We start from the raw sequence: 55,482 nt of genomic DNA, 5'->3' as shown, positions 1-55,482 counted from the left end.
TGCTTCGGCTGCGGCCCGGTGGGGGTCTGTTGCGCGTTCCTGGCGCCCCTTCGGGGTGCGGCCCGGCTCAGCCGCGCAGGTCCGTGAGGATCGCGTCCGTGAACGGCGGCCAGGCCTCGCTCGCCCACGGTCCGAACGCCCGGTCCGTCAGGGCGACGCCCGCGACCCCCGCGTCGGGGTCGATCCACACGAACGTCCCGGACTGGCCGAAATGCCCGAAGGTGCGCGGTGAGGAAGAAGACCCCGTCCAGTGCGGCGACTTGGAGTCCCGGATCTCGAAGCCCAGCCCCCAGTCGTTCGGGTTCTGGTGGCCGTAGCCCGGCAGCACCCCCTTCGTCCCCGGGTACTGCACCGTCATCGCCTCGGCCACCGTCCGCGGATCCAGCAGCCGCGGCGCCTGCACCTCCGCCGCGAAGCGCAGCAGGTCCTCCACCGTCGACACACCGTCCTTCGCCGGCGAACCCTCCAGCGACGTCGACGTCATCCCCAGCGGCTCCAGCACGGCCTGCCGCAGATACTCCGCGAACGGAATGTCCGTCGCCTTGGCGATGTGATCCCCGAGCTGCTCGAACCCGGCGTTGGAGTACAGCCGCCGCTGCCCCGGCGCAGCCGTCACCCGGTGCTCGTCGAAGGCCAGCCCGGAGGTGTGCGCGAGCAGATGACGCACGGTCGCGCCGGGCGGCCCGGCCGGCTCGTCCAGCTCGACGGCACCCTCCTCGTACGCGACGAGCGCCGCGTACGCCGCCAGCGGCTTGGTCACCGAGGCCAGCGGGAAGCGGTGCCCGACGGGCCCCTGCGTCCCGAGGACGGTCCCGTCGGCCCGTACGACACCCGCCGCGGCGGTCGGGACGGGCCAGTTCTCGATCAGCGCGAGGCTCTTCAGCGACATGCTCCGAGCCTAGGCGCTCAGAGCGTGAGCTCCATCAAGGGGTCGGGCTTGGGCACGAAGCCGAGGTCGGCGTAGAGCGGCGCCGCCTCGGCGGACGCGGTGAGATGGACGCGGCGGGCGCCGTGCTCGCGGAACCAGTCCAGCAGGGCGTCCATGCACGCGCGCGCATACCCGCGGCGGCGCGTGTCCGGGTCGGTGGCGACACTGAAGACGAACCCGACCGCTCCGAGCGGATCGCCCGCCTTCCCGATCCGGTAGTCGACCGTCCCGGCCACCAGCGCGGCCAGCGTTCCCGGCCGCTCCGGGTGCTCCACCACGAAGGCCGCGAACGGCCCGTCCGACTCGTGGAGCCGGGCGCGCAGCCCCGGCAGGGACTGTGGGTGCCAGTCGGTGGAACGGTCCGCGTCGGCCATCGAATCGATCATCACCTGGCGCAGGCGCAGTACTTCCGGCGCATCCTCGGCCACGGCACGGCGTACGAGACTCATGCCCCGCACGCTAGCCACCCCGCCCCGTTCCGTCGCACGGTTTTCTTACCGGTTCCGCTTGCTTCGAGTGCACTCCAACGCCATAGCGTTGGGGCATGACGGTGATGCAGACCACGCCAGCGGACACCGAGCAGGCCACCCGCGTCGACATCTGCTCCGCCCCGCCCCGGCGCCATCCCCGCCCCGACGGCCAGGACCGCTACACGATCAGCGAGGTCGTCGCCTTCACCGGCCTGACCGCGCACACGCTGCGCTGGTACGAGCGGATCGGCCTGATGCCGGACGTCGACCGCTCCCACACCGGCCAGCGCCGCTACAGCAACCGCGACCTGGACTGGCTGGACCTCGTGACCAAGCTGCGCCTGACCGGCATGCCGGTGGCGGACATGGTCAGGTACGCGGAGCTGGTGCGGCAGGGCGAGCAGACGTACCGGGAGCGGCAGCAGCTGCTGGAGTCGACCCGCCGCGACGTCCTGGCCAGGATCGCGGAGCTGCACGACACGCTCGCCGTCCTGGACCGGAAGATCAGCTTCTACGCACGGGAGCAGTAGCGCGCCCCGCGGGGGACGGGGGGCAGGAGCGCGCCCCCGCGCCCGCAGAGGATCGGGGTACCGGCGCGAGCGACCGACGCCGACCCGCAGCCGCCCGTCCGCCGCACCCGGCAGAGGCCGGGGTCCGCCGCGCCCGGCACACGCGAAGGACCGACATACCTGGCAGAAGCCAGGAACCGCTGCGCCCGGCAGGCGCCAGAGTCCGCCGCGCCCGGCAGAAGCCGGAGCCCGCCGCGCCCAGCGGCTGACGCTAGAGCTCGGCCAGCAGCTCCGCCTTCTTGGAGGAGAACTCCTCATCGGTCACCAGCCCGGCCCGGTGCAGCTCCCCGAGATGCCGGATCCGCTCGGCGATGTCCGCGGGGTCCCGCCGCGTCGGGGCCGGTACCACGGGTACCGGCCCCCGGGACCGCACGGCTGCCAGAACCGCCGCGGCGAACGGCAGCGACTCGTGCACCGGCCCGTACCCCAGCCCGAAGACCACGGCCGCCGGATCCTGGTCGGGCGGTACCGGTCCCGTCGTCCCGGCCGAGCCCTCTTCGCGCCGCACCAGCCGCAGATGTCCCTCGAAGGCCTCCGGCGAGCGCCACTGCACCCCGCTGAGGTCGGCGACCGCGAAACTCTGGTCCCCGGCCTTCCACTTCGTCGAGGACGCGCCCGTCCAGGACCACCGGAACTGCACCGACGTCCCGTCGAAGGACGCCTTCCCGTCGTACGCCTTGAACTGGAGGGGCGTCTCGGGCGCGGCCACCAGGTACCGGTCGGCGGGCCCGGCGCCGGACTCGGCCAGCAGCCCCTTCAGCTCGTCGGCGTAGTACTCGGCGAGCGTCGACCGCTCGGCCGGCAGCACCAGACGGTAGGGGTCGCAGCCCTCGCGCAGCTGCCCGGCCGCGGCCTCCATCAGTGGATCCGCGCCCGGGCGCGGCCGCAGCCGCAGGGCGACCGTGCCGCGTCTGCCCGCGGTGAGGGTCACCTCGTCGACCGCGGACAGCGGGATCCGCCGTTCGCCCAGCGCCTGGAACAGCTTCGGTGTCCGAATCCCCCGTTCGTAGCGGATGAGCACGGAGTCGGACTCGAACTCCCAGACGGCATGAAACCCCGCCAGTACGTCACCCATGCGGCTCATCGTATGCGGCACGTGCTCCTCCGTCGCCACCCGCGCAGACCGCACTTCCTGCTGTTTCTACGCGCGTCCGGCCGTCGTCGTGCCGGGCAGATCGGCCCGGCACGCATCGTTTCCATGCACACACGTCACCTCGTCGTACGCGCCCACTCCGACGTCGGCGAGGTTGCGCAGGCTGTCCGTGCCTGGCTGGAAATAGCCCGCGTGGCCCTGCGCGTCCTGCGCCGAGAGCACCCGTGCGCCGAACGCCGAGGACACCGGGTCCGCCCCGTGCCCGAGCCCGCCGACCTCCAGGTACGGCACGTCCTGCACCCAGTCGGTGGCGTCCCGCATCGCCCACACCCGGGCCGAGGTGCCCAGGCGGGAGGCGCTGGTGACCCGCATACCGGGGCTCGCGGCCACCGCTATGTCGGCCACCCGGCGGGGCATGCCGTGCGCGGCGACCCCGCAGACCACCGAGCCGTAGCTGTGGCAGAACATCGACACCGGCGCCCGGCCGGGCAGGGCGTCCAGCAGCGCGTTCAGGCGCACGGCGCCCTCCTCGGCGCGCAGCCCGGTGGCCGCGTCCACGCCGAGGCCGTCGGGAGCGGTGTAGTCGGCCCAGGCGATCACGGCCGTGCCCGTCGAGGGGCTTTGCGTCCGCTCGGCCTCGTACAGGGCCTCGGCCATGCCGACCGTGGCGCTGTACTTGCGGTACGTCTTCTGGAAGGTGAGCAGATCGGTGTCGACGCCGGGGACGACGACGGAGATCCGCTCGGCCGAGGTGAGGTTGCCGAACACCTCGGCGATCCGGCCCGAGCCCTCGGGGTCGAAGGCGAGGATCTGCCGCCCGGGCTGCCTCAGCGCCTCGTAGCGGTGCATACGCCGGCCCGCGTCCTGGTGGCCGGCCGCGCTGAGCCGGCTGTCGTGCATGCGCTTCTTCTCGACCTTGCGCGCCTGGTCCAGCGCGATGCGGTTGGCCCGGTAGCGCAGGGAGACGGGGGCGCCGTTCATGTTGCCGACCGCGAGGGGGTAGCGGTGGGCGAGACGGTCGCGCTCGTGCGGGGTGAGCGAGGCGAAGAAGCGGGTGAGTCGCGCCGGGGAGGAATCGGGTGCCGGCAGGTGGAGGCCGTGGATGCTGCCGTGCTCCCACTTGGCGAGCGAGGCCTGCAAGGCGGTCGGCTCCCGGTGGGTGCGCAGGGCGGTCCAGCCGGTGGTCGCGAGCATCACGAACACGACGCCCAGCGCGAGCAGCGCGCGCCAGACGTTGAGTTGCGGGGAGGTGTCGAAGGAAGTCACTGGGAGGACACACTAGGAGAACGAGAGGGTCTCGCGGTAACTCAGTGACAGGTATCACGTTTCGCGAAAGATCCGAACGATCTGCGAAGGAAATGCGAACGATCTCAGTCGGAACGCCAGTTCCCCATGAGTGCCGAGCCCACCTGATCGAGGTGTGACGCGGTGAGCGCGCGGATCGCCTCCAGGCTGAAGTCGTCGCCCGTGCTCCACTGCCGTTCGCTGACCCTGATCACCCCGCCGAGGACGGCCACGGCCAGCCGCGGGCGCGGATCGGCGTCCACGTCGACGCCCTCGCGCTCGGCGAGCAGCCGCGCGATGACCTCCTCCGTGGCCGCGGAGCGCCGCAGATGGGCGGCGAGCAGCGCGGGCGTCGACTCGATCGTCCGGTACATGCGCACGTACAGCTCCACCGGTACGACCGCCTCGATGGCCTCGCTCAGCCCGTCCCAGCCCTCCAGAACGGCCTGCCGCAGGGCCTCCATCGGTGCCTCGTGCGGGGGTCGTTCGCGCACCGCCGCGACGAAGCGTTCCTCCGCCAGCTCCTGGGCGGCGAGGGCGACGTCCTCCTTGCCGGCGAAGTAGCGGAAGAAGGTGCGCTGCGAGACGTCGACGGCATCGGCGATCTCGGTGACGGTCGTGTGCTCGTAGCCCTGGGTGGTGAACAGCTCCAGGGCGGAGCGCAGGAGGGCGTCCCGGGTCCGCTGCTTCTTGCGCTCGCGCAGAGTTTCCATAATGTGTCAGTTACCGACTTGTGATTTTGTTTGTCAAATGTCAGCGGCTGTCACTAGCCTCGAACGCATGACCAGTCAGACCACCATCGACACGACGGGACCGGAGGACAGCGCGCCGGCGGCCCCGGCGGAGTCGGTCCCGGCCCCGGGGCTGCGCGGCCACCCGTGGCTCACCCTCATCACCGTCGCCGTAGGGGTCATGATGGTGGCCCTCGACGGCACCATCGTGGCCATCGCCAACCCCGCGATCGCCAAGGACCTGCACGCGAGCTTCTCGGACGTGCAGTGGATCACCAACGCCTACTTCCTCGCCCTCGCGGTCTCCCTGATCACCGCGGGCAAGCTCGGTGACCGCTTCGGCCACCGGCAGACCTTCCTCATCGGCGTGACCGGCTTCGCCACCGCTTCGGGCGCCATCGGCCTGTCCCACAGCATCGCCGCGGTCGTCACCTTCCGCGTCTTCCAGGGCCTGTTCGGCGCCCTGCTGATGCCGGCCGCGCTCGGACTGCTGCGGGCCACCTTCCCGGCCGAGAAGCTCAACATGGCGATCGGCATCTGGGGCATGGTGATCGGCGCGTCCACCGCGGGCGGCCCGATCCTCGGCGGTGTCCTCGTCGAGCACGTCAACTGGCAGTCGGTGTTCTTCATCAACGTGCCGGTCGGTCTGATCGCGCTGCTCCTCGGCCTGATGATCCTGCTGGACCACCGGGCCCAAAACGCGCCTCGGTCCTTCGACGTTCTCGGCATCGCCCTGCTGTCCGGCGCGATGTTCTGCCTGGTGTGGGCGCTCATCAAGGCCCCCGCCTGGGGCTGGGACGACGTCAGGACATGGGCGTTCCTCGCCGTCTCGGTGCTGCTCTTCGGCGTGTTCGCGTTCTGGGAGACGAGGGTCGCCGAACCCCTCGTCCCGCTCGGGCTGTTCCGCTCCGTACCGCTGTCCGCGGGTGTGGTCCTCATGGTCCTCATGGCCATCGCCTTCATGGGCGGCCTGTTCTTCGTGACGTTCTACCTCCAGAACGTGCACGGCATGAGCCCCATCGACGCCGGTCTGCACCTGCTGCCCCTCACCGGCATGATGATCGTCGGTTCCCCGCTCGCGGGCGCCGCCATCACCCAGCTCGGCCCGCGCATCCCGCTGGCCGGCGGCATGGCCGCGACCGCGATCGCCATGTACGGCATGTCGACGCTGAAGGCCGACACCGGCAGCGGCGTGATGTCCGTCTGGTTCGCCCTGCTCGGACTCGGCCTCGCGCCGGTCATGGTGGGTGCCACCGAGGTCATCGTCGGCAACGCCCCCATGGAACTGTCGGGCGTGGCGGGCGGCCTCCAGCAGGCGGCCATGCAGATCGGCGGCAGCCTCGGTACGGCGGTGCTGGGTGCCGTGATGGCCTCCAAGGTCGACAGCGACCTGCCGGGCAACTGGACCGGTGCCGGGCTGCCGCAGCTCACCGCCGGTCAGCTGGACAAGGCCTCCGAGGCGGTGCAGGTCGGTGTGGCCCCGGTCGCCAAGGGCACCCCGGAACCGATCGTCGCGAAGATCACCGGCGTCGCCCACGACACCTTCATCTCCGGCATGAGCCTCGCCTCCCTGGTCGCGGCGGGCGTGGCGGCGGTGGCCGTCCTCGTCGCGCTGCTCACCAAGCGGGGGCAGAACGCGGAGGCGGGCGCCGGAGTGGGCCACATCTGAGATTCCGTGAGATCCCGGGAAGCGCCGTGGTGTCACCCGGGATCTCGTGCGGTCCCCTCTCCCCGAGTCCCCTCTCCCCGGGTCCTGGCGGATTTCGCCTATCAGGGTGACTCCGCTAAAGATTCCTCGCCCGCGGTGCGCGCCGCAGTTCACAGTGGGTCAAGTCCTCCGCAGGGCATGGGAGGGCGAGGGGCCGTGGCGCGCGCTGCCGGAGGGGGGCGGCGCGCGCAGGTCTGCCCGCACGGAACCGGGGTACCCGTTGTTCGAAGCCGAACCGACCATGAAATCCAGGGAGTTGATGATGGCAGGCTTCGGGCAAGGAACGCGCGGGTACCCCCGGTCGCGTGGCCGGACATGGCGACGGACCGGGCCGGACCGTGCGACGCTCGGGATCATCGGCACCGTCTGCGCGGTGGCCGGCTTCTTCGCACTGGGCATCGTCCTCGGCCCGGTGGCGATGTTCTGCGGCTGGCAGTCCATGGGTCGCAAGTGGTCCTCCGACCGGAACGTCCCGGCCGTGGTCGCCCTGGTCCTGGGTGCCATAGACACCCTGCTGGCCATCGTCGCCCTTGCCGGCGTGGCCACGTGGGGCCACGGGATGCTGTAACCGGCTCACGGCTCACGGCTCACGGCTCACGGCTCACGGCTCACGGCTCACGGCTCACGGCTCACGGCTCACGGTCCGCGGTCGCCGCGCGGCCGTGGGCCGCCGCGTGCCTGCGCGGACGCTCAGCTCCGCTGCTCCTCCCGCTCCTCGGCCAGCCGGGCCACCTCCGCCCGCAGCAGCCGGACCTCCTCGGCCAGAGTGGCGATCGCCTCCGTCTGCCGCCGCTCCTCCACGTCGTCCTTCTCGAACCGGGAGATGAACCAGGCCGCGATGTTCGCGGTCACCACACCCAGCAGTGCGATCCCGGAGAGCATCAGCCCCACCGCGATCATCCGCCCGAGCCCGGTCGTCGGCGCGTGATCCCCGTACCCCACGGTCGTCATCGTCGTGAACGACCACCACACGGCATCACCCAGCGTGCGGATGTTCCCGTTCGGCGACTCCCGTTCCACCGACAGCACCGCCAGCGACCCGAACATCAGCAGGCCGATCACCGAGCCCACGACATACGTCGTCAGCCGGATCTGCGGAGCCATCCGGGCCCGCCGCCCCACCAGCAGCAGCGTGGACACCAGCCGCAGCAGCCGCAGCGGCTGGAGCACCGGCAGCACCACCGCGCACAGATCGGGCCAGTGCGTGCACACGAACTCCTTGCGCCGGGGCGCGAGGGCCAGCCGTACGAGGTAGTCGGCGGCGAACGCCCCCCACACCACCCATTCCACGACCGTGCACGCGGACGTGAGGGAGTACCCCGCCGAACCGTCCACGATCGGCACCGCGTAGGCGACGGCGAAGGCCACCGCGAGCGCCAGCAGCGGCCGTTGGCTGAGCCGTTCCCAGCGTTCCTGCGCCGACCGTTCCCGCATGCCTTTCATGACCGAATCGTAAGGAAGCAGTGAGGGCGACGCGGACATGAGCCCCGTCGCCCTTACGCCGACTGCCCGGTAGCGCCTATGCGTCGCCGCCGGCCGCCCCCGGATCCGCCGCCGAGACGTCCAGCAGCTGGTACCGGTCGATGGCCTGCTTCAGCACGGACCGGTCGAGCTTGCCGTCCCTGGCCAGCTCGGTCAGCACCGCCACCACGATCGACTGGGCGTCGATGTGGAAGAAGCGCCGGGCCGCGCCACGGGTGTCCGCGAAGCCGAAGCCGTCCGCGCCGAGCGACTGGTACGTGCCCGGCACCCACCGCGCGATCTGGTCCGGAACCGATCGCATCCAGTCGGACACGGCCACGAACGGGCCCTCGGAGCCGCTCAGCTTCTGCGTCACGTACGGCACCCGCTGCTCCTCCTCCGGGTGCAGCAGGTTGTGCTCCTCCACGGCCACGGCCTCGCGCCGCAGCTCGTTCCAGGAGGTGGCCGACCACACGTCGGCCTTCACGTTCCAGTCCTCGGCGAGGAGCCGCTGCGCCTCGAGCGCCCACGGCACCGCGACGCCGGACGCCATGATCTGCGCCGGGATCGCGCCGCCCGTGGCCGCGCCGATGCGGTGGATGCCCTTGAGGATGCCCTCGACGTCCACGCCGGCTGGCTCGGCCGGGTGCTGGATGGGCTCGTTGTAGACGGTCAGGTAGTAGAAGACGTCCTCGCCGTGCGGGTGCTCGGCGTCGCCGCCGTACATCCGGCGCAGGCCGTCCTGGACGATGTGCGCGATCTCGTACGCGTACGCCGGGTCGTAGGCCACGCACGCCGGATTGGTCGAGGCGAGCAGCTGCGAGTGGCCGTCCGCGTGCTGCAGGCCCTCACCGGTGAGGGTCGTACGGCCGGCGGTCGCGCCCAGCACGAAGCCGCGCGACAGCTGGTCGGCCATCTGCCAGAACTGGTCGCCGGTGCGCTGGAAACCGAACATCGAGTAGAAGACGTAGACCGGGATCAGCGGTTCGCCGTGTGTGGCGTAGGCCGAACCGGCCGCGATCAGCGAGGCCGTGCAGCCCGCCTCCGAGATGCCGTCGTGCAGCATCTGGCCCGTCGGCGACTCCTTGTACGCGAGCAGCAGGTCCCGGTCGACCGCCTCGTACTGCTGGCCGAGCGGGTTGTAGATCTTTGCGCTCGGGAAGAAGGAGTCCATGCCGAACGTGCGGTACTCGTCCGGCGCGATCAGCACGAACCGCCTGCCGATCTCCTTGTCCCGCATGAGGTCCTTGAGGAGGCGCACAAAGGCCATCGTCGTGGCGATGGACTGCTGGCCGGTGCCCTTCTTCACCGTCGCGTACGTCTTGTCGTCCGGCAGCGCGAGCGGCTGGGAGCGCACGACGCGGGTCGGGACGTACCCGCCGCACGCCTTGCGCATGTCGTGCATGTACTGGATCTCCTCCGTGTCGCGGCCCGGGTGGTAGTACGGCGGGACGCCGGACTCCAGGTCCTTGTCGGAGATCGGCAGGTGCAGACGGTCCCGGAAGCGCTTGAGGTCGTCGACCGTCAGCTTCTTCATCTGGTGGGTGGCGTTGCGGCCCTCGAAGTTCGGGCCCAGCGTCCAGCCCTTGATGGTCTTGGCCAGGATGACCGTCGGCTGGCCCTTGTGCTCCTTGGCCGCCTTGAACGCCGCGTAGATCTTGCGGTGGTCGTGGCCGCCGCGCCCCAGGTGCAGGATCTGGTCGTCGGTCATGTTCTCGACCATCGCGCGCAGCCGCAGGTCGTCGCCGAAGAAGTGCTCGCGGATGTAGGCGCCCGACTCGGTGGCGTAGGTCTGGAACTGCCCGTCCGGGGTCGTGTTCATCTTGTTGACCAGGACGCCGTCGCGGTCCTGGGCGAGCAGCGGGTCCCAGGTGCGGTCCCAGATCAGCTTGATCACGTTCCAGCCGGCGCCCCGGAAGACCGACTCCAGCTCCTGGATGATCTTGCCGTTGCCGCGCACCGGGCCGTCGAGCCGCTGGAGGTTGCAGTTGACGACGAAGGTCAGGTTGTCCAGGCCCTCGCGAGCGGCGATGGACAGCTGGCCGAGCGACTCCGGCTCGTCCATCTCGCCGTCGCCGAGGAACGCCCAGACGTGCGACTTGGAGGTGTCGGCGATGTCGCGCGCCTGCATGTAGCGGTTCATGCGGGCCTGGTAGATCGCGCCGAGCGGGCCGAGGCCCATGGAGACCGTCGGGAACTCCCAGAAGTCCGGCATCGAGCGCGGGTGCGGGTAGCTGGAGAGGCCGTTCGGGTACTTCGACTTCTCCTGCCGGAAGCCGTCGAGCTGCTGCTCGGTGAGCCGGTCGAGCAGGTAGGCGCGTGCGTAGATGCCGGGGGAGGCGTGACCCTGGAAGAAGACCTGGTCGCCGCCGTCGCCCTCGTCCTTGCCCCGGAAGAAGTGGTTGAAGCCCACGTCGTAGAGGGAGGCGGAGGAGGCGAAGGTGGCGATGTGGCCGCCGACGCCGATGCCGGGGCGCTGGGCGCGCGAGACCATCACGGCCGCGTTCCACCGGGTCGCGTTGAGGATCCTGCGCTCGATCTCCTCGTTGCCGGGGAAGAACGGCTCGCTCTTGGTGGGGATCGTGTTGACGTAGTCCGTGCTGCGCATCTCGGGCACGGCCACGCGCTTCTCGCGGGCACGCTCGATCAGGCGCAACATGAGATAGCGGGCTCGCTCCCGGCCGCGCTCGTCCACGGCGGCGTCGAGGGAGTCGAGCCACTCCTGGGTCTCTTCGGGATCGAAGTCAGGAACCTGACTCGGAAGGCCGCCAATGATGATCGGGTTGCGATCGGATCCGGAAGCCACGCTGTTCCTTACCTGTCAGAGGGGCGCTTTTTTGACTTTTCGCTCGTGCCTACACCGATCCCCATCGTGTACCTAGGGGAGGCGTACGTCATCTCTACCGTGGGGTAACCGGACCGGGGTCCGGTCAAAACGCAACGATACGCCCGGGGTGTGACGGGCATGGCAAAGTTGTTCGATGGTCGTATCGCCGGATGATTCCGAATCGTGCAAAGCGGGCACATCGGTGTGATGTGAGCCAGGATGGATCGGGATACCGTGCAAGGAGTTGCGACGACACGGCCGGGATCGTCACCGTTTCGGCGGTCTGGAGGGCCGGGTACTTGCGCGATCGGTCCCGCCCGTGTGGACTACGGCCAATGCTTCGCGCACGCGCGTGGCTGAGATACTCATCAAGACATGATCAGGAGGCAACCCGTGAGCGCGACCGCGGACCACGCGGAGGAGCGGACGAACCCTGCCGCCAGGCTGGGTTTCCAGCCCGGGCAGGTGGTCCAGGAGATCGGCTACGACGACGACGTCGATCAGGAGCTCCGCGAGGTCATCGAGGAAGCCATCCAGAGCGACCTCATGGACGAGGACTACGACGACGTGGCCGACGCCGTCGTGCTCTGGTTCCGTGACGAGGACGGCGACCTGACCGATGTACTGGTGGATGCCACCACCTACATCGAAGAGGGTGGCGCCATCCTGCTCCTCACGCCGAAGACCGGCCGTACGGGGTACGTGGAGCCGAGTGACATCTCGGAAGCCGCGACCACCGCAGGCCTGACGGCGTCCAAGAGCGTCAGCGTCGGCAAGGACTGGAGCGGCTCGCGTCTGGCGACGCCGAAGGCAGCGAAGTCCGGCAAGAAGTAGACGGCCTCGTCCTCGGGGCGTCGGACGGGCCGGGAGTACCCGGCCCGTCCGGAGGCCTGCGGACGGCCCGCGGTGATCGCTGCGTAGGGTGGTTCCGAGCGCTTGCTGTGCTCTCACCCGAACAGCCCACCGAAGGGATGCACGACGATGGCGATCCAGGTCGGCGACAAGGCGCCCGACTTCGAGCTCAAGGACAACCACGGCCGCACCGTGAAGCTCTCCGACTTCCACGGTGAGAAGAACGTGGTGGTGCTCTTCTACCCCTTCGCCTTCACCGGCGTGTGCACCGGCGAGCTGTGCGAGCTGCGCGACAACCTGCCGAAGTTCTCGGACCGCGACACCCAGCTGCTCGCCGTCTCCAACGACTCCATCCACACCCTGCGCGTCTTCGCCGAGCAGGAGGGCCTGGAGTATCCGCTGCTGAGCGACTTCTGGCCGCACGGCAACGTCTCGCGCGCGTACGGCGTCTTCGACGAGGACAAGGGCTGTGCCGTCCGCGGCACCTTCATCATCGACAAGGAGGGCGTCGTGCGGTGGACCGTGCTCAACGGCCTGCCGGACGCCCGTGACCTGAACGACTACGTGAAGGCGCTCGACACCCTGTGATCCGGTTCCTGGGCCGACACCTGTGATGCACGGGGTCCAGGGTCTGCGGGGTGCGGGAACCCGTCACTAGGATCGGCACGTTGATCCCATATCCGAAGCACGACGGGGCTCCCCGCCCCTCGACACCACATGGAGGACCCGTGGGAGTCAGCCTCAGCAAGGGCGGCAACGTATCGCTGACGAAGGAGGCCCCGGGCCTGACCGCCGTCATCGTCGGTCTGGGCTGGGACGTGCGGACCACGACCGGCACCGACTTCGACCTCGACGCCAGCGCGCTGCTGCTGAACAACGCCGGCAAGGTCGCCAGCGACCAGAACTTCGTCTTCTTCAACAACCTCAAGAGCCCCGACGGCTCGGTCGAGCACACCGGCGACAACATCACCGGTGAGGGCGAGGGGGACGACGAGCAGATCAAGGTCAACCTGGCCGCTGTCCCGGCCGACGTCGACAAGATCGTGTTCCCGGTGTCGATCTACGACGCCGAGAACCGCCAGCAGTCCTTCGGCCAGGTCCGCAACGCGTTCATCCGCGTCGTCAACCAGGCGGGTGAGCAGGAGATCGCCCGCTACGACCTGAGCGAGGACGCCTCCACCGAGACCGCGATGGTCTTCGGCGAGCTGTACCGGAACGGCGCGGAGTGGAAGTTCCGCGCCATCGGCCAGGGCTACGCCTCGGGCCTGCGCGGCATCGCCCAGGACTTCGGCGTCAACGTCTGACGCCTGACAGTTCCACCCGCCGTCCGGCGCCGCACCGTTTACGGGCGGCGCCGGACGCGCAGGACAACCAGGGAAGCACCACTAGGGGAGGACCAGCATCATGGGCGTCACGCTCGCCAAGGGAGGCAACGTCTCCCTCTCCAAGGCCGCACCGAACCTCACCAACGTCATGATCGGGCTCGGCTGGGACGCGCGCTCCACGACCGGAGCCCCCTTCGACCTGGACGCCAGCGCCCTGCTGTGCGGCGCGGGGAACCGGGTGATGGGGGACGAGTGGTTCGTGTTCTACAACCAGCTCAAGAGCCCCGACGGCTCGGTGGAGCACACCGGTGACAACCTCACCGGTGAGGGCGAGGGCGACGACGAGTCGATCCTGGTGGACCTGCTGAAGGTCCCGGCCACCTGCGAGAAGATCATCTTCCCGGTCTCCATCCACATGGCCGACGAGCGCGGCCAGACCTTCGGCCAGATCTCCAACGCCTTCATCCGCGTGGTCAACCAGGCCGACGGCCAGGAGCTCGCCCGCTACGACCTCAGCGAGGACGCCAGCACCGAAACGGCCATGATCTTCGGCGAGCTCTACCGCTACCAGGGCGAGTGGAAGTTCCGAGCGGTCGGCCAGGGGTACGCGTCGGGGCTGCGCGGGATCGCCCTGGACTTCGGGGTCAACGTTTCGTAAAGCCGTGACGGCTGCTGCGCAGGGGGACTCCCGGCTCGCCGTGCCCGGCATCGGGCGGAGACCCTGGCACGTCGCCGACTTCGGACGAACGGAGTGCGCACTTGAAACGGGAACCGGAACAGACGCCGCTGCGACTCAACCCCGCACTCTCCGCGTTCGTGTACTGCGCCGTGCTGATCGCCGGTGTCGTCCTCATCGTCACCGGGCGGGCCAATCCCGTCGAGGCATCCGGATTCACCTCGCCCTTCCTGGTGATCTTCGAGGGAGTCAAGGGTCGCTGACCAGCCGGACCTGTGGGTTTTCCGTGCAGGTCGCCCTGGCCGCCGTCCATGACCGGGTGCCCCTCTACACTCGTGGTCAACGTTTAGCAAAGCTGAGTACGGCGCGGGGGAGACCCGTACCAACACGATGGGGTAGCCAGTGCTTCTCAAAACCTTCGGCTGGTCGTTCGCGGTTACCGCGGTCGGTCTGGTCGCTGCGGTCTTCTACGGGGGGTGGGAGGCCTTCGGCATCGTGGCGATCCTCTCCGTCCTCGAGATCTCGCTGTCGTTCGACAACGCGGTGGTCAACGCCGGAATCCTGAAGAAGATGAATGCCTTCTGGCAGAAGATCTTCCTCACGGTCGGCGTACTCATCGCGGTGTTCGGCATGCGGCTGGTCTTCCCCGTCGTCATCGTCGCGATCACCGCCAAGATGGGCCCGATCGAGGCCGTCGACCTCGCTCTCAACAACAAGGACCGCTACCAGCAGCTGGTCACCGACGCCCACCCGGCGATCGCCGCCTTCGGTGGCATGTTCCTGCTGATGATCTTCCTCGACTTCATCTTCGAGGACCGCGACATCCAGTGGCTGCGCTGGATCGAGCGGCCCCTGGCCAAGCTCGGCAAGGTCGACATGCTGTCGGTCTGCGTCTCCCTGGTCGTGCTGCTGATCACCTCCTTCACCTTCGCCACCCACGCCCACCAGCACGGCGGCGCCCATGTGGACAAGGGCCAGACGGTCCTGATCGCCGGCATCGCCGGCCTGATCACTTACATGATCGTCGGCGGTCTCTCCGGCTACTTCGAGGACCGGCTGGAGGAAGAGGAGGAACGCGAGCACGAGGAGGAGGAAGAGGCCGCCCGCAGCGGCAAGCAGCGCTCGGCGGTGGTCCTGGCCGGCCAGGCCGCGTTCTTCATGTTCCTCTACCTGGAGGTCCTGGACGCGTCCTTCTCCTTCGACGGCGTGATCGGCGCCTTCGCCATCACCAACGACATCGTCCTGATGGCGCTGGGCCTCGGCATCGGCGCGATGTACGTCCGCTCGCTGACGGTCTACCTCGTCCGCCAGGGCACCCTCGACGACTACGTCTACCTGGAGCACGGCGCCCACTACGCGATCGGCGCCCTGGCCGTGATCCTCATGGTCACCATCCAGTACGAGATCAACGAGGTCATCACGGGCCTCGTCGGCGTGGTCCTGATCGCCTGGTCCTTCTGGTCCTCCGTCCGGCGCAACCGGGTCCTGGAGGCCGAGGAGGCCGGCACCGGCGAGAAGGCCGAGATCTCCTCCGGGGTGTGACACCCCACGCGGTGAGGAACGCTCTGTTCGGGGCGGCCGACGTGGTCGGCCGCCCCGACGGCGTAGTGACGAGTACCTGGTGTACCTGGGGGCGGGAATGGGATTCTTCGACGGGCTGCGCGGCGGCCGGGCCGAGTTCGACTCGGGCAGTGCCGCGACCAACGCGATCGAGCTGACCCGGCGGCACCAGCAGGTGTCGCTCACCAAGCAGGACGCGGCCACCGGCCATCTGCGCGTCAACCTGACCTGGCGGATGCGGACCTCCGACTTCGACAGCACCCAGCGCACGAGTCTGTTCCGGCATCCCTTCAGGGCGCTCAAGCCGCCGGAGGTGCTCGGGCACGGGCAGAGCATGGTCAACGTCGACCTGGACCTGGGCTGCCTGTACGAGCTGACCGACGGCACGAAGGGCGTCGTCCAGCCGCTCGGCGGCTATCTCGGGGACGTCAACGCACCCCCGTACATCAAGCTCAGCGGGGACGACCGGTTCGGGTCGGCGTCCGGCGAGACGATGTACGTCAACCTGGACCACCGGGACGCGATCAAGCGGTTGCTGGTCTTCGTGTACATCTACGACCAGACACCGGCCTTCGACCGTACGCACGCGATCGTGACGCTCTACCCCAGCAACGGCCCCCGGATCGCGATAGGCCTGGACGAGCGGCATCCACAGGCCCGCTCGTGTGCGGTCGTGATGATCGAGAACGTCAAGGGGGAGCTGGTGGTCCGGCGCGAGGTGAAGTTCGTGTACGGCTTCCAGGGCGAGCTGGACCGGCTGTACGGGTGGGGGCTGACCTGGGGGCGGGGTTACAAGTCGGTCGAGCGCTGAGTCGGGCGGTGATCACTCTCGGCCGCGGGTGTGCGGGGCCGGTGGGCGGACCGGCACGCGGGCGCGGGCCCGCGTGCGGCTGATCGCGCGGTTCTCCCCGGCGCCCCCGAGCCGGCCGTTCCCGGCGGTCGTCGGGCGTCTCCGCCGGTCGTCGGGCGTCCCCGGTGGCCGTCGGGTGTCTTTGGCGGCTGTCGGCCGTCCCTAGCGGCCGATGAACTGCGGCCCCTGCGGCGGCAGCCGGAAGTTCGGGTCCAGGGGTCCGGCCAGGGCCGGCTGGGGCTGGGGATAGCCGTAGGCGGGCGGGGCCGAGGTCGGCTGGGGGTAGCCGTACGACGGCTGCTGCGCGGACGTCGGCTGCGGATAGCCGTACGCCGGCTGGGAGGGGAACGCCGGCGGCTGCTCCGGCGGCAGCGGCTGGGACGTGGTCTCGGGCAGGGCCTGGGGCGGCTCCTCCTCCGCCTCCGACTCGTCCACGGAGATGCCGAAGTCCGTGGCGAGGCCCTTCAGACCGTTCGAGTAGCCCTCTCCCAGCGCACGGAACTTCCAGCCCTCCCCGCGGCGGTACAGCTCGCCGCAGATCAGCGCGGTCTCGGCGCCGGTCTCCGGCTTGATCTCGAAGCTGGCCAGCGGTTCGGCATCGGCGACGGCCGCGTCGTAGACCATGATGCACAGGGCCGGGACACGGTCGAAGGAGAGGCCGTCCGCGGAGGCCACCAGCAGGATGCGGCCCACAGCGGGCTCGACCCCCGAGAGGTCTGACTGGATCGTGTCGGTCAGGCCCTCGGTGATCCGCTTCTTGCCGAGGCGCCACACCTTCCCGGACGGGTGCCGGGGCTGGTTGTAGAAAACGAAGTCCTCGTCGGAGCGCACACGGCCGTCGGGGCCCAGCAGCAGCGCCGAGGCATCCACGTCCGGGACCCCCTGTCCGGGTGTCCAGCGCAGCACGGCGCGCACCGTGGTGGCCTCCAGCGGGATGTTCGACCCCTTCAGCATCGCGTGCGTCATGCCGTCATCCTGCCTTCTGCGTCCTGGCCACGACAATGCGGGGGGTGTTGTCGCCGACACGGCCGAGTTACCGGAAATTCATGCCCGCGGGGAACCCCCGACATAGCTCCCTACGTACTATTACCGGCCACCCTTTACCGAATCCACGGACTCGGCTTGTGCACTGAGGAGTCCTATGCGTCATTTCGGGCACATCGCCCCTCAGGTGCGGCAGCGCCTCTTCCACCGGGAGCCGAGCGCGTTCAGCGCCGACTCTCCGGCGAGGCTGCTCTCCGCGGCCCTGGGCGCCACTCTGTACAGCCCGGCCACCCGGCCGCGGCTCGCCGACGACATCGTCAAGCAGGCCGGCAACGGCGTGGTCTCGATGGTGCTGTGCCTGGAGGACTCGATCGACGACGCGGACGTCGCCGAGGGCGAGGAGAACCTCGTCAGGCAGTTCGCCGACCTCGACTCCCGCACGGGCGTGGAGCCGCCCCTGCTGTTCATCCGGGTGCGTGTCCCCGAGCAGATCCCCGACCTCGTACGGCGCCTCGGCGCGGGCGTGCGGCTGCTGTCCGGGTTCGTGCTGCCCAAGTTCACCGAGGAGCGGGGTCTGCCGTTCCTGGAGGCCATGGCCTCGGCCGAGGCCGAGAGCGGGCACCGGCTGTTCGCCATGCCGGTCCTGGAATCGCCCGAGCTGCTGTACCGCGAGTCCCGCGTGGACACCCTGGAGGGCATCGCCCGCGCGGTCGGCAAGTTCCGCGACCGCGTGCTCGCCCTGCGCCTCGGCGTCACCGACTTCTGCTCCTCCTACGGCCTGCGCCGGGCCCCCGACATGACCGCGTACGACGTGCAGATCGTCGCCTCGGTGATCGCCGACGTGGTCAACATGCTCGGCCGGGCCGACGGCAGCGGGTTCACCGTGACCGGGCCGGTGTGGGAGTACTTCCGGGTCTCCGAGCGCATGTTCAAGCCGCAGTTGCGCCAGAGCCCCTTCCTGGAGGGGCAGGCCGTCGAGCTGCGGGAGAAGCTCATCGAGCACGCGATGGACGGGCTGCTGCGGGAGATCTCCCTGGACCAGGCCAACGGCCTGCTCGGCAAGACCTGCATCCACCCCTCACACGTCCTGCCCGTGCACGCGCTGTCCGTGGTCAGTCACGAGGAGTTCAGCGACGCCGAGGACATCCTGAGGCCGGAACGGGGCGGCGGGGGTGTACTCCGTTCGGCCTACACGAACAAGATGAATGAAGTGAAGCCGCACCGTGCCTGGGCCGAGCGGACCCTGCTGCGCGCCGAGGTCTTCGGCGTGGCCAAGGAGGACGTCGGCTTTGTGGAGCTGCTCGCCGCCGGAATACCCGGCTGACTCTTCCCAACCCAAGGAACGCATGAATCACGCAGTGAACGACGGGGTCTGGTCCGGCAGCTGGGTCGCCGAGCGGCTCGGGGTCGAACTGGAGGGCGACGACGGGCTGCCGGCCCTGCTCGGGCTCGCGTTGCGCCGCAACCCCAAGCGGGCCCACCTGCTGGTCTCGAACGTGCTCGGCAAGCATGTGCCCCAGTCGCCGTCCGTGGTCTACGGCCACGGAATCCGTCTGGGCCGCCGGGTCCGCGAGCTGCTCGGCGAGCAGGAGGCCGCCCGGTCGGTCGTCCTCGGCTACGCGGAGACCGCCACCGGCCTCGGCCACGCGGTCGCCGACGGCCTGGGGCTCGCCCCGTACCTGCACTCCACGCGCCGCCCGGTGGCAGGGATCGCACCGGCCGGCGGCTTCGAGGAGTCCCACTCCCACGCCACCTCCCACCTGCTGCTGCCCGAGGATCCCGCGCTGCTGGCCGGCGACGGTCCGCTGGTGCTGGTCGACGACGAGTTCTCCACCGGCAACACCGTCCTCAATACCATCCGTGACCTGCACGAACGCTATCCGCGTCGCCGCTATGTGGTGGTCGCCCTGGTCGACATGCGCTCGCCCGGGGACGCGGGGCGCCTGCGGCGGTTCGCGGAGGGCATCGGCGCCCGGGTGGACCTGGTCGCGGCCGCCTCCGGGACCGTACGGCTGCCGGAAGGGGTGCTGGAGAAGGGGCAGGAGCTGGTCACGCGCTACGGGGCCGACGCGTGCGGGTCCGGTGCGGCCGGTGCGGTGCCGCCCGGCCGCGCGTCCGGTGCGGGGCGCGCCCGCGCGGCGGAGCCGCATGACGTCCCGCCCCGCGCTCCCGCAGGGGCGCACGAGCCCGACCAGGCTGCACCCGTGCCCTCGCACCGCAGTCTCGGGGACATCTCGCGCGTGGACCTGCACTGGCCCCAGGGCCTGCCCGACGGTGGCCGTCACGGGTTCACTCCGGAGCATCGCGCCCGGCTGGAGGCCGCGCTTGCCGGGATGGCCGCCCGGACGGCCGACGCCCTGCCCGCCGGCGCCCAACGCGTCCTCGTCCTCGGCTTCGAGGAGCTGATGTACGCCCCGCTGCGCCTGGCCTGCGAGCTGGAGCGGCTCGTACCCGCCGAGGTGCGCTACTCCACGACCACCCGCTCGCCGGTCCTCGCGGTCGACGACCCCGGCTATGCGATACGCACCCGCCTGGTCTTCCCCGCCCACGACGACCCGGCCGACGGCCCCGGCGAGCGCTACGCCTACAACGTCGCGGGCGCCGGCTTCGACGCCGTCGTCGCCGTGGTCGACTCGGTCGCCGACACCCCCGCGCTGCACGCCCCCGACGGGCTGACGGCCCGCCTCGCGGCCCACGTCCCGCACGTCCTGCTCGCGGTCGTCCCCTCCTACGTCCCCGAACCGCTCTCCCTCCCCGAAAGGCCGGCCATGCTGCCCGAGCCCCTCCGCGGCCCCGCCTTCTCCTCGTACGCGCCCGAGGAGGTCGGCTGGCTGCTGCAGGACCTCTCGGACGTGACCCTGGAGGCGCCGACCGAGGAGCGTGAGGAGGCCATCCAGAGCGGCGGGGCGCACTACGCCGAGTCGCTGCCGGTGGAGTACCAGCCCAGCGAGCAGTACCAGGAGCTGTTCCGCACGGCCCTGGACGCCTCGGCCGCCCGGATCGCGCAGGCCGTCGGCGTCGTCACCGAGACGGTCCTCGCCGAGAGGTCGCCGCGCCCGGTCCTGGTCTCCCTGGCCCGCGCCGGCACCCCGGTCGGCGTGCTGATGCGCCGCTGGGCCCAGGACCGGCACGGCCTCGACCTTCCGCACTACGCCGTCTCGATCGTCCGCGGCCGCGGTATCGACGCCAACGCGCTGCGCTGGCTCGCCGCCCACCACGACCCGAGGGACGTCGTCTTCGTCGACGGCTGGACCGGCAAGGGCGCGATCACCCGCGAACTCGCCCAGGCCGTCGAGGAGTTCGAGGCGAAGGAGGGCGTCACGGGCTTCGACCCGGAGATAGCCGTACTCGCCGACCCCGGGTCCTGCGTGCGCACCTACGGGACCCGCGAGGACTTCCTCATCCCGTCCGCCTGCCTCAACTCGACCGTTTCCGGCCTGATCTCCCGCACGGTCCTGCGTGCGGACCTGGTCGGTCCGCACGACTTCCACGGCGCCAAGTTCTACCGCGAACTCGCCGGCGCCGACGTCTCCGTCGCCTTCCTCGACGCCGTCGCCGCCCGCTTCCCGGAGGTCGCCGGCGCCGTCGGCACCGCGGTCAAGGAGCTGATGGCCGAGGACCGCACCCCGACCTGGGCGGGCTGGCAGGCGGTCGAGCGGATCAGCGAGGAATACGGCATCCACGACGTGAACCTCGTCAAGCCCGGCGTCGGCGAGACCACCCGGGTGCTGCTGCGCCGGGTGCCGTGGAAGATCCTCGCCAAGGCCGGCGCCGGCGCCGACCTCGATCACGTACGGCTGCTGGCCGAACAGAGAGGAGTACCCGTGGAGGAGGTCGGCGAACTGCCGTACACCTGCGTGGGGCTGATCCACCCCAAGTACACGCGGGGTGCCACGGGCGCCGACGGCAAGGCGGTGAACCTCTGATGCCGGTGCTGGTGGCGAGCGACCTCGACCGTACGCTGATCTACTCCTCGGCGGCCCTGGCGCTGACCATGCCGGATGCGCGGGCGCCCCGGCTGCTCTGCGTGGAGGTGCACGAGAGCAGGCCGCTGTCCTACCTGACGGAGACCGCGGCCCAGCTGCTGTCCGACCTCGGCGACACGGCCGTCTTCGTGCCGACGACGACCCGCACCCGCAAGCAGTACCAGCGCATCAACCTGCCCGGCCCCCAGCCGGCGTACGCGATCTGCGCCAATGGCGGGCATCTGCTGGTCGACGGCGTCACGGACCAGGACTGGCACGCCTCGGTGCAGGCGCGGCTCGCCGACGAGTGCGCGCCGCTGGAGGAGATCCGCGAGCACCTGGCGAGGTCCGCCGATCCCGTCTGGGTGCGCAAGCACCGGATCGCCGAGGACCTGTTCGCCTATCTGGTCGTCGAGCGCGAGCTGCTGCCCGAGGACTGGGTGAAGGAGCTGGCGGTGTGGGCGGAGAACCGCGGCTGGACGGTCTCGCTGCAGGGCCGCAAGATCTACGCCGTCCCGAAGCCGCTCACCAAGAGCGCGGCCGTGCGCGAGGTCGCCCGGCGCACCGGCGCCGAGCTCACCCTGGCCGCCGGGGACTCCCTGCTCGACGCCGACCTGCTGCTGGCGGCCGACCGGGGCTGGCGCCCCGGCCACGGCGAGCTGGCCGACGCCGGCTGGAACGCACCGCAGATCAGTGCGCTGCCGGAGCGCGGTGTCCTGGCGGGGGAGCGGATCCTCAGGGAGTTCCTTAGAGCGACCCGCACGGCAGCTTCCTAGGGGCGCGGGAGGGCGCTAGCCGCAGCACCCGCCGCCGCAGCATCCGCCACCGCCGCCGCCCGCCCGGGGCGCGGCGGCCGGCGCGGACGCCGAGCCGCCCACGGCCACCGTCGACAGCAGCTTGACCGTGTCGTCGTGGCCTGCCGGGCAGGCGGCGGGGGCGGCGGACTCCGCCATCGGACGGCTCAGTTCGAAGGTGTCGCCGCAGGTACGGCAGCGATAGTCATAGCGAGGCATGTGCACAGGTTAACCGGAGTGGTGCTGCTCACATTGCCTCAAAGTTTCATGAGCGTTCGGGTCTGCCCGATACTTGTGGGGAGATTTTGAAAAGATCGCTGATAACTTGGCTGAGCCGCGAGGAGCCGTAAGACCGGGGGGATAAGGGGGTTCTCCGCGCCGCGACCATCACCGCGGCCGTGTCGACCTGCTGAGTCTGACCGCGCGCGCAAGCACCACTGCGAGGGGAGACGCAGCCTTGACCGAGGCAGGGCAGCGGTCAGACGGCCGCGAGGACGACGACAGCGCCCGGCCCGAGATGCGGCAGCAGCCGCCGGAGGTCGACGCCACCCTGCATCTGCGGGTCGACGCCCTCCGCGCCGACGCCACGATGCAGCTACGCGTGCCTCCGCCGCCGCAGCCCGCGGAGGCCGGCGGCCGCGCACAGCGGCGGCGCAGCGCCCGCCTGCCGGTCCACACCCGCGCCACCGTTGTCGCCACGTCCGCGCTCGCCCGCCTGCGCGCCGTCGCGGGTCCCCGGCTCGCCCCGCTGGCCCCGTACGTCCGCCGCCTCAAGCCGCTGTACCCACGCCCCGGCCGCAGCGGCTGGCGTCGCTGGACACCCTCCTGGCGCCAGTGGCTCGGGGCCGCGCTGTCGAGCTTCGTCCTGATGAGCCTGTCCCTGTTCATCGCCTACGAGATGACGGACATCCCGAAGAACCTCAACTCCTTCGCCACCCAGCAGGACAACGTCTACTTCTGGTCCGACGGGACGCCGATGGCCCGCACCGGCTGGGTGCAGCGCCAGGACATGCCCCTCAAGGACATACCCGAGCAGGTCCGCTGGGCGGTCCTCGCGGCGGAGAACGCGAGCTTCTACTCCGACCCCGGCATATCCGTCAAAGGCATCTCCCGCGCCCTGTGGCGGACCATCGGGGAGGGGGGCACCGAGGGCGGCTCCACCATCACCCAGCAGTACGTCAAGAACGTCTACCTGAACCAGAACCAGACCGTCAGCCGCAAGTTCACCGAGGCGATGATCTCCCTCAAGCTCGACAACAAGATGAGCAAGGACGACATCCTCGAGGGATACCTCAACACCAGCTGGTTCGGCCGCGGCACCTACGGCATCCAGCGCGCCTCCCAGGCCTACTACGGCAAGGACGTCAGCCGGCTCAACGCCGGCGAGGCGGCCGTGCTCGCCTCCATGCTCAAGGGAGCCGCCCTCTACGACCCCACCCTCAGCGCGGCCAACCACAAGCGGGCCGTCGAGCGCTGGTCCTGGATCCTCGACCGGATGGTCGACATCGGCAAACTGACCCCGGCCCAGCGCGCCCAGTACAAGACGTTCCCCGAGCCGCTCAAGTCCGGGCGCATCTACGACACCGGCAAGCAGAGCGACTACCTGGTGGAACTGGCCCAGCAGTACGCCAAGAAGACCGCCCACATCTCCGACCGGCAGTTCGACCTCGGCGGCTACCAGATCTACACGACCTTCGACCGGCGGCGCGAGAGCGCCCTGACCGACGCCGTGGCCAAGGCCCGCAAGCAGGCCGGCAAGGACCACCCCGACGCGGCGAAGACCGCCCACTACGGTGCCGCCTCCGTCGCCACCGACGGCCGGATCCTCGCCGTCTACGGCGGCCCCGACCACCGCAAGCAGGGCTACAACGAGTCCAACGCGGCCACCGTCCAGGCCGGCTCGGCCTTCCTGCCGTTCGTCTACGCCGCCGGCCTGGAGCACGGGGTCCACAAGACTCGCGGCGGAGCCGCCACCCCCGTCACGCCCGACACGGTGTACGACGGCGACGACGGCGTCGCCGTCACCACCCCCGAAGGCCCCTACTGGGACCGCAGCGGCAGAAAGGTCGCCGCCCACAACGACGGAGGCAGGTCCTACGGGCAGATCACCCTGGACCAGGCGCTCGTCCGGTCGGTGAACACGCCGTTCATGCAGCTCGGCATGGACACGGGCCTGGCCGGCGTGCGCCAGACCGCGGTCGCGGCGGGCCTGCTCCCCTCCAGCCTGGGCCCGCAGGTGCCCGCCCTCTCCCTGGGCACCAACTCCACGCCCAGCGCCATCCGGATGGCGAGCGGGTACGCCACGTTCGCCGCCTCCGGCATGCACACCGAGCCGTACTCGGTGCGGCGCATCACCCGCAACGGCTCCCAGGTACCCATGGCCACCCCCCGCCCGCACCGGGCGGTCGGTGCGACCGTCGCCGAGCAGGTCGACCGGGCGCTCACGGAGTCCTTCCGCACCGCCCACCCGGCCACCGCACCCTCCCCGGCTCCCGGCACCCCCCGAGCGGGGGGAGCCCCTGCCGCCGAGGTGTCGGGCAAGGCGGGCACCACCCACGACGACACCGCCGCCTGGTACGCCGGCACCTCCGATTCCGTGTCCACCGCCGTCGTCGTCTACCGCATCGACCTGGCCAAGTCCCTGGAGCCCCTGTCCCTCGACGGGCTCGCCGGAACCGCCGCCGACGTTCCCTACGACATATGGTCGACCGCTCTGGGTCTGGACTGACCCGGCGGCCGCTTTGCTGCCCCACCTCCCACGCAGAATGAGCCGCGCATGTCCCGCATGAAGCCGCCGACCGGCCGCCGCCGCAGGTCCCGTACCGTCCGCCACGTCACCCGTCCGCAGGTCCTGACCCTGGCCGCCCTTCTCGTCGTGGCCTCCGTGGTCGCGGGCTACCTGGTCCTGACCCGGCCGGACCGCACCGAGCCCACGGCCTCCGCCGGCGCGGACCACGGCGGCGCGGCCAAGCCGAAGCCCACGCCCTCCTGGGACGGCAGGGCGAAGGTCCTCGGCGACGGCTCCACCTCCTACACCGGGCCGCAGAAGGGCGAGCTGAAGCCCGTACCGCTCAAGCCGGGTGAGAAGCCGCCCCAGTTCGTCGTCTTCTCCTGGGACGGCGGACTGGAGGGCAGCGACCACCTCTTCTCGCACTACCGGGAGATGGCCAAGGAGTACAACGCCCACATGACCTTCTTCCTCACCGGCATCTACCTGCTGCCCAAGAGCAAGAAGGCCCAGTACCACGGCCCGATGCACTCCCCGGGCGACGCGGCCATCGACTACGCCACCGACGAACACATACGCACCACCCTGGAACAGCTGAGCGAGGCCTACAAGCAGGGCAACGAGATCGGCACCCACTTCAACGGCCACTTCTGCGGCAAGAAGGGCGGCGGCGACTGGAGCGTCGAGGAGTGGAAGAGCGAGATCGACCAGTTCTACGACTTCGTGGAGCATTGGAAGACCAACACCGGCTTCAAGGACACACCGGCGCTGCCCTTCGACTTCAGGAAAGAGGTCACCGGCGGCCGGGCGCCCTGCCTGGAAGGCCAGAAGAACCTGCTGAAAGCGATCAAGAGCTACGGCTGGCGATATGACGCCAGTTCACCGGGCGACTTCCAGATATGGCCCGCGAAGAAGAACGGCATATGGGACTTCCCGCTCCAGATGCTGCCGTACGAGAACGGCAAGTACCAGGGCCTTTCCATGGACTTCAACTTCCTCTACAACCAGTCCGACGGCGAGACCACCGGCGACCCGGCCAAGTACCCCGAGTGGGAACAGCAGACCGTCGACTCGTACATGGCCGGCTTCAACCGCGTCTACTACGGCAGCCGGGCACCGCTGTTCATCGGCAACCACTTCGAGGACTGGAACGGCGGCATCTACATGAAGGCCATCGACCAGGTCGTCAAGAACGTCTGTACCAAGAAGGGCGTCAAGTGCGTCTCCTTCAAGGAACTCTCCGACTGGCTCGACGTGCAGAAGCCCGCGACCCTGGAGCGGCTGCGCGGCCTCGATCCGGCCCAATCGCCCGAATGGTCCGCAGTGGTCAAATGACCCGCGAGGGCCTCCAGTTCCACTTGTGCAACCCCCTTCACGTCATGCGCACATGTCATGCGAAGATGCCCTCTCCCGGTAGGTGTGCCGGTGTAGAGGGGAACTTCATTGAAATCTAGAAAACTGAGCCGTAAGGGGCGCCGCGCCGGCATAGTCTCGGTGGCTGCCGCCTCGGTCGTCGCCGGTGTGGCACTGGTGCCCAACTGGAGCGCGGGCGCGGCGGTCGTCGACGATCCGACGGTGGACACCGCGACCAAGGCGACCTTCCAGCGGCTGGCCGACGCGGTCTTCACCGACCGCACGGAAGCCCTGGTGGACGGCGCCGGCAGCAAGCGGGCCACGTCCGGCTTCTCCGGCCACGTCAAGCTGTCCGCCACGCAGTCGCGCGCGGAGAACTCCGCGGTGAGCGAACTGCACGGCCGCAAGTCCCGCCTCGCCAGGCTGGGCGAGAAGTACAGCGCCGGCGCCACCCGGGTCACGCTGGACGCGACGCGGGTGACCGGCCGCACCGCCAAGGCCGACGTCACCGAGACCACGACGCTGACCTACGCGAAGACCAAGGGGAACGAGCCGAAGACCACCGGCTTCCAGGCCCACCACGAGCTGACCTTCCGGGCCGACCGCCGCGGCACCTGGCAGCTGACCGACGTCGAGGACACCGACAACGGCTACATCGCGGTGAACCAGGTGGCCAAGCAGCCGCCCGTCTCCGTGAAGGCCACCCCCGCCGACGACAGCCCGCCCGAGGCCCCCCGCGCGGCGACTTCCTGGCCCGCCCCGGTCAACCGCAAGAACGTCACCACCGGCGCCTACGACTACAAGGCCATGGTGTCGTACGCGACCAAGTACTGGAACCACTACAACCCGGACTACCCCGACTACAACGGCCAGGGCGCCGGCGGCGACTGCACCAACTTCGTCAGCCAGTCCCTGAAGGCCGGCGGCTGGAAGCACGTCCCGGGCTACACGAACGACTTCCACAAGTGGTTCGGCAACGCCGACATCCAGTCGGACTCGTTCGTCGGCGTCAACGAGTTCTCCTGGTTCGCCCTGTCCTCCAAGCGCGTCTCCAGCCTCGCCAACGTCTACCAGCTGGACATCGGTGACGTGCTGCAGATGGACTTCAACAAGGACGGGTCCAAGGACCACTCCATGATCGTCACCTACCGCAGCCCGCAGGGCGTGCCGTACGTGACGTACCACTCCACCAACACCTACAACCGGTCGGTGGCGAGCCTCGTCGCGTCGTACCCGAACGCGGCCTTCTTCGCCTACCGCACCTGACCCGGTCCCTGCCGGGCCCGCTGCTCCGGCTCCGCGGAGTCGGGGTGGCGGGCCCGCCAGTACGGGTTGTCGTGCGGCAGGGTCGAGCCGACTCTGCCGTACATCCCGAACACCATGAGCAGCACGCCGACCACAAAGCTGAACAGCACGTTCTGGATCCTGAAGGCCAGGAAGTTGTGGTCGCTGTCGAGCAGGGACAGGTTCAGGAAACCGCTGAGGATGAACAGGATCCCCAGGGTCATGTTCAGCGTCGACGCGAAGTTCCCGCCGATCACCATCCCGACGACGAGCAGCAGCCCGACACACACGGACAGGACGCTGAGAGAGCCGTTGGTGTTCAGGCCCAGCGCGGTGTTCCCGCCGGTGTCGAAGAAGCCGATGTTGTGGGTCAGGCCGAGGATGCCGAAGGCGAGCAGGAACAGGCCCATCAGGCCCGCGCCGATCCGGTAGACCTTGTTCAGACGGTGATCGACGGGAAGATGATCGTCGAGCCGGATCCGCCGCCGCGTCTCCTGGTGCACTGAGTGTGTGGCCATATCCGCCTCCTTCGTGTGCCAGCGGAGGCCATACGTACCGTCCAATATCCGCCCAGGACGCCCCGGCGGCAAACGGCTCAGTGGACGCCGCCCCGCTCCTCCCGGATCTGGGCCACCACCCGGGCCACCGTCTGCCGCACGGCCTCGGTCTCGGTCAGGAAGTGCCAGAAGTCGGGGTGCCGGCCCTCCAGCGTCCCCACCGCCCGCTCCAGCCGGGCCACCGCGTCGTCCAGCGGCCGGGCATGCCGCGGATCCGGGGTCGCACGGCCGGTCATGGCCAGCCGCTGGGCGTCCCGGATCGCGAACCGGGTCCGGTCGATCTCCTGCTGCGGGTCCTTCTGCACCGCGTTCAGCCGGGAAAGCCGGTCACCAGCCGCCGACACCGCCTCGTCGGTGCTGTTCAGCAGGGCCCGCACGGTCGACAGCAGCGAGGCGGCGTCCGCCCAGCGCTGCGCGTCCCGCGCCGCCCGGGCCTCGCCCAGCTTCAGCTCGGCCTGCCGCACGTTCTCCACGGCCTGCGTCGGCACCTGCTGCAGATCCTGCCAGCAGGAGGCCGCGAACCGCCGCCGCAGCTCACTGAGCACCGGGTCGACCTGCCCGGCCCGGGTCGTCAGCGCCTGCGCTCGCGTCCGCAGGCTCACCAGCCGGTGATCGATCTCGGCCGCCTGCTGCGGCAGCCGCTCGGCCTCCGCCCCGATCGCCGCGGCCTCCCGCTGCACCCGCTCGGCCCGCTCCAGCGTCTGCGCCAGCCCGTGCTGCCCGGCGCCCTGGTTCAGCTTCGTCAGCTCCGGGGAGAGGGCGGCCAGCCGCGCGGCGAGATCCCCGGCCGTCAGGCCCTGCCGCCGCACCGCGTCCAGGGCGTTGCTCGCACCCAGCAGCGCCTGCCGGGCCCGCTCCACCGCGGGAGCCAGCCGGGCGAGCTGCGTCTCGGCCTTGCCGAGCAGCGGAGCGAGCGAGGCGCCGAACCGCTCCAGCTCCTGCTGGACCCGCACCAGTTCGTCCTTCGCGGCGGTCAGCTCACCACGCGCCCGGGCGGCCGCACCGGCCTCCAGGTCGTCCCGGTCGAGATCATGGGCGTCCACGGCCTGGATGTACCGCTGGCTGACCTCGTCGATCCGCCGGCCCAGCGCCTGGAAGTCGTCGCTCGCGCGCCGGGCGGCGGGGGAGTCGTCGACGGCCGTGATCGTCTCTATGGAGATCCTGAGATCCCGCTGAGCGGTGTCCAGCTCGTAGAACGCGGCCGCCGCGGCGTCCTTGGCGGCCTGCGCCTGCGCCCGCTGACCCTCCGCACGCCCCCCACCGAACCAGCGCCGGGTGCCGCCACCGGCGAACGCGGCCGGCAGCGCCAGCGCCGCAAGCACCGGCAGGGCCATGAGAGTGAGGGTGTCACGGACCGGACCGGAGGTCCCTCGGGGTGTCGCCGTCACATCCCTCTCCCGTGCTGTGCTTCGCCCTGTGTGGAGTCGTCATTCTCCCACCTGTACAGGACGAACACACGGGCCGGTCAGTTCGCCGTGCGCACCGTCACTTTCCCGTCCGAGGAGTGGGCGGACACGGCGTGCGGGCTCTTGTCGTCGCGGGGCACCGACACGGACACCGCCCCGTCGTCGGAGCCCGCCCTGACGCGATACGCGGCCCGGGGCAGGGCCACGGTCACCGCCCCGTCGTCGCTGCCCGCGTCCACCCGGTCCGGCACGGTGCTCAGTTCGACGCGCACCGATCCGTCGCTGCTCTCGGCCCGTACCCGCCGCGAGGAGACCTCGGCCCGCACCGACCCGTCGTCCGACCGGAGATCCAGCGGCCCGGCCGAGTCGGTGACCCGCACCGCGCCGTCGCTGGTGCGGACGGTGAGCGGATCCACGAACCCCTGCGCCCGCACCGACCCGTCCCCGTTGTCCACCTTGACGGAGATCCCGCGCGGCACCTCGATCCGGTGCCGGGCCGAGCAGTCGGCGATGAACCCCGAGCAGTGCACCCGCAGCACCAGCCGGTCGTCCTTGAACGACCAGCGCACCGTGGGACCGCCGCCGACCACCACGGACCCCTGGAACCACCGGGTCACCTCGACGGTGCCCGCCTTGTTCCCCCGGGCGGCGACGATCTCCAGCCCCGAGTTGTCCGAGTCGACGGTGAGGGTGCGGCCGTGCAGCGCGAAGGACCGGTGATCGGGGTGCTTGTCGTCCTTGGCGGAGGCGCCGCATGCGGAGAGCGCGGCGGTGAGGAGCGCGACACCACCGAGGACGGCGGTCGCGCGGACAGGAACGGAACGGGCCATGCTGCATCTCCCCCTGGACCGGTCTGCCGGAATCGGCGACCGGAGTGTCTCGGTCTGCGACGACGGTAGGTGGTCCACACCGCCGCAGACGATCCGGCTGCCGCCCGCAACGGGGTGGGGTTTACCCCAGGTCCGCGACGGAGGTGGGGCCAACCCCGGGACGTACGCCCCGAAGACGGTTTGCAGCACCTCCCCCAGGGCCATGTAGGCTGTCGATCTGTCCTGGGTGCGTAGCTCAGGGGTAGAGCGCCTGCCTTACAAGCAGGATGTCGGCGGTTCGAAACCGTCCGCGCCCACCAGGTGAAGCGAGAAGCCCCCGACCGGCACCGGTCGGGGGCTTCTCGCGCTTCACTCCTTGTCCTCGGGCCCGTCCTCGTGGGCGTGCTTCAGCCTCGTGCGGGCCTCGACCCGCTCCGCCGTCGCCACCTCGGCCCAGAAGCGGTGTCCGCTGACGAACACCGCCAGTTCGTGCTCCCGCCGCCGCAGCTTCTCCACCTCGGCCTGCTCGTCCGGCGTCCAGCCGGGGGACGCGGGTCGCTCGCCCTTGCGCCAGCCGTTGTCGTCGCTGAAACCGTCCATCGGCTCGACCGACCACGGCAGCCGCTTGAGCAGGGCCGACAGCTCGGCCCGGACCTGATGCAGCTCCTCCTGACCGGCGAGGAGGTCACTGGGGAATTCATAGGTCGTAGCCACACGGCAATGCTACGCCTGTTCGATTTTGAGGGGCGAGCGCGAGGGCGGGGTTCACGCGAACGAGTGGGCAGGGCCGCCTCCTGTCGCCGCCCGCCGGAGAGGAGACGCAGGTCACACCTCTCCGTGTCACGAGCGTGAGGGCTGTCCGGTCAAAGGGCTGTAGCCACTCTCCGCAACGCCGGACCGAAAACACAGGAGTGCACCGTGGAAGCTCGGTTGAACCCCATGGCCAGCCCGGCCACCGCCAAGGCCTTCAAGCACATCATCGCCGCCGCCAAGGCGCTCGAGGAGTCGACGCTGCCGGCCGCGACGCGTGAACTGGTGAATCTCCGTGCCAGCCAGATCAACGGCTGCGCCGGCTGCATCGACATGCACACCAAGGAGGCCGCCGCGGCCGGGGAGACCGCGGTACGTCTCCACCTGGTCGCGGCCTGGAGGGAGGCCACGGTGTTCACCGATGCCGAGCGGGCCGCCCTGGAGCTGGCCGAGCAGGGCACCCGTATCGCCGACGCCGCCGGCGGTGTCACCGACGAGGCCTGGGAGAACGCCGCCAAGCACTACGACGAGGAGCAGCTCGCCGCCCTCGTGACCCAGATCGCCCTCATCAACGCCTTCAACCGCGGGAACGTCATCACCCGGCAGCCGGCCGGTCACTACGAGGTCGGCATGGTGCACTGACGGAAGAGCCGGTGCCGGACGGCGCCGGCAGCACGCACACCGGGCACCGCTGGGGGCAGCGGTGCCCGCGGTGTGTGCGCAGGTCCGCCCGGCCCGGGTGGGAGGGTGTCCGTCAGCCGGTTGTCCGCCCGGCGGCCCGGGCGGCGAGGTGTCCGTCAGCCGGTCGGCAGGCCCTCCCGGGCCGCCAGGCTGCCCAGGGCCGCGTGCAGCGCCTGCCGTTCGGGCTCGCCGAGGTGTGCGGTCAGTTCGGCGTCCAGGGTCCTGGCCTCGGTCTCGGCGCTCGCCGCGGTGCATCTGGTGTCGGCCCAGTGGCTGCTGACCCACTGAGCCGACGGGATCCTCAGTGGCCGGCGGCGCGCAACTCGCCCACCAGGCGGGCCGTCACGGGCACGGGGACGCCGTGCCGCTCGGCCGCGCGCAGCAACGCGCCGCCGATGGCGTCGAGTTCGAGCGGGCGGCCCGCCTCGGCGTCACGCTGCATGGAGGACCTGGTGGACGGCGGGAAGGCGTCGTACCGGGACAGGGCCTGGGCCGGGTCCGCGGGGACGCCGCACGCGCGGCTGACCGCGCCGGCCTCGGCGACCAGGGCCTGCAGTTCCTCCCGGTGGCGGGTGCGGGCCTCGCCGAGGGGGAGGCCGTGGCGCGTGGTGAGCAGGGCGAACGGGGCGAGGAAGGTCATCTTCGCCCACAGTGCCGCCGTCTCGTCGCCGAGGACGCGGGTGGCCACGCCGGACGCGGAGAGGGCGGCGGCGAGGGATTCGAGGCGGGGGCGGGGGACCGGGTCGCCCGTCAGGTCGATCTCCGTGAAGGGGCTGCCGTGCTCGATCACGCCGGGGGCGAGCCGGGTGGACTCCACGCGGATCACGGCGGGGGCCACGCGGTCGGGGCGGTAGCGGGCGCGCAGGGCCGCGGCGTGTTCGACGCCGTTCAGGAGCGGTACGACGAGGGCGTCGCCGAGTACGGCGGGCGGGACGCGGGTGAGGGCGGCGTCCAGGGCAGTGTGCTTGACGGTGACCAGGCAGGCGTCCACGGGCTCGCGCAGCTCGGTGTCCGCCTCGACGCGGGCCGTGAAGTCGCCGAACTGGCTGCTGCGGATCTGGATGCCGGTGCTGCGCAGGGTGTCGGCCGTGGCCCGGCGGGCCAGGCAGACGACGCGGTGGCCTGAGCGGGAGAGCAGAGCGGCGAGGAGGCCGCCCGTGCCGCCGGGGCCCAGGATGGCCACGGTGTGCTTCGTCGTCATGAGGATGTTCCTCTCGTGGGTCGGCCCCGGGGATCGGTGGCCGCCTTCGCCGCGATCCTCGCAGGGGTGCGCCGTGTGCGTGAGACTGGGGGCATGTGCCGGAGTATCAAGACGCTGCGTCCGCCCGTGCTGCCCGATGAGGCCACCGACGACGACATCCGTGCCGCCGCGCTGCAGTACGTGCGCAAGGTCTCGGGGTTCCGGGCGCCCGCCGCCCACAACCGCGAGGTTTTCGACCGGGCCGTGGAGGCCGTCGCCGAGGCCACGGCCGAACTGCTCGCGGGACTGGAGGTGCGCGGCCGGTCCGTGCGGAAGGCGGGGCAGGAGGCCTGAACCTCCGCTGAGCACACCACACTCCGAGCGCGCCTGTCCGAGCGCGCCGCTCGGTGTGCACCTCTCCGGGTGCGCCTCTGCGGCTGCACCTCCCCGAGGATCCGGTTGAGCGCGCCACTCTGGGTGCAGCACCCCGGGACTCCGGCCGGGTTCACCGGCCGAGCGCACCAACCCGAGCGCACACCTCGGCAGTTACTGTGACGACCGGTCCTGTGGCGACCGGTCCTGTGATGACTGTTCCTGTGACGACTGTCATAACGGTGCGTCTCCCAGAACCCGGTCTGCCTGCCCGGTGTGTCGGGCGACTTGCTCGCGGGCCTGTTGGCGGGCCCGCTCGGGAGCGGCGGCTTTCGGCCGCGCGCGTGGGCTGTCGTGAAACCGGTGGGCCGGATGCGGCAGCCGCGCCGCCTTCGTCTGATCGGGCGTCAAGTTTGCTGTCATGTGCGGTGGTTCGCGTGCGGAGCGTTGGCGGTTGGCGTGCGCCGGGCAGTCGCTTCGGCCGTCCGTCCAGGGGGCGGATCCGGTCATGTTTCCCGATGTCCACATGGTGGTTCGCGATGCCCCACATGCGGCCGTTGCGGCTGTTGAATCGCACAGGCAGGCGAAATCATGGCCTGATGTTGAACTTGCAAGCATTGATAAGGTCTGCCTAACCTGGATCCCCCGTTCGGTACCGCCGCCCTCACGACGGGCCTGCCCTCCCCTGGCCGGTCCGACCGACACCGAAGAGGAGAAACCCCCATGTCCGCTCGTCTCGACTCCGCCCAGCCGTATGTGCTCGGCCTCTTCCGCATCGTCATCGGCCTGCTGTTCGCCGTGCACGGTGCCGCCTCGCTCTTCGGCGTGCTCGGCGGTGCCATGGGCACCAACGGCGGCACGATCTCGGCCGGCACCTGGCCCGGCTGGTACGCGGCCGTGATCCAGCTGGTCGCCGGGGGCCTCGTCCTGATCGGCCTCGGCACCCGAGGTGCCGCACTGATCGCCTCGGGCTCGATGGCCTACGCGTACTTCGACGTGCACCAGCAGGTCGCCCTGTGGCCCATCCAGAACGGCGGCGAGCTGTCGGCCCTCTACAGCTGGGCGTTCCTCCTGCTGGTCTTCACCGGCTCCGGTGCCTTCGGCCTGGACCGTCTCGTCGCCGCCCGGCGCACCGCCACGACGCGGCAGCCGGCCGCCGAGCGGGCCCCGATAGCGGCCTGACCGAGCCGCCGCGCGACGGTGCCCTCCCCTGCACGACAGGGGAGGGCGCTGCCGCATGGGGAGCCGGTGTGCGGTGTCCACGTGCCTCGGCCGGACCGGGGACGGTGATCGCTCCGGGTGGGCCCCATGAGCCCCCGGCGAACCTGGTGTCACACCCCAGGCGTACGCTGTACGGCTGTCATCGGGGGAGCCGCGGGGGATCTGCGGGGAGCGGGGGAGTCGTCGTGTGGGAGAGCGTGGGGGCGCTGGCAGGCAGTCCATGGATCTACGCCATGGTGGCCCTGTCGGTGCTGCTCGACGTGTTCGTTCCGGTGCTGCCGAGCGGAGTGCTCGTCATCACCGCGGCCACCGCCGCCGCGGCGGGTTCCGGCGCGGCGACCGGCCGTGTTCCGCACGCTCTGCCGGACATCCTCGCCCTGACCTTCTCGGCCGCGACCGCCTCGGTCCTCGGTGACCTGGTCGCCTACCGCCTGGCCTGGCGGGGCGGGGAGCGACTGGACCGCGCGATCGCCCGGTCCCGCCGCCTGACCACTGCGCAGGAACGTCTCGGCGAGGCGCTGTCCCGGGGCGGTGGCGCCCTGGTCGTCCTGGCACGCTTCGCGCCCGCGGGCCGCTCGGTCGTCTCCCTCTGCGCGGGCGCCGCGCACCGCCGCCCCCGCGACTTCGTCCCCTGGTCCGCCCTGGCCGGACTGTCCTGGGCCGTCTACAGCGTCGCCCTCGGCTACTTCGGCGCCCGCTGGCTGGGCGCCACCTGGCTGGCCACGGCCGTGTCGGTGGCGGCACTGTTCGGGGCGGGAGCCGCGGCGGGATTCCTGGTGCGCCGCAGGCCGGCGTAGCCGCGGGCACGCCGCCGGCGGAGCGGCCGGGCGGGGCCGTTGCGGGTTGCCGACGGTTGCGCCGGATCACCGGGGACCGGGGCGGCTCATGGCGCGGCTGCGCGAAGTGTTCCCCGGCCCGCCGCACACCTTGTGCGACGGGCCGGGCGGGACGGGCCCGGTGGCGGGGTCAGCAGCCCGCCAGGTCGTTCGTGAGCGCGGTCTTCTCCGCGGAGTCGACCGAGAGGTCGTAGTAGTACTTCACCTGGACCCAGGCGCGGACGTACGTGCAGAGGTACGCGGTGCGGGACGGGACCCAGGTGGCCGGGTCCTGGTCGCCCTTGGCCTGGTTGACGTTGTCCGTCACCGCGAGGAGCTGGGGGCGGGTGACGTCGTTGGCGAAGGCCTGGCGCTGGGCGGTGGTCCACTTGCTCGCCCCGGAGTCCCAGGCCTCGGCGAGCGGCACGAGGTGGTCGATGTCGACGTCGGAGGGGGAGGTCCAGGTGGCGCCGTCGTAGGGGGAGTACCAGCTGCCGCTGGTGGCGGTGCACGCGGAGTTGGTGACGACGTTCGAGCCGTCGCGCTTGAGGATCCACTCGCGGGTGTTGCAGGTGCCCGAGATGGTGATCCAGGTGGGGAAGAGGCTGCGCTGGTAGCCGGTGCGGTTCTCGGTGGCCACGGCGAGCTGGGAGAGGTAGCTGCGGGCGGTGGCCGCGCTGACCGGCGTGGGCAGGGCGGCGGAGGCGTTCGGGGAGTTGAACAGGGCGGCGGAGGCTGTCAGGGCGGTGAGGCCGGCGAGTATGCTCAGTCGTCGACGCGCGTAGATCTTCGGCATGCTAACTCCCTTGTGAGGGTGGGGTGTTGGGGGCGAGCCAGGGAATGCTCGCGATGCCGCGTTGCCGTGGGGTGAGCGCCCGGTAAGAAGCTAATGACGCGTTCATGACACGACAAGGTTTACGGCGGAACTTTCTCGTCCCTTACACTGGGAGGCGCAGAAGGGGAGTAGCTCTTCGCCGGACCGTCGACATACTGCTCAGCCAGCCTGAGCCGGCGCCCGGAGGCGGAATCCGCGAGGACCGCCCAGCGAGACCTTCGGCAAGCAGTGCACACCTGTGCCCCATGGCACGGGTGACGAGTGTGCTGCCATGCCGAGGTGTCTCATGTGAGGTTCAGCACTCTCGGCGGGGCAGCCCCGACCGATTGAGGAACCTTGATCAGCATCACCGTGACGGCGCTCGTCTTCGGCGTCATCTTCCTCGCCGAACTGCCGGACAAGACCGCGCTCGCCGGCCTCGTCCTCGGTACCCGCTACCGCGCCTCGTACGTCTTCGCGGGCGTCGCCGCCGCCTTCCTGCTGCATGTCGTGCTCGCCGTCGCGGCCGGCAGCGTGCTGACCCTGCTGCCGCAGCAGATCGTGCACGCGATCACCGGTGTCCTCTTCCTCGGTGGTGCCGCGGTGCTCCTGATGCAGAAGGGCGGGTCCGATGGGGACGAGGAGATCCGCAGGCCGGCCGACCAGTCCTTCTGGAAGGTCGCCGGCACGGGCTTCATGCTGATCCTCGTCGCCGAGTTCGGTGACCTGACCCAGATCATGACCGCCAACCTCGCCGCCCGTTACGACGACCCGATCTCCGTCGGCCTCGGCGCGGTGCTGGGTCTGTGGGCGGTGGCCGGCCTCGGCATCGTCGGCGGAAAGGCCCTGATGAAGCGGGTGCCGCTGCGGCTGATCACACAGATCGCGGCCCTGCTGATGCTGGTGCTCGGTGCATGGAGCCTGTACGAGGCGGTGGCGGCCTGAGCTGAACACCGGGTGAACCCTCGCCGGAGGCGGTGGCGGGACCGCGACAGGTTTTGTACCGTGGATGAACAAAGTGGCTCCCGCCCGTTTTCCCTGACCGGCGGGCGGGGCCGCCTTGTCCCCTACCTCGTTCCTGGAGCTGCCGATGCCGGCCACCGTCCTCACCGCCCGTGCCCTCCTGCTCGACATGGACGGCACCCTCGTCAACTCGGACGCCGTGGTCGAGCGCATCTGGCGGCGCTGGGCGCAGGCGCACGCACTGGACGGCGACGAGGTGATGGAGGTCGTCCACGGCCGGCAGGGCCACGCCTCGATGGCGGTGCTGCTGCCCGGCCGGCCCCTGGAGCAGAACCTCGCCGACAACGCCCGCATGCTCGCGGAGGAGACCGCCGACATGGACGGCGTGGTCGAGGTGCCCGGTGCGGCCGCCTTCCTCGCCTCCCTGCGCGGCCTGCCGCACGCGCTGGTGACCTCCGCCGACCGCGCGCTGTCCGGCGCCCGGATGGCCGCTGCCGGGCTGGCGCTGCCCGAGGTGCGGGTGACGGCCGAGTCCGTCGGCGCGAGCAAGCCCGACCCCGAGGGGTTTCTGAAGGGCGCCGCCGAACTGGGGGTGGACCCGTCGGACTGTGTCGTCTTCGAGGACTCCGGCGCGGGGATCGCCGCGGGGCGTGCCGCGGGGATGACGGTCGTGGGTGTCGGCTCCCGGGCCGGGGCGCACCGGCCCGATGTGGTGGTGCCGGACCTCACCCAGGTGAGGGTCGAGAGCACGGCGGACGGAGAGATCCGGCTGTACGTGGGGTGAGCGCCGCGCCGGGAGAGCCCCACCCTCTGACGTATGACGTCGTATCTCTGAGCATTTGCCCCCTTGCCCCCTTGCCTCCGGCCCTGCCTCCTGGCCTCCGGTCCTGCCCCCTGGCCTTGAGGCCTGACCTCTGGCCCCTGGGTGTCGGCTCCTGCCCCCGCTCTGTCAGCGGTCCGGGCGGCCTCGTCCCCGACTGCCGGACCGGTTCACGGGTCCGACGTCTCCGACTCCAGGCTCGCCCGGGTGGTCGGGCCGTACACGCCCGGGGTGTCCTCGGTGATGCCCCGGGCCCACTGGTAGGTGGCCACGGCGTCCTCCACGGAGCCGGTGAAGACACCGTCGGCCCGGTCGTCGTAGAGGTTCAGCTGCTGGAGGCGGAGCTGGAGGTCGGTGACCTCGGGGCCCTGGTCGCCGCGGCGCAGTACGGGGGCCGCGGTGGGCGCCGCGTTCGGGGTGCGGGCGGCCGTCGCCGAGGGGGTCGCGGAGGCCCGGTGCGACGGGCTGTGCGACGGAGTGGGGGCCTGGGACGAGGGCGTGGTGCTGGGGGACTGGCTCGGAGCGGCCGACGGGGAGCGGGACGGAGTGGGCGGGCGGGTCGGGACGGTCGCCGGGGGCGGTGCGGGCGCCGACGCCGACGAGGCGCCCGGGGGCGTCACCTCCGGGACGCTCTCGCGCACCTCCCGGGCCGCCCGGTCCCGTGCGGGCGCCTGGTACGAGAAGAGCCCGCTCGCCATGCCGGCCGCCGCCACGACGGCGACCCCCGCACCGGCGACGGACAGCAGGAGCGTACGGCGGGAGCGCCGCCGGGGCCGCGCCGCCGGGTCCTCGCCCGGACCTGCGCCGGGCTCGTGCGGCGTCGTCGGCGCGAACAGGCGCAGATCGGTCGTGCCAGGCCCGGATGCCGCGGTGAGCGGCCGGGTGATCTCGACGGCCGGCAGCGGGGCGGTCCGGGCCGCGGCGTCGTCCTCGCGGGCATCGCCGACCTCGACGTACGGCCGGATGCGCAGCGGATCGAAGTCCTCCGCGGCCGCCGCCTGGGCCGTCCGCGCCTCGCGCAGCGCCTCGGAGGCGCGCCGGGTGCAGTCGCAGGACGGGGTGTTGTCCGACTCCCGCGGCGCCCCGCACTCCGGGCAGCCGTGGCTGACCGGTTGTGTCGGCCCCGCCGGTCCCGTAGGTCCCTCAGGTCCCGTCATGCGTCGGTCCCCTCCCCTCGCGAACTCCAGAGTTTATGCAGACTCCCTCCACATCCGCCGGGCCGGAACACGCCGCAAACCGGCCACACAGGGAACTCGACAGGCCATAAACGACGACACCGCCGAGGATGGAGGGGGTGTACCCGAGCCCCAGGAGGTCTTCATGGCCCTGGACACGCACGGCACGGCGAAGGAACGGCAGGCCGCCGAAAGCGTCTCCGGCAACGTGCTCGTCTCGATCGGCGCCCTGCTGCTCGGACTGCTGCTCGCCGCGCTCGACCAGACCATCGTGTCGACCGCGCTGCCGACCATCGTCAGCGACCTGGGCGGCCTCGAACACCTGTCGTGGGTCGTCACCGCCTATCTGCTTGCCTCGACCGCCGCGACCCCGCTGTGGGGCAAGCTCGGCGACCAGTACGGGCGCAAGAAGCTGTTCCAGACGGCGATCGTCATCTTCCTCGTCGGCTCCGCACTGTGCGGCATGGCGCAGAACATGCCCCAGCTCATCGGGTTCCGGGCGCTGCAGGGCCTGGGCGGCGGCGGGCTGATAGTGCTGTCGATGGCGATCGTCGGCGACATCGTGCCACCGCGTGAACGCGGTCGCTACCAGGGTCTGTTCGGTGCCGTGTTCGGGGCGGCCAGTGTGCTCGGACCACTCCTCGGCGGGCTGTTCACCGAACACCTGAGCTGGCGCTGGGTGTTCTACGTCAACCTGCCCGTCGGCATCGTCGCCCTCGCCGTGATCGCCACCGCCCTGCGCATCCCGCGCCGGGCCGCCCACCATGTCATCGACTACCTCGGCACCTTCCTGATCGCCGCGGTCGCCACCTGCCTGGTGCTGGTCGCCTCGCTCGGCGGTACGACATGGGCGTGGGGCTCGCCGCAGATCATCGGGCTCGCCGTGCTGGGCGTGGTCCTCGCCGTGCTGTTCGTCGCCGTGGAGCGCAGGGCCGCCGAACCCGTCCTGCCGCTCAAGCTGTTCGGCATCCGCACCTTCACCCTCGCCGCCGTCATCAGCTTCATCGTCGGGTTCGCCATGTTCGGCGCGATGACCTACCTGCCGACCTTCCTCCAGGTGGTGCACGGCGTCTCCCCGACCATGTCCGGCGTGCACATGCTGCCGATGGTGATCGGCCTGCTGCTGTCCTCGACCACCTCCGGGCAGATCGTCAGCCGCACCGGCCGCTGGAAGGTGTTCCCGGTCGCCGGCACCGCCGTCACCGCGATCGGACTGCTCCTGCTGCACCGGCTGGACGAGCACAGCTCGACCACCATGATGAGCGTCTACTTCTTCGTCTTCGGCCTGGGCCTCGGCCTGGTCATGCAGGTCCTCGTCCTCATCGTGCAGAACGCGGTGTCGTACGAGGACCTGGGCGTCGCCACCTCCGGCGCCACCTTCTTCCGCTCCATCGGCGCGTCCTTCGGCGTCGCCATCTTCGGCACCGTCTTCGCGAGCCGCCTCGGCGACAACCTCGCCGACGCCTTCCGGGGCGTGCACCTGCCGCCGGGCGCCACCGCCGACGCCCTCAAGTCCGACCCGCGCGGCATCTCCGCCCTGCCGCCCGCCCTGCGCCCAGAAGCCCTGCACGCGTTCTCGACGTCCATCACCGACGTGTTCCTGTACGCCGCCCCGGTCGCCGGCCTCGGTTTCGTCCTGGCGTGGTTCCTGAAGGAGGACCGGCTGCGCGGCTCGGTCACCGCACCGGACGTGTCCGAGACGATCCCGCCCAACCCGGTGCAGCGCTCCTCCTACGACGAGGTGTGCCGCGCGCTGTCCGTGCTCGGCACCCGCGAGGGGCGCCGGGAGATCTACCGGGAGATCACCGAACGGGCCGGGTACGACCTGCTGCCCGGCGCCAGCTGGATGCTGCTGCGCATCCGCAAGTACGGCTCGGTGGAACCGGGGCAGCTCGCCGAGCGCACCGACGTACCGATGCAGATCATCCTCACCGCCGAGCGCCAGATCGAGGAGCGGCACCTCGTCGAGCGCAGCGGACTCGACCTCACGCTCACCGAGCAGGGCCGCGAGGTCGCCGAACGCCTCGCGCGGGCCCGTGAGGAATCCCTGGCCGAGCTGCTCGGCGACTGGTGGCGGCCGGGCCGGTCCACCGACCTCTCCAAGGTGGTGAAGGAACTCACCGGCGAACTGTGCGGCTCCGAGCGCGAGCGGCCGACCGACGGGAGGGGGACCAGGACCGGCTGACGGCATTGCGGAGACTGGGCGTCGTGAACCGAACCGACCGTCTCTACGCCCTCGTCGAGGAGTTGCGCGCCGCCGCTCCCCGCCCCCGCAGTGCCCGTGCGCTGGCCCGGCGCTTCGAGGTCAGTGTCCGCACCATCGAGCGTGACCTGGCGGCGTTGCAGCAGTCCGGGGTGCCGATCCACGCCCAGCCGGGCCGCACCGGCGGGTACGTCCTGGACAAGGAGCGCACGCTGCCGCCGCTGACCATCACCCCGGCCGAGGCGACCGCCCTGGCCGTCGGGCTGCAGGCCCTCGCCGGGACGCCGTTCGCGGCCGACGCGCGCAGCGCCCTGCACAAGGTGCTGGCCGTGATGCCCGGCCGGGAACGGCGGGCGGCCGCGGAGCTGGCCGGGCGGGTGGGGCTGCTCGTACCGGCCGCGCGGCCGGCCCGCACCGCGGAGCCGGTGGTGCCCGCCGCGCTGCGGGAGGCCCTGTCGGCCGGCCGGGTGCTGTGCCTGGAGTACGCCGACGCGGCGGGCGCCGTCACCACCCGGGAGGTCGAGCCGCTCGCCTTCCTGGGCGGCCCGGAGCACTGGTACCTGGCCGCGTGGTGCCGGCTGCGCCGGGCGCCGCGCGGCTTCCGCCTCGACCGCGTGCGCGCGGCCACCGCCCTCGACGAGCGGGCCCCGCACCGCTCGGTCGATCTCGCCGCGCTCGACACGCTCGGCTCGGACGTGCTCCCCCTCGGCGAGCTGGGAATGTGACGGCAAACACCGACAGGGGGGTGTCGCGGACGGGGCGGAGGCTGGCGCCCGTCCCGATCAGCCACGACCACCCTCGGAGGCACCAGCCATGACCACGGCACCCCTCACCAACGGCAACGTCACCACCGGCACCCTCGCCCCCGCCACCGGCATCGCCCTCTTCGACCGCTGGACCGCGCTGTGGAACGGCGACTTCGGCGACCCGGAGGCCTTCCTCGCCCCCGGCTTCTTCATCCGCTTCGGCAACGATCCGCAGAACGCGGCCACCGACGAGATCCACGGACCGGCCGGCATCGTCTCCTACGTCTCCGACTTCCGTGCGCGTCGGCCCGGGCTGCGGTACGCCGTCGAGGGCACCCCGATGGTGGACGGCGCGCTGGGGCAGGTCGCGTCCCGCTGGAACGTGACGCTGCCGGACGGCGTCGCCAAGAGCGGCATCGACCTGCTGGAGGTGGTGGACGGGCGCATCGCGACCGTGTGGTCGGTGACCGGACTGCGCCGCTTCGCGGCCTGACGGCCGTTTGCGGACCGCACACCGGGTCACCCGTCACCCAACCCGGAGCCGTCCGGAGGAGGGCAAGGAGGGCCGAGCCATGCCACAGGACAGGGACGCCCGGCCGGGCACCCGGAGCCACCCGCTCGGAGCCGGCGGTGAGAACGCCCTCGTGGATGACCCGATGCCGGAGGACGGGCTCGGCGCGCCCTTGCCGGGCGAGCTGTCCGGGCGGGAGGCACGGACCACGGAGGGCCTGGCCCCGGACGCCTGGCCGGCCGTGCCCTGCCCGGCCCCGGCCGCGCGGACCGCGCAGGCCGGCGACACCGTGCACACCCCCCTCCTCCCGTACGAGGAGGCGCAGCGGTGCCAGGCGCGACTGCGACAGGCGGCCGCCGCCTTCGCCGACGCACCGCGGGCCGCCGTCGAGGACGCCGACCGGGCCCTGGAGGAGATCGCCGAGCGGTTCGGCCAGGCCCTCGCGCGGCGCCGCCGGACCCTGCGCACGTCCTGGCAGGACGCCGGCGAGAAGGACACCGAGCAGCTGCGCCCGGTCCTGCACGACTACGAGGAACTGGCCGAGCGCCTGCTACGTCTGTGACCGCGGCGCGTCCGGCCGCCGCCCCTCCCCGGCCGCCGAGGCCCTGCGCTGCCGCCACTCCCGTACGACCTCCTCGACGTCGTAGGGCTTCTTGCCCAACGGCGGGCCGGGCGGCGGCTTGAACATCATGTCGCGGATCTTCACGTTGATCTCGGTGATGATCTTCCGGACGATCCGCTCCGAGGGCGCCGCCAGGGCCGCCGCGAGCGCGTCCTCGGCCTCCTTGCGCAGGGCCAGCGCCGGCGGCAGCACGGCCAGCCCCTCGCGGGCCATCTTCCGTTTGATCCACCACAGTTCGTCGTAGGCGGAGTCGAGGCCGTCGGGCAGCGGCTCGCCCGCGCCCGGCAGCCGGTCGAACTCACCCCGCTGCTGCGCGTCACGGATCTGATGGTCGACCCAGGACTCGAACGGGAGGCCCGGTGGCTTTCGCTCGGTCATGACCCCATTGTGCCGGACGCGGCCGGGCCGGGCGTTCTATCATGCGGCGGCGGTGCGGCAAACGGGCCACCGCACAAGGACGTTGCGGACGTCGCGGATGTTTCAGGGGGAAACGCACGTGCTCGAACTGACCATGGCCACCGTCTCCGGTGCCGACGCGGGCGCCACGGCCGGCATGACGATGGCCGATGCGCCCAGCGAGCCGGGCGCCGTGCTGCGCGTGGGCCGGGACGCCGCCGTGTGCCGGCTGGTCACGCCCGAGGACTGGCTGTTCGTCTCCCGGGTCCACCTGGAGTTCCAGTGCGGCCCCGACGGCGGCTGGCAGGTGGCCTGGCTGCGCGGCTCCCAGGCCGAGCCCTCCTCGGAGGTACGGCTGATCGTCGGCGAGTACGCGCAGACCGTCGCCTACGGCTCGGCCGTGGCGCTGCCGCGCGGCGGCTCCGGCGAGATCGTCGTTCAGGACCGCACCGCCCCGCGCAGCGTCAACGTGGGCTTCTACCACGAGATGTGAGCCCCCCGGGGGGCCGGGAGCTCAGCCCAGTACCCGGACCAGCGCGAAGCCGTCGTACCCCTTGCTGCCCACCGTCTGGACCGCCGTGCCGGTCAGCCGCGGGTGGGCGGCGATCAGCTCGATGGCGGCGCGGATGCCGACGATGTCCGGGTCGGCGCTGTCGGCGTCGACGACCCGGCCGCCTCGCACCACGTTGTCGACGACGATGAGGCTGCCCGCGCGGGTGAGCCTGAGCGCCCACTCCACGTAGTGCGGGTTGTTGGACTTGTCGGCGTCGATGAAGACCAGGTCGAAGGGGGCCGGGTTCTCGTCGGCGAGCTTGGGCAGCGACTCCAGGGCCGGGCCCACCCGCACCTCCACGATCCGGTCCAGGCCCGCGCGGGCGATGTTGCGGGTGGCCACGTCGGCGTGCCGGGCGTCGTACTCCAGCGAGATGAGCCTGCCGTCGGCGGGCAGGGCGCGGCCCAGCCAGATCGTGCTGTACCCGCCGAGCGTGCCGATCTCCAGGATGTTCCTGGCCGCCTGGATCTCGGCGAGCAGCTGGAGGAACTTGCCCTGGGTGGCCGTGACGCTGATGTGCGGCAGTCCGGCGGCCTCGCTGTCCCGCAGGGCCGCCTGGAGTACGTCGTCGTCCGGCGTGAGGTGGCTGCTGAAGTAGAAGTCGACGTCGTCCCAGACCTGCGACCCGCTCATGCGCCTGCTGCCTTTCCCGAGTGTCTCCTCGAGTCTCTTCCCGAGGCTCCTTGGCACTTCCCCCTGCATGGTCTCAGCCGAGCGGCGCCGACGGGGAGAACGGCGGCGGGGGCTGCACCGGCGGCGGGGGAGTCACCGGTCGCCGGGCGCGTCGTACGACGAGCAGCGCGACGGCCGTGACAAGCAGCAGCAGGCCGCCGCCGACGGTCAGCAGCCAGGCCGGGATCCCGGCCGCCTCGCGCAGCCGGTCGTCGTAGATCACGTGCTGGACCGGAGTGTCGACGGGGGCGCGGCGCAGCTCGTGGTCGCCGGAGATCCGGCGGGGATCCGGGAACTGCTGGGTCAGGGCCGTCAGGTACGGGGTGCCCGCCGCGAGTCTGCCGAGGGCGCCGGCGGGCCGGTCGAGGCGGCCCGCGAAGGCCACCTCGGGCTGCAGTCCGCCGATCGAGGTCCGGGTCTGCATGCGGTGCGCGGCCAGCACGTACAGGCCGAGCGACTGCGGCAGGCTCGCCAGGCGGGACAGCCGCATCGGGTAGACCGGGCCGTCGCTGGCGAACGTGAGGTGCAGCGGGTCGAGGGCGCCCTGCAGCGGGGCGTGCGAGGCCTTCGGCGCGAGCCGTACCGCCACGTACTCCCAGTGCCGGTCGACATACGGCTGCAGGGCGGTCCTGAGCCTCGCCGGGAACGTGAAGCCGTGCCCGCGCAGCCAGGTGTCCAGGGCGGCCGGGTCGGTGGCGGTCAGCCGGGCCACGTCGAACGGGCCGAGCCGCTGCCGGCCGACCACGCCCACGCCGGCGGCCGCCGGGGGCGGGGCGGCGGCGCCGACCGTGTCGTGGCTTTCGAAGGGCCAGTCCCCGTTCTTCGGCCAGAAGTGGTACCGGGTGCGGTGCACGGGGGCGATGGCCTGGTTCAGCTGGTCGAACAGGGCCGGGTCGCCGAGCTCGACCGTCGCCCGGTGCGGGACGGGCATGATCCAGGCGGCGTCCCGGGCGTCGCCGCCCACCGTCAGCCGCATGACGATCTGCTCCTGACGGCCGTCCCAGCGCAGGACGGACTGCTCGCTCGCGACGGAGATGCGCTGGGAGGCCTGCGGGATCATGGCACCGCAGCCGCACGCGTAGGCCGGCGCGATCAGCCAGCCGAGCTGTACGCCGAGGACTGCGAGGACGAGTGCGAGTATGCGGGGCCGGTTCACGGGGCTACAGACGGCACCGGCGGGTGATCGGTTCCGGCGGCCGGGGGTGCGCCGGGGCGGGCGGCCCTCCTTCGGGTGCGGGTCCGTGGGGGCTTGTCGCGCAGTTCACCGCGCCCCTTTGGGGGTGCGGCCCCGTTGGCCGAGCAGTCCACGCCGGGGTGCTTGACGGGCGGCTGCGGGTGCGTGGGTTCCTTGGAGGTGGCGGGGGTGCAGTCCCCTGGGGGCGCGGGGAACTGCGCGAACAGCCCCCGCACACCCGCACCCGGAAGCCGGCCGCAGGCTCAGCGGCGCCCGGACCTACCGCTCCACCGCCGGCGCCGACCCGGGCAGCGGCCGCCCGGCACACTCACTCATCCGCCACACCGCAAACCCGCCCACAACAGCCGCGGCCATCATGTAGTACGCGGGCATCATCATGTTCCCGGTCGCCCCGATCAACGCCGTGACCACCAGCGGAGTCGTCCCGCCGAACAGCGACACCGACACGTTGAACCCGATCGAGAGGGAGCCGTAGCGGACCCGGGTCGGGAACAGAGCGGGCAGCGCGGCCGGCATGGCCGCCGTGAAGCAGACCAGCAGCAGCCCCAGCGCCCCCATACCGAGCCCCACGGCCACCAGGCTGCCCTCACGGATCAGCAGCAGCGCCGGGACGGACAGGAACAGGAACCCCGCGCAGCCCGCGGCGATCACCGGACGGCGGCCGACCCGGTCGGTCAGCGCACCGGCGAACGGCTGCACGATCATCATCAGCACCATCACCGCGAGCACGACCAGCAGCCCGTGGGTCTCGTCGTACTTCAGCTCACTGGTCAGATAGCTCGGCATGTACGACAGCAGCATGTAGTCGGTGACGTTGAAGACCAGTACCAGGCCCATGCACAGGAGCAGGGCCTTCCACTGCCCCGTCACCATCTCGCGCAGCGGCACCTTCGGCCGGGCGGCCTCCGCCTTCTCGGCCTCGGCCGCGAACGCCGGGGTCTCCTCGAGGCGCATCCGCAGGTACAGCCCGATGATGCCCATCGGGCCCGCGATCAGGAACGGGATCCGCCAGCCCCAGGAGAGCAGGTCGTCCGTGGAGAGCAGGGCCGTCATCAGCGTGACCAGACCCGCGCCGCCGATGTAACCGGCGAGCGTGCCGAACTCCAGCCAGCTGCCGAAGAACCCGCGCCTCTTGTCCGGCGCGTACTCGGCGATGAAGGTCGACGCGCCCGCGTACTCGCCGCCGGTGGAGAAGCCCTGCACCAGCCGGGCGGCCAGCAGGAGCAGCGGCGCTCCGACGCCGATCGCCCCGTACGACGGGATCAGGCCGATCGCGAAGGTGCCCGCCGCCATCATGATCATGGTCAGGGCGAGGACCTTCTGGCGGCCCACTCGGTCGCCCAGCGGGCCGAACACCATGCCGCCGAGGGGGCGGACCAGGAAGGCCGCGGCGAAGGCGCCGAACGTGGACAGCAGCTGTGCGGTCGGGTTGCCGGAGGGGAAGAAGACCTTGCCCAGGGTGACCGCGATGTAGCTGTAGACACCGAAGTCGAACCACTCCATGGCGTTGCCCAGCGCGGCCGCCTTCACGGCGCGCTTGACGAGCGCGGGGTCGGTGACGGTGACGCCGGCCGGAGCCTCGGCGGCCCGCGGGGTCTTCGGACGGGGGGTGACGGCTGTGGCGGTCGCCAAAACGGGGCTCGCCTACCTTTCGACGGGGACAGGGACGCGGCCCGGACGGCGGCGGTGGCGTGCGGCGGGCCAAGAAGCGACGATAGGTGTAGTTCGCGCCCTTACGTCCTGTGTGCGGGTCAATGCATAGTGCAGCTAAATGGTGGCTGTGCAGCCACGTCTGCCCGCTGCGTCGGTGTATTACCGGCCCTTTGCTGTGATCCTTCTCGCGCTCGGAGAGGGCAACCCCACACCCCTCCGACTGTCGTCTTCCGGACAAAAGGCGAACGGACGTCAGGTGAATCGGGGGTTGCCTGCGTCTTCCTCCGCGGCGTCTGCGAGCCTCGGAGGGATCGCAGTGGGAGCCCGGAGTATCCGACGCCGGGGCGAACGGGGCGGGAGGCCGACGAAGCGTGGCGAACGTGGAGCACGGCGGGCGGGCGACGGATGTCTTCGGGGCGGCTGCGGACGGGGCCCGGCTGAGAGCCGCCCGGCTCGCGCTGTGGGCGGTGGCCGCGATCCTCGCGATACGGCAGATGGCCGTGGTCCTGACCACCCCGAGCGGCGAGCGGCTCACCGCTCTGGAGACCTGGGTCGGGCCGCACGGCGTCCTGCACGTGAAGGGCTCGCTGTACGACTCGACGCAGTTCACCGGCACCCCCTTCGCCGGGCTCGTGCTCAAGCCGCTCACCAAGTCCGCCGAGCAGGCGCTCGGCTGGGGCTGGACCTTCGGCACCCTGCTCCTGGTGGTCGCCCTCGGCCTGGTCGCCGCCCGTGCGCTGCCCGAGCCGGTCGGCCGCCGCACCTCGCTGCTGGCCACCCCGGTCGCCATCAGCCTGCTCATGCTGTCGTTGCCGGTCCGCAACACCCTGTGGCTCGGACAGACCAGCATCATCCCGGTCCTGCTGGTGCTGCTCGGCTGCTTCACGGTCCGCGGGGAGCGGGCCAGTGGCCTGTGCATCGGCCTGGCCGCCGCGCTCCAGCCGACCGTGCTGCTCTTCGCCCCGCTGCTGTGGTTCACCGGCCGCCGCCGCGCCGCCCTCGCCGCGCCCGCCGCCTTCGCCGCGTGCACGGCCCTCGCCTGGGCCGCGCTGCCGCACGACTCGTACACCTACTGGGTGCACCACATGGGCGGGGCCGGCCTCGGCGGCAAGGCCGACGCACTCGCCAACCAGTCCCTGCACGGCGCCCTGCTCCGGCTCGACCTGACCGGCCCCCTGGAGATAGCCGTCTTCCTGGTCCTGGGCGCGGCCGTGGCGGCCCTCGCCCTGCGCCGCGCCGTCCGCTACGCCCGCGACGGCCAGCTGCTGCTCGCCGTCGCCGTCACGGGCTGCGCCGCCGTCGCCGTCTCCCCGACCGCCTGGCAGCACCAGCTGCTGTGGGTGCTGTTCGCGGTGGTCGGCAGGGTCGGCAGCCGGGCCTCGGACCGCTTCGTCTGGCCGGTCGCGGTCGTCGTGGTCACGACCCTCCCGGCGAAGATGATGCTGCCGAACATGCCGGTCCTGTTCCCCCTGCGGGACAACATCGTGCTGCTCGCGGCCCTGGCCGCGGCCACGGCCGTACCGTTCCTGTCCCGCACCTCGCCGTACTACCGGGCGCCCGTCCCCACCGAGTACGCCCCGCCGGTCCCGGCCCGCTTGCACGGCGTGCCGCTGCTGCCCGTGCTGCGCCGGGTGCTCACCCGCCCGAACCTGCTGCTGGAGCTGCTGCTCATCCGTGTCGTGTACGCCGCCTACCAGCAGGTACGGCTCGCGGCCACCGGAGGCAGCAACTCCGAGGGCCGCGCGGCGGCCGAACACCACGGCCGCCTCGTCCTCGATCTCGAACGCGCGCTGCACATCGACATCGAACACGCGGTCAACCACGCCGTGGTGAAGATCGACTGGCTGCGGAGCTTCTTCGACTTCTACTACGAGTCCTTCCACTTCGTCGTCCCGCTGACCATCCTCGGCGTCCTGTACTGGCGGCGCCCGGTCGACTACCGCTGGGCCCGCGCCTCCCTGGGCTTCGCCACCTTCCTCGCCCTGATCGGCTTCTGGCTCTTCCCGCTGGCACCGCCGCGCCTGATGCCGGCGCTCGGCATGATCGACACCGTCCACGGCGTGCAGGACTTCTCCAAGCCGGACTACGGCACCCTGACCGCGCTCACCAACCAGTACGCGGCGATGCCCTCCCTGCACTTCGGCTGGGCGCTGTGGTGCGGCATCGTCATCGCGGTGATCGCCCCGAAGTGGTGGATGAAGGCCCTCGGCCTGCTGCATCCCTTCCTGACGGTCTCGGCCATCGTCGCCACCGGCAACCACTGGGTGCTGGACGCGGTGGGCGGGGCGGTGGTGGTGTCCGCGGGCTTCGGCCTGTCGTACCTCTTCCAGGGGCCGCGGGCGCGGACGGTGACGGCGGTGGCGGCCCAGGCCGCACCGGAGCGGGTGAAGGACCCGGCCCCGAGCTGACCGCGCCGTGTCGTCGGCCTGCGGCGGCCGGCGGACTGCCGCGCCGCCGTCCTCGCCCGCGGCCGTCCTACAGCCGCTGGATGATCGTCCCGGTGGCCAGCCCGCCCCCGGCGCACATCGTGATGAGCGCGAACTCCTTGTCGGCGCGCTCCAGTTCGTGCAGGGCGGTGGTGATCAGGCGGGCGCCGGTCGCGCCGACGGGGTGGCCGAGGGCGATCGCGCCGCCGTTGACGTTGACCTTGGCGAGGTCCTGTCCGAAGACCTGGGCCCAGCTCAGCACGACGGAGGCGAACGCCTCGTTGATCTCGACGAGGTCGATGTCCTTCAGGGACATGCCCGCCTTGCCGAGGACGGCCTTGGTGGCGTCGATGGGGCCGTCGAGGTGGAAGTGCGGGTCGGCGCCGACCAGGGCCTGGGCGACGATCCGCGCCCTCGGCCTCAGCTTCAGGGCCCGGGCCATCCGCTTGGAGGCCCACATGATCGCGGCGGCGCCGTCGGAGATCTGCGAGGAGTTCCCGGCCGTGTGGACGGCCGTGGGCATCACGGGCTTCAGGCCGGCCAGCGCCTCGGGCGAGGTGTCGCGCAGCCCCTCGTCCTTGTCGACCAGGCGCCACATGCCCTGCCCGGCGTGCTGCTCCTCCTCGGTGGTGGGCACCTGCACGGCGAAGGTCTCCCGCTTGAACCGTTCCTCCGCCCAGGCGCCGGCCGCCCGTTCCTGGGAGAGCAGGCCCAGCCCGTCCACGTTCTCGCGGGTCAGTCCGCGGTGCCGGGCGATCCGCTCGGCGGCCTCGAACTGGTTGGGCAGGTCGACGTTCCACTCGTCGGGGAAGGGCTTGCCCGGCCCGTGCTTGGAGCCCGAGCCGAGCGGGACCCGTGACATCGCCTCGACCCCGCAGCTGATCCCGACGTCGATCACGCCCGCGGCGATCATGTTGGCCGCCATGTGCGAGGCCTGCTGCGAGGAGCCGCACTGGCAGTCCACGGTCGTGGCCGCCGTCTCGTACGGCAGGCCCATGGTCAGCCAGGCGGTGCGCGCGGGGTTCATGGACTGCTCGCCGGCGTGGGTCACCGTGCCGCCGACGATCTGCTCGACCGCGTCGGCGGGGATGCCTGTGCGGCCGAGGAGTTCACGGTAGGTCTCGCCCAGGAGGTAGGCGGGGTGCAGATGGGCGAGCGCGCCGCCGCGCTTGCCGATCGGGGTGCGTACGGCTTCGACGATCACGGGTTCCGCGGCCATGGGGGTGCGTCCTCTCCTCGGTCGCCCGCGCGACGTGGGGGTGTCCCGGCCCGCCCGCCACGCAGAACTAGAACGCGTACTAGTTCTGCTTGCAGTCTGCTGACATCGTGTCCACTGCCGCAAGGGTCGTGCAGGCCCGGAAGTCGCGATCTGCACGAATTTCGCACGCAATTGGGGCCGCCGCATGTCTTGCCACTTGTAGAACCCGTTACTACCTTCACGGCAGCCTGTAGTCCTGATGAGCCGTCAGATGGGTCGTCAGTATGGATCGCCAGCACGGACGACGGGAGTCGCCGATGCACTGCCCCGCGCTGCCCGACGGGTTCGACCTCACCGACCCCGACCTGCTGCACCACCGTGTGCCCCTCCCGGAGTTCGCCGAGCTGCGCCGCACCGAGCCGGTCCGCTGGATCGCGCAGCCGCACGGCCTCGCGGGCTTCGCCGACGACGGCTACTGGGCCCTGACCCGGCATGCGGACGTCAAGTACGCCTCCACGCACCCTGAGCTGTTCTCCTCGTACCTCAACACCGCGATCATCCGCTTCGGCGAGCGCATCCAGCGGGACGCGATCGACGCCCAGCGGCTGATCCTGCTGAACATGGACCCGCCCGAGCACACACGGGTCCGCCAGATCGTGCAACGCGGCTTCACGCCGCGCTCGATCCGGGCCCTGGAGGAACGCCTGCGCTCCCGTGCCGAGGCGATCGTCACGGCGGCCCGCGCCCATGCGGGCCCGTTCGACTTCGTCACCGAGGTCGCCTGCGAGCTTCCCCTGCAGGCCATCGCCGAGCTGATCGGCGTGCCGCAGGAGGACCGCTCCAAGATCTTCGACTGGTCCAACAAGATGATCGCCTACGACGACCCGGAGTACGCGATCACCGAGGAGGTCGGCGCCCAGTCGGCCACCGAGATCATCGCCTACGCGATGAACATGGCCGCCGAACGCAAGCAGTGCCCGGCGCACGACATCGTGACGACGCTGGTGGCCGCGGAGGACGAGGGCAACCTGAACTCCGACGAGTTCGGCTTCTTCGTGCTGATGCTGGCGGTGGCCGGGAACGAGACGACCCGCAACGCCATCACCCACGGCATGCACGCCTTCCTCACCCACCCTGAGCAGTGGGACCTCTTCAAGCGCGAGCGTCCGGCGACGACGGCCGAGGAGATCGTCCGCTGGGCCACCCCGGTCAACGCCTTCCAGCGCACGGCCACCCAGGACACCGAACTCGGCGGCGTGCACATCAGGAAGGGCGACCGGGTGGGCCTCTTCTACGCCTCCGCCAACCACGACCCCGAGGTCTTCGCGTCCCCCGACGCCTTCGACATCACCCGCGACCCCAATCCCCACCTGGGGTTCGGCGGCGGAGGCCCGCACTTCTGCCTCGGCAAGTCCCTCGCGGTCCTGGAGATCGACCTCATCTTCCACGCGATCGCCGACGCCATGCCGTCCCTGCGCCTGGCCGGCGACCCCCGCCGACTGCGCTCCGCCTGGATCAACGGCGTCAAGGAACTGCGGGTCACCACGGCCTGACCCACGGTCGGGGCCGACGGCACCCGGCGCCGCCGGCCCACCCCGAGGGAGGCAGGAACACTCCCGTCCCTATGCCCGGTTCCTGCCTCCCCCGAGGCCCGCACCTCACTCCCGCCCCGAGGCCACCGCCGCCAGCACCCCCGAGGCCACCGCCGCGAGCAGGAGCGGAAGGGCCAGGCCGTGGTGGAGGATCAGCCAGGCGCCCAGGCAGGCGCCCGCCAGCATGGCGACCACCGCGGCCGCGCGGCGCAGGGCGTGGCGGCCCGTGGCGTCGCCCAGGCGGGACTCGGCGGCCAGTCCGGTCAGGGTCATCGTCAGGACGGTGGTCGTCGTCAGCTCGGCGACGCGCAGCTTGCGGACCGTCGCATTGCGCAGGCCCATCGCGAACGCGGTGAGGGCGATGAGGGCGTACCGGGTCCCGCTCGTGTCCGGCCGGGCGAAGGCGACCGCGGCCGCGACGCCGACCAGGAGTGCCTCCGCCGCCAGGGTGAGCCGGGTCCAGGCGCGGCGCGACCCGCCGTCGCAGTGGGCCGCCATGCGGCCCCCGGCCACCGCGCCCAGCAGGAAGCAGGCCAGCGAGGTGGCCGTGTGGGGGGCCGAGAAGCCGGGGGCGCCGGCGGCGGCGAAGCCGAGGACCACCACGTTGCCGGTCATGTTCGCGGTGAAGACGTGTCCGAGGCCCAGATAGCTCACCGCGTCGATCAGGCCGCTGACCACCGTCAGCGTCAGGAGCACGACCACCAGCCGCACCCCGCGCTCCTCCGGGTCGGCCGTCGGTGCCGTCATCGTTCCTCCGGTCGGCCGCACGGACAGGGGGGTGACGGGTCCACCGCGGGTGCGGGGGACTCTCGGACGTCCCGGCGCAGCGTGCGTCCACAGCGTTCGGTGGCTGACATGCGACATGCGCACATCAGGCGAAATCACCCGCTCATCGGAGGGCATGCAGCCCGGTCGGCGTACGGGGACCGCTGGAAGCCGGACGTGCCGGTGGCGCGGTACGCCGGTGACGCGGCACGGCGGTGGCGAGGGTACGGAGGTGGCCGACGGTACGGCGGTGGCGAGGGTACGGCGGCGGGGACGGCACGGGCGTGCCGATCGGCACGCCCGCACATGCGCGCGCACCCTCGCCCGGTGTGGGGCGAGGGTGCGGGGGCGGGACAGGGGCCCGTCGGCCGATGAGGGTCGTGCCGGGCGGCGCCGACCGGTATCGCGCGCTCGTTCGGCGGTGCGGTGCGGCCCGGTGCGCTCGTTCGGCGGCGGGGTCCGGTGCCTGGGGGCCGGGAGCCGGGTGGCTCAGTACCAGCCGTTGGCCTGCCAGAAGCTCCAGGCCTGGACGGGGCTGCCGTAGCGGGAGTTCATGTAGTCCAGACCCCACTTGATCTGGGTGGCCGGGTTGGTCTTCCAGTCCGCGCCGGCGGAGGCCATCTTCGAGCCCGGCAGGGCCTGGACCAGGCCGTAGGCGCCGGAGGAGCTGTTGGTGGCGGACGCGTTCCAGCCACTCTCGTGCTCGACGATCTTGCTGAACGCGTTGAACTGCGCGGCGTCCGGGATCATCTTGTGCGCGACCGCCTGGGCGGAGGAGGCCTCGGTCGTGGCGGCCTGGGCGGGCGCCGCGGCCAGCGCCATACCGGCGGTGGCGGCGGCCACGGCGGCGGCGGTGAGGGCCTTCTTCGGGGAGGCGATGCGGCGGATGAAGGAGACGGACACGGAGAACCTCTTGCGTCGGGGACAGGGGGCCGCCCGTATGTCCGGGCCGTGTTTCACGCGGTGGCCCCTACGGCGGCGCCGCGACCCGTTCGGGTTCGTGGCGCCTGGCGACGTCGTCCACAGAACCAGCCCGCAAGCCGGTCCGCAATGACCCCTTTTACTAGTTGTGGCCGGATCGAGGGGAAAGGTCGCTTGTGTGGCGTGGCTCTCACTGTGCAGGTCGGAGGGGGTGCGTGAAGGGATGTATCGGACATACGAGACAACGATCGCGGATCGTAGGTGACCTGCGTCATGTGGGGTGCTTCACCGCGCGCCTCACCGCACGGAAACGGCCCCTCACTCAGCGGGTGCGTCGAACGTGACCGCGGTCTCGAAAGCGGCACGCCGGGTGGCCCGGCGCAGCGCACGCAGCAGCGCCGGGCCGAGGACCAGCGTGAGCACGACCGTGCAGAGAGCCCGGCCCAGGTCCCAGCCCATGGAGGTGGCCAGGCAGTAGGCGGCGAAGCGGGCCAGGTTGGCGGGCACCGCTGCGTGCGGGTCGAAGGCGATGTTCGAGGTCAGGGCACCCATGAAGGGCCAGCCGGCCAGGTTCATGATCGTGCCGTAGGCGAAGGCCGCCACAAAGCCGTAGCAGGCCAGGAGCGAGACCTCGCCCCTGCCGCGCAGGCGGACTTGGCCCGGGAGCAGCCCGGCGCCCATCGTGAACCAGCCCATCGCCAGCATCTGGAACGGCATCCACGGGCCGACCCCGCCCGTGAGCAGCGCGGACGCGAACATCGTCACCGAGCCGAGGACGAAACCGAAGCCGGGGCCGAGCACCCGGCCGCTGAGCACCAGCAGAAAGAACATCGGCTCGATCCCGGCCGTGCCCGCGCCGACCGGACGCAACGCCGCCCCGGTCGCGGCCAGCACGCCCAGCATGGCGACGGCCTTCGGGCCCAGCCCGGACTCGGAGATCGTCGCGGCCACCACCGCGACCAGCAGCACCAGCAGGGCCGCGAAGAGCCACGGCGCGTCCTCGGCGTGCGCGCTGAGCCCGGAG

Annotated in this window: 53 protein-coding genes and 1 tRNA gene (1 of these 54 only partly in view); 30 read left to right on the top strand and 24 right to left on the bottom strand. The window is 71.3% G+C overall.

Going from position 1 to position 55,482, the window contains the following annotated elements; all coding sequences use genetic code 11:
• Positions 1-67: 67 nt before the first annotated feature.
• A complete protein-coding gene (locus tag ACFZCP_RS18435; protein ID WP_362678946.1) occupies positions 68-889 on the bottom strand; it encodes a serine hydrolase domain-containing protein in 822 nt (273 codons plus the stop codon).
• 17 nt (positions 890-906) lie between these two features.
• Entirely contained in the window at positions 907-1,377 is a 471-nt protein-coding gene (locus ACFZCP_RS18430; protein ID WP_391428071.1) for a GNAT family N-acetyltransferase, read from the bottom strand.
• A 95-nt stretch (positions 1,378-1,472) separates the two neighbouring features.
• Between ACFZCP_RS18430 and ACFZCP_RS18425 the strand changes: the two genes are divergently transcribed.
• Positions 1,473-1,928, top strand: coding sequence for a MerR family transcriptional regulator (locus ACFZCP_RS18425; protein WP_362678952.1), 456 nt, complete (start codon positions 1,473-1,475; stop codon positions 1,926-1,928).
• Between the two features lie 250 nt (positions 1,929-2,178).
• On the opposite strand, the gene ACFZCP_RS18420 is transcribed toward ACFZCP_RS18425, so the two are convergent.
• The 3 genes from ACFZCP_RS18420 to ACFZCP_RS18410 form a co-directional block, all read right to left on the bottom strand.
• The gene (locus tag ACFZCP_RS18420) at positions 2,179-3,042 is read right to left on the bottom strand and encodes a DUF4429 domain-containing protein (protein ID WP_391428068.1); all 864 of its coding nucleotides are present in this window, start codon (positions 3,040-3,042) and stop codon (positions 2,179-2,181) included.
• A 66-nt stretch (positions 3,043-3,108) separates the two neighbouring features.
• Positions 3,109-4,326: an alpha/beta hydrolase gene (locus ACFZCP_RS18415; protein ID WP_391428067.1), complete on the bottom strand. Its 1,218-nt coding sequence runs from the start codon at positions 4,324-4,326 to the stop codon at positions 3,109-3,111.
• 104 nt (positions 4,327-4,430) lie between these two features.
• On the bottom strand, positions 4,431-5,057 hold the full coding sequence (locus tag ACFZCP_RS18410) for a TetR family transcriptional regulator (protein ID WP_362678961.1): 627 nt from the start codon (positions 5,055-5,057) through the stop codon (positions 4,431-4,433).
• 67 nt (positions 5,058-5,124) lie between these two features.
• Between ACFZCP_RS18410 and ACFZCP_RS18405 the strand changes: the two genes are divergently transcribed.
• Positions 5,125-6,744, top strand: a complete 1,620-nt coding sequence (locus ACFZCP_RS18405; RefSeq protein ID WP_391428065.1) for a DHA2 family efflux MFS transporter permease subunit — start codon at positions 5,125-5,127, stop codon at positions 6,742-6,744.
• Between the two features lie 298 nt (positions 6,745-7,042).
• Positions 7,043-7,351 (top strand): small hydrophobic protein, encoded by a 309-nt coding sequence (locus tag ACFZCP_RS18400; RefSeq protein WP_116151367.1) that lies wholly within the window; start codon positions 7,043-7,045, stop codon positions 7,349-7,351.
• Between the two features lie 122 nt (positions 7,352-7,473).
• On the opposite strand, the gene ACFZCP_RS18395 is transcribed toward ACFZCP_RS18400, so the two are convergent.
• Positions 7,474-8,217: an ion channel gene (locus ACFZCP_RS18395; protein ID WP_391428321.1), complete on the bottom strand. Its 744-nt coding sequence runs from the start codon at positions 8,215-8,217 to the stop codon at positions 7,474-7,476.
• 85 nt (positions 8,218-8,302) lie between these two features.
• A complete protein-coding gene (gene aceE / locus ACFZCP_RS18390) occupies positions 8,303-11,050 on the bottom strand; it encodes a pyruvate dehydrogenase (acetyl-transferring), homodimeric type (protein ID WP_362678967.1) in 2,748 nt (915 codons plus the stop codon).
• 414 nt (positions 11,051-11,464) lie between these two features.
• On the opposite strand from aceE, the gene ACFZCP_RS18385 reads away from it, so the two are divergent.
• The 7 genes from ACFZCP_RS18385 (at position 11,465) to ACFZCP_RS18355 (ending at position 16,295) form a co-directional block, all read left to right on the top strand.
• Positions 11,465-11,905 (top strand): DUF3052 domain-containing protein, encoded by a 441-nt coding sequence (locus tag ACFZCP_RS18385; protein ID WP_362678970.1) that lies wholly within the window; start codon positions 11,465-11,467, stop codon positions 11,903-11,905.
• Between the two features lie 147 nt (positions 11,906-12,052).
• The gene (locus ACFZCP_RS18380) at positions 12,053-12,511 is read left to right on the top strand and encodes a peroxiredoxin (RefSeq protein ID WP_362678973.1); all 459 of its coding nucleotides are present in this window, start codon (positions 12,053-12,055) and stop codon (positions 12,509-12,511) included.
• A gap of 140 nt (positions 12,512-12,651) precedes the next feature.
• The gene (locus ACFZCP_RS18375) at positions 12,652-13,227 is read left to right on the top strand and encodes a TerD family protein (protein ID WP_362678977.1); all 576 of its coding nucleotides are present in this window, start codon (positions 12,652-12,654) and stop codon (positions 13,225-13,227) included.
• A gap of 100 nt (positions 13,228-13,327) precedes the next feature.
• Positions 13,328-13,906 carry a TerD family protein gene (locus ACFZCP_RS18370; protein WP_391428062.1) on the top strand — a complete coding sequence of 193 codons (579 nt, stop codon included), beginning with the start codon at positions 13,328-13,330 and terminating at the stop codon, positions 13,904-13,906.
• Between the two features lie 101 nt (positions 13,907-14,007).
• Entirely contained in the window at positions 14,008-14,187 is a 180-nt protein-coding gene (locus tag ACFZCP_RS18365) for a hypothetical protein (RefSeq protein ID WP_362678984.1), read from the top strand.
• Between the two features lie 139 nt (positions 14,188-14,326).
• A complete protein-coding gene (locus tag ACFZCP_RS18360; RefSeq protein WP_391428060.1) occupies positions 14,327-15,466 on the top strand; it encodes a DUF475 domain-containing protein in 1,140 nt (379 codons plus the stop codon).
• A gap of 97 nt (positions 15,467-15,563) precedes the next feature.
• Positions 15,564-16,295, top strand: a complete 732-nt coding sequence (locus ACFZCP_RS18355) for a Tellurium resistance (RefSeq protein ID WP_362678990.1) — start codon at positions 15,564-15,566, stop codon at positions 16,293-16,295.
• A 201-nt stretch (positions 16,296-16,496) separates the two neighbouring features.
• Here the strand turns inward: ACFZCP_RS18355 and ACFZCP_RS18350 are convergent, their stop codons facing one another.
• Complete coding sequence (locus ACFZCP_RS18350; RefSeq protein ID WP_362678993.1) at positions 16,497-17,300, bottom strand: TerD family protein; 804 nt, start codon at positions 17,298-17,300, stop codon at positions 16,497-16,499.
• 175 nt (positions 17,301-17,475) lie between these two features.
• Between ACFZCP_RS18350 and ACFZCP_RS18345 the strand changes: the two genes are divergently transcribed.
• From ACFZCP_RS18345 to ACFZCP_RS18335, 3 genes are read left to right on the top strand one after another with little or no spacing between them, the layout of a single operon-like run.
• Entirely contained in the window at positions 17,476-18,642 is a 1,167-nt protein-coding gene (locus ACFZCP_RS18345; RefSeq protein ID WP_391428058.1) for an HpcH/HpaI aldolase/citrate lyase family protein, read from the top strand.
• Positions 18,643-18,664: 22 nt separating this feature from the next.
• The gene (locus tag ACFZCP_RS18340; protein WP_391428057.1) at positions 18,665-21,244 is read left to right on the top strand and encodes a phosphoribosyltransferase domain-containing protein; all 2,580 of its coding nucleotides are present in this window, start codon (positions 18,665-18,667) and stop codon (positions 21,242-21,244) included.
• The gene (locus tag ACFZCP_RS18335; protein ID WP_391428056.1) at positions 21,244-22,059 is read left to right on the top strand and encodes an HAD family hydrolase; all 816 of its coding nucleotides are present in this window, start codon (positions 21,244-21,246) and stop codon (positions 22,057-22,059) included. Before ACFZCP_RS18340 ends, ACFZCP_RS18335 begins: the two co-directional genes overlap by 1 nt.
• A gap of 15 nt (positions 22,060-22,074) precedes the next feature.
• Here the strand turns inward: ACFZCP_RS18335 and ACFZCP_RS18330 are convergent, their stop codons facing one another.
• A complete protein-coding gene (locus tag ACFZCP_RS18330) occupies positions 22,075-22,296 on the bottom strand; it encodes a zinc ribbon domain-containing protein (protein ID WP_361119994.1) in 222 nt (73 codons plus the stop codon).
• A gap of 238 nt (positions 22,297-22,534) precedes the next feature.
• On the opposite strand from ACFZCP_RS18330, the gene ACFZCP_RS18325 reads away from it, so the two are divergent.
• The 3 genes from ACFZCP_RS18325 to ACFZCP_RS18315 all read left to right on the top strand — a co-directional run bounded on the left by ACFZCP_RS18325 (position 22,535) and on the right by ACFZCP_RS18315 (position 27,424).
• Positions 22,535-24,805 (top strand): transglycosylase domain-containing protein, encoded by a 2,271-nt coding sequence (locus tag ACFZCP_RS18325; protein WP_391428054.1) that lies wholly within the window; start codon positions 22,535-22,537, stop codon positions 24,803-24,805.
• 57 nt (positions 24,806-24,862) lie between these two features.
• A complete protein-coding gene (locus ACFZCP_RS18320; RefSeq protein WP_391428320.1) occupies positions 24,863-26,140 on the top strand; it encodes a hypothetical protein in 1,278 nt (425 codons plus the stop codon).
• Positions 26,141-26,299: 159 nt separating this feature from the next.
• Positions 26,300-27,424, top strand: coding sequence for an amidase domain-containing protein (locus ACFZCP_RS18315; RefSeq protein ID WP_391428052.1), 1,125 nt, complete (start codon positions 26,300-26,302; stop codon positions 27,422-27,424).
• Here the strand turns inward: ACFZCP_RS18315 and ACFZCP_RS18310 are convergent.
• From ACFZCP_RS18310 to ACFZCP_RS18300, 3 genes are all read right to left on the bottom strand, one after another.
• The gene (locus ACFZCP_RS18310; protein ID WP_391428051.1) at positions 27,412-27,960 is read right to left on the bottom strand and encodes a DUF4383 domain-containing protein; all 549 of its coding nucleotides are present in this window, start codon (positions 27,958-27,960) and stop codon (positions 27,412-27,414) included. The two genes, ACFZCP_RS18315 and ACFZCP_RS18310, sit on opposite strands and share 13 nt — an antisense overlap.
• Positions 27,961-28,037: 77 nt before the next feature.
• Positions 28,038-29,333 carry a hypothetical protein gene (locus ACFZCP_RS18305; protein WP_391428049.1) on the bottom strand — a complete coding sequence of 432 codons (1,296 nt, stop codon included), beginning with the start codon at positions 29,331-29,333 and terminating at the stop codon, positions 28,038-28,040.
• 131 nt (positions 29,334-29,464) lie between these two features.
• Entirely contained in the window at positions 29,465-30,235 is a 771-nt protein-coding gene (locus ACFZCP_RS18300) for a DUF4097 family beta strand repeat-containing protein (RefSeq protein ID WP_391428048.1), read from the bottom strand.
• A gap of 224 nt (positions 30,236-30,459) precedes the next feature.
• Between ACFZCP_RS18300 and ACFZCP_RS18295 the strand changes: the two genes are divergently transcribed.
• A tRNA-Val gene (locus ACFZCP_RS18295) sits at positions 30,460-30,534 on the top strand.
• A 49-nt stretch (positions 30,535-30,583) separates the two neighbouring features.
• Here ACFZCP_RS18295 and ACFZCP_RS18290 read toward each other — a convergent pair.
• Positions 30,584-30,928 (bottom strand): hypothetical protein, encoded by a 345-nt coding sequence (locus ACFZCP_RS18290; protein ID WP_362679020.1) that lies wholly within the window; start codon positions 30,926-30,928, stop codon positions 30,584-30,586.
• A 204-nt stretch (positions 30,929-31,132) separates the two neighbouring features.
• Here ACFZCP_RS18290 and ACFZCP_RS18285 point away from each other — a divergent pair, with 204 nt between their 5' ends.
• Positions 31,133-31,606, top strand: a complete 474-nt coding sequence (locus ACFZCP_RS18285; protein WP_391428045.1) for a carboxymuconolactone decarboxylase family protein — start codon at positions 31,133-31,135, stop codon at positions 31,604-31,606.
• A gap of 340 nt (positions 31,607-31,946) precedes the next feature.
• Here ACFZCP_RS18285 and ACFZCP_RS18280 read toward each other — a convergent pair whose 3' ends face one another.
• Entirely contained in the window at positions 31,947-32,846 is a 900-nt protein-coding gene (locus ACFZCP_RS18280) for a 2-dehydropantoate 2-reductase (protein ID WP_391428044.1), read from the bottom strand.
• A 93-nt stretch (positions 32,847-32,939) separates the two neighbouring features.
• Here ACFZCP_RS18280 and ACFZCP_RS18275 point away from each other — a divergent pair, with 93 nt between their 5' ends.
• The 3 genes from ACFZCP_RS18275 to ACFZCP_RS18265 all read left to right on the top strand — a co-directional run bounded on the left by ACFZCP_RS18275 (position 32,940) and on the right by ACFZCP_RS18265 (position 35,215).
• A complete protein-coding gene (locus ACFZCP_RS18275) occupies positions 32,940-33,179 on the top strand; it encodes a DUF2277 domain-containing protein (RefSeq protein WP_362679035.1) in 240 nt (79 codons plus the stop codon).
• A gap of 741 nt (positions 33,180-33,920) precedes the next feature.
• On the top strand, positions 33,921-34,379 hold the full coding sequence (locus tag ACFZCP_RS18270; RefSeq protein ID WP_362679038.1) for a DoxX family protein: 459 nt from the start codon (positions 33,921-33,923) through the stop codon (positions 34,377-34,379).
• Positions 34,380-34,603: 224 nt separating this feature from the next.
• Positions 34,604-35,215 carry a VTT domain-containing protein gene (locus tag ACFZCP_RS18265; protein ID WP_391428042.1) on the top strand — a complete coding sequence of 204 codons (612 nt, stop codon included), beginning with the start codon at positions 34,604-34,606 and terminating at the stop codon, positions 35,213-35,215.
• A 169-nt stretch (positions 35,216-35,384) separates the two neighbouring features.
• On the opposite strand, the gene ACFZCP_RS18260 is transcribed toward ACFZCP_RS18265, so the two are convergent.
• Positions 35,385-36,029, bottom strand: a complete 645-nt coding sequence (locus tag ACFZCP_RS18260) for a DUF1524 domain-containing protein (protein ID WP_391428041.1) — start codon at positions 36,027-36,029, stop codon at positions 35,385-35,387.
• A 375-nt stretch (positions 36,030-36,404) separates the two neighbouring features.
• Here ACFZCP_RS18260 and ACFZCP_RS18255 point away from each other — a divergent pair, with 375 nt between their 5' ends.
• Entirely contained in the window at positions 36,405-36,992 is a 588-nt protein-coding gene (locus ACFZCP_RS18255) for a TMEM165/GDT1 family protein (RefSeq protein WP_391428039.1), read from the top strand.
• 145 nt (positions 36,993-37,137) lie between these two features.
• Positions 37,138-37,794: an HAD-IA family hydrolase gene (locus tag ACFZCP_RS18250; protein ID WP_391428038.1), complete on the top strand. Its 657-nt coding sequence runs from the start codon at positions 37,138-37,140 to the stop codon at positions 37,792-37,794.
• A 206-nt stretch (positions 37,795-38,000) separates the two neighbouring features.
• Here ACFZCP_RS18250 and ACFZCP_RS18245 read toward each other — a convergent pair whose 3' ends face one another.
• A complete protein-coding gene (locus ACFZCP_RS18245; RefSeq protein ID WP_391428036.1) occupies positions 38,001-38,987 on the bottom strand; it encodes a peptidoglycan-binding protein in 987 nt (328 codons plus the stop codon).
• A gap of 163 nt (positions 38,988-39,150) precedes the next feature.
• Between ACFZCP_RS18245 and ACFZCP_RS18240 the strand changes: the two genes are divergently transcribed.
• From ACFZCP_RS18240 to ACFZCP_RS18225, 4 genes are all read left to right on the top strand, one after another.
• Positions 39,151-41,190 (top strand): DHA2 family efflux MFS transporter permease subunit, encoded by a 2,040-nt coding sequence (locus ACFZCP_RS18240; RefSeq protein WP_391428034.1) that lies wholly within the window; start codon positions 39,151-39,153, stop codon positions 41,188-41,190.
• 23 nt (positions 41,191-41,213) lie between these two features.
• Positions 41,214-41,933: a WYL domain-containing protein gene (locus ACFZCP_RS18235; protein WP_391428033.1), complete on the top strand. Its 720-nt coding sequence runs from the start codon at positions 41,214-41,216 to the stop codon at positions 41,931-41,933.
• Positions 41,934-42,021: 88 nt separating this feature from the next.
• Positions 42,022-42,447 carry a nuclear transport factor 2 family protein gene (locus ACFZCP_RS18230; RefSeq protein ID WP_391428031.1) on the top strand — a complete coding sequence of 142 codons (426 nt, stop codon included), beginning with the start codon at positions 42,022-42,024 and terminating at the stop codon, positions 42,445-42,447.
• A gap of 79 nt (positions 42,448-42,526) precedes the next feature.
• Positions 42,527-43,027: a hypothetical protein gene (locus ACFZCP_RS18225; RefSeq protein ID WP_391428030.1), complete on the top strand. Its 501-nt coding sequence runs from the start codon at positions 42,527-42,529 to the stop codon at positions 43,025-43,027.
• Here ACFZCP_RS18225 and ACFZCP_RS18220 read toward each other — a convergent pair.
• Complete coding sequence (locus tag ACFZCP_RS18220; RefSeq protein ID WP_391428029.1) at positions 43,016-43,465, bottom strand: DnaJ family domain-containing protein; 450 nt, start codon at positions 43,463-43,465, stop codon at positions 43,016-43,018. The genes ACFZCP_RS18225 and ACFZCP_RS18220 overlap by 12 nt on opposite strands.
• A 118-nt stretch (positions 43,466-43,583) precedes the next feature.
• Here ACFZCP_RS18220 and ACFZCP_RS18215 point away from each other — a divergent pair, with 118 nt between their 5' ends.
• The gene (locus ACFZCP_RS18215) at positions 43,584-43,976 is read left to right on the top strand and encodes a hypothetical protein (RefSeq protein ID WP_362679072.1); all 393 of its coding nucleotides are present in this window, start codon (positions 43,584-43,586) and stop codon (positions 43,974-43,976) included.
• Between the two features lie 21 nt (positions 43,977-43,997).
• Here ACFZCP_RS18215 and ACFZCP_RS18210 read toward each other — a convergent pair whose 3' ends face one another.
• The 3 genes from ACFZCP_RS18210 to proP all read right to left on the bottom strand — a co-directional run bounded on the left by ACFZCP_RS18210 (position 43,998) and on the right by proP (position 47,535).
• Positions 43,998-44,669, bottom strand: a complete 672-nt coding sequence (locus tag ACFZCP_RS18210; RefSeq protein WP_391428028.1) for a class I SAM-dependent methyltransferase — start codon at positions 44,667-44,669, stop codon at positions 43,998-44,000.
• Between the two features lie 73 nt (positions 44,670-44,742).
• Positions 44,743-45,864, bottom strand: coding sequence for a DUF2330 domain-containing protein (locus ACFZCP_RS18205; RefSeq protein WP_391428027.1), 1,122 nt, complete (start codon positions 45,862-45,864; stop codon positions 44,743-44,745).
• A 297-nt stretch (positions 45,865-46,161) separates the two neighbouring features.
• The gene (proP, locus tag ACFZCP_RS18200; protein WP_362679081.1) at positions 46,162-47,535 is read right to left on the bottom strand and encodes a glycine betaine/L-proline transporter ProP; all 1,374 of its coding nucleotides are present in this window, start codon (positions 47,533-47,535) and stop codon (positions 46,162-46,164) included.
• Positions 47,536-47,927: 392 nt separating this feature from the next.
• Between proP and ACFZCP_RS18195 the strand changes: the two genes are divergently transcribed.
• A complete protein-coding gene (locus tag ACFZCP_RS18195; protein WP_391428025.1) occupies positions 47,928-49,964 on the top strand; it encodes a phosphatase PAP2 family protein in 2,037 nt (678 codons plus the stop codon).
• Between the two features lie 67 nt (positions 49,965-50,031).
• On the opposite strand, the gene ACFZCP_RS18190 is transcribed toward ACFZCP_RS18195, so the two are convergent.
• Entirely contained in the window at positions 50,032-51,201 is a 1,170-nt protein-coding gene (locus ACFZCP_RS18190) for a steroid 3-ketoacyl-CoA thiolase (RefSeq protein ID WP_391428024.1), read from the bottom strand.
• 296 nt (positions 51,202-51,497) lie between these two features.
• Here ACFZCP_RS18190 and ACFZCP_RS18185 point away from each other — a divergent pair, with 296 nt between their 5' ends.
• A complete protein-coding gene (locus ACFZCP_RS18185) occupies positions 51,498-52,733 on the top strand; it encodes a cytochrome P450 (RefSeq protein WP_391428023.1) in 1,236 nt (411 codons plus the stop codon).
• A 105-nt stretch (positions 52,734-52,838) separates the two neighbouring features.
• On the opposite strand, the gene ACFZCP_RS18180 is transcribed toward ACFZCP_RS18185, so the two are convergent.
• From ACFZCP_RS18180 to ACFZCP_RS18170, 3 genes are all read right to left on the bottom strand, one after another.
• Complete coding sequence (locus tag ACFZCP_RS18180) at positions 52,839-53,519, bottom strand: DUF1275 family protein (RefSeq protein WP_391428022.1); 681 nt, start codon at positions 53,517-53,519, stop codon at positions 52,839-52,841.
• A 507-nt stretch (positions 53,520-54,026) separates the two neighbouring features.
• Positions 54,027-54,440 carry a transglycosylase SLT domain-containing protein gene (locus ACFZCP_RS18175; RefSeq protein WP_391428020.1) on the bottom strand — a complete coding sequence of 138 codons (414 nt, stop codon included), beginning with the start codon at positions 54,438-54,440 and terminating at the stop codon, positions 54,027-54,029.
• A gap of 336 nt (positions 54,441-54,776) precedes the next feature.
• Positions 54,777-55,482 carry the 3' portion of an ECF transporter S component gene (locus tag ACFZCP_RS18170; RefSeq protein ID WP_391428018.1) on the bottom strand. Its footprint extends 122 nt past the window's final position, so the window shows 706 of its 828 coding nt (coding positions 123-828); its start codon lies off the right edge, out of view; the stop codon is at positions 54,777-54,779.

The organism is Streptomyces sp. NPDC007971 (assembly GCF_042958635.1).
Classification (GTDB): domain Bacteria; phylum Actinomycetota; class Actinomycetes; order Streptomycetales; family Streptomycetaceae; genus Streptomyces.
The sequence above is the reverse complement of the archived record's forward strand: the minus strand, read 5'-3'. Positions and strand labels throughout refer to the sequence as shown.

Excerpts from the sequence above, each read along its gene's own strand:
- ACFZCP_RS18275 (WP_362679035.1), top strand. The coding sequence starts at position 32,940 with ATGTGCCGGAGTATCAAGACGCTGCGTCCGCCCGTGCTGCCCGATGAG.
- ACFZCP_RS18280 (WP_391428044.1), bottom strand. The coding sequence starts at position 32,846 with ATGACGACGAAGCACACCGTGGCCATCCTGGGCCCCGGCGGCACGGGC.
- ACFZCP_RS18410 (WP_362678961.1), bottom strand. The coding sequence starts at position 5,057 with ATGGAAACTCTGCGCGAGCGCAAGAAGCAGCGGACCCGGGACGCCCTC.
- ACFZCP_RS18210 (WP_391428028.1), bottom strand. The coding sequence starts at position 44,669 with ATGAGCGGGTCGCAGGTCTGGGACGACGTCGACTTCTACTTCAGCAGC.
- ACFZCP_RS18180 (WP_391428022.1), bottom strand. The coding sequence starts at position 53,519 with ATGACGGCACCGACGGCCGACCCGGAGGAGCGCGGGGTGCGGCTGGTG.
- ACFZCP_RS18225 (WP_391428030.1), top strand. The coding sequence starts at position 42,527 with ATGCCACAGGACAGGGACGCCCGGCCGGGCACCCGGAGCCACCCGCTC.
- ACFZCP_RS18230 (WP_391428031.1), top strand. The coding sequence starts at position 42,022 with ATGACCACGGCACCCCTCACCAACGGCAACGTCACCACCGGCACCCTC.
- ACFZCP_RS18320 (WP_391428320.1), top strand. The coding sequence starts at position 24,863 with ATGAAGCCGCCGACCGGCCGCCGCCGCAGGTCCCGTACCGTCCGCCAC.
- ACFZCP_RS18260 (WP_391428041.1), bottom strand. The coding sequence starts at position 36,029 with ATGCCGAAGATCTACGCGCGTCGACGACTGAGCATACTCGCCGGCCTC.
- ACFZCP_RS18330 (WP_361119994.1), bottom strand. The coding sequence starts at position 22,296 with ATGCCTCGCTATGACTATCGCTGCCGTACCTGCGGCGACACCTTCGAA.
- ACFZCP_RS18400 (WP_116151367.1), top strand. The coding sequence starts at position 7,043 with ATGATGGCAGGCTTCGGGCAAGGAACGCGCGGGTACCCCCGGTCGCGT.
- ACFZCP_RS18335 (WP_391428056.1), top strand. The coding sequence starts at position 21,244 with ATGCCGGTGCTGGTGGCGAGCGACCTCGACCGTACGCTGATCTACTCC.
- ACFZCP_RS18310 (WP_391428051.1), bottom strand. The coding sequence starts at position 27,960 with ATGGCCACACACTCAGTGCACCAGGAGACGCGGCGGCGGATCCGGCTC.
- ACFZCP_RS18300 (WP_391428048.1), bottom strand. The coding sequence starts at position 30,235 with ATGGCCCGTTCCGTTCCTGTCCGCGCGACCGCCGTCCTCGGTGGTGTC.
- ACFZCP_RS18370 (WP_391428062.1), top strand. The coding sequence starts at position 13,328 with ATGGGCGTCACGCTCGCCAAGGGAGGCAACGTCTCCCTCTCCAAGGCC.
- ACFZCP_RS18220 (WP_391428029.1), bottom strand. The coding sequence starts at position 43,465 with ATGACCGAGCGAAAGCCACCGGGCCTCCCGTTCGAGTCCTGGGTCGAC.
- ACFZCP_RS18250 (WP_391428038.1), top strand. The coding sequence starts at position 37,138 with ATGCCGGCCACCGTCCTCACCGCCCGTGCCCTCCTGCTCGACATGGAC.
- ACFZCP_RS18380 (WP_362678973.1), top strand. The coding sequence starts at position 12,053 with ATGGCGATCCAGGTCGGCGACAAGGCGCCCGACTTCGAGCTCAAGGAC.
- ACFZCP_RS18350 (WP_362678993.1), bottom strand. The coding sequence starts at position 17,300 with ATGACGCACGCGATGCTGAAGGGGTCGAACATCCCGCTGGAGGCCACC.
- ACFZCP_RS18190 (WP_391428024.1), bottom strand. The coding sequence starts at position 51,201 with ATGGCCGCGGAACCCGTGATCGTCGAAGCCGTACGCACCCCGATCGGC.
- ACFZCP_RS18395 (WP_391428321.1), bottom strand. The coding sequence starts at position 8,217 with ATGCGGGAACGGTCGGCGCAGGAACGCTGGGAACGGCTCAGCCAACGG.
- ACFZCP_RS18425 (WP_362678952.1), top strand. The coding sequence starts at position 1,473 with ATGACGGTGATGCAGACCACGCCAGCGGACACCGAGCAGGCCACCCGC.
- ACFZCP_RS18355 (WP_362678990.1), top strand. The coding sequence starts at position 15,564 with ATGGGATTCTTCGACGGGCTGCGCGGCGGCCGGGCCGAGTTCGACTCG.
- ACFZCP_RS18240 (WP_391428034.1), top strand. The coding sequence starts at position 39,151 with ATGGCCCTGGACACGCACGGCACGGCGAAGGAACGGCAGGCCGCCGAA.
- ACFZCP_RS18430 (WP_391428071.1), bottom strand. The coding sequence starts at position 1,377 with ATGAGTCTCGTACGCCGTGCCGTGGCCGAGGATGCGCCGGAAGTACTG.
- ACFZCP_RS18185 (WP_391428023.1), top strand. The coding sequence starts at position 51,498 with ATGCACTGCCCCGCGCTGCCCGACGGGTTCGACCTCACCGACCCCGAC.
- ACFZCP_RS18405 (WP_391428065.1), top strand. The coding sequence starts at position 5,125 with ATGACCAGTCAGACCACCATCGACACGACGGGACCGGAGGACAGCGCG.
- ACFZCP_RS18340 (WP_391428057.1), top strand. The coding sequence starts at position 18,665 with ATGAATCACGCAGTGAACGACGGGGTCTGGTCCGGCAGCTGGGTCGCC.
- ACFZCP_RS18305 (WP_391428049.1), bottom strand. The coding sequence starts at position 29,333 with ATGGCCCTGCCGGTGCTTGCGGCGCTGGCGCTGCCGGCCGCGTTCGCC.
- ACFZCP_RS18435 (WP_362678946.1), bottom strand. The coding sequence starts at position 889 with ATGTCGCTGAAGAGCCTCGCGCTGATCGAGAACTGGCCCGTCCCGACC.
- ACFZCP_RS18245 (WP_391428036.1), bottom strand. The coding sequence starts at position 38,987 with ATGACGGGACCTGAGGGACCTACGGGACCGGCGGGGCCGACACAACCG.
- ACFZCP_RS18270 (WP_362679038.1), top strand. The coding sequence starts at position 33,921 with ATGTCCGCTCGTCTCGACTCCGCCCAGCCGTATGTGCTCGGCCTCTTC.
- ACFZCP_RS18345 (WP_391428058.1), top strand. The coding sequence starts at position 17,476 with ATGCGTCATTTCGGGCACATCGCCCCTCAGGTGCGGCAGCGCCTCTTC.
- ACFZCP_RS18420 (WP_391428068.1), bottom strand. The coding sequence starts at position 3,042 with ATGGGTGACGTACTGGCGGGGTTTCATGCCGTCTGGGAGTTCGAGTCC.